We start from the raw sequence: 57,671 nt of genomic DNA, 5'->3' as shown, positions 1-57,671 counted from the left end.
CTGCTGATGGGCGTCAAGGGACCATCCGCCCACGATCTGCCGGCGGCGTCCACCAACTGGAGCTGATTGACATGGATAGTTCAGGCTTCATCGATCTTTTTGACGAATGGACCGATTCCGCGCTCGAATGGGTGAGCGACAATGGCGAGTTCCTTTTCGATTCCATCAGGCAGGTTCTCGAAGGGCTCTATGCCGGGATCCTCTGGCTCCTGGAACTTCCGCCATTCTATCTGATCGCGCTGATCGTGGCGCTCGTCGGCTGGCGGCTGGTCAATGTCTGGTTCGCCCTGCTGAGCGGCGTCGCGCTGGCGCTTTGTTTTTCCATGGGACTCTGGCCGGAGACGATGAGCACGCTGGCGCTGGTCTTGACCGCAACCACGCTCGCCCTGGTGATCGGCATCCCGATCGGCATTATGGCCGGCTTCTTTCCCGCCCTCGATCGTTTCATGGAGCCCGGCCTGGACCTGATCCAGACGCTTCCGCCATACATCTACCTGCTGCCGGCGATCGCTCTGCTCGGCTATGGACCGGCGACGGCATTGATCGCGACCGTGATCGTCGCCGTGCCGCCGGCAATCCGCCTGACGTCTCTCGGTATCCGGATGACGCCCAAGGAGTTCATCGAACTCGGAGAGGCGCTTGGGATGACGCCGGCGAAGATGTTCTTCAAGATCCGCCTTCCCTTCGCGCTGCCGAGCATCATGGCGGGCATCAACCAGAGCCTGATGATGGCCTTCGGCATGGTCGTCATCGCAGGCATCGTCGGTTCCGGCGGGCTTGGCGAGACGATCTACGGCGCGATCAGAACGCTCGACATCGCGACCTCGATCAATGGAGCGATCGCCATCGTGGTTCTGACCATGGTGCTTGATCGCATAACCCAGAGTGCTGCTCGTCTGGGAACGGGGAGGAAGTCATGAATCCGTCCATCCTGCAGTTTTCGCCCGGCGCTTTCCTGGCGCCAACCGTCGATTGGCTCAACACCAACTTTCATCCGCTGTTTGCGGCGATCAGCTATCTGGTCGAAGCGGTGCTTTCCGGATTCGAAGCGGCACTGCTCTTCGTGCCGCCCTATGGGCTCATCGCGATCGTCGTCGTTCTGGCATTCGTCGCCGTCGGTCTGCGCGCCGCGATCCTGGCCGGTCTTTGCCTGGGCTTCTGTCTCCTCATGGGGCTGTGGACGGCATCGATGCAGACCCTGTCTCTGGTCACCGTCGCGGTCCTGATCTCCGTGCTCATCGCCTTCCCGATCGGCGTCCTGTGCTCGCGCTACAAGACATTGGAGGCGATGGTTCGCCCGGTTCTCGATGTGATGCAGACCGTGCCGCCGTGGGTCTATCTCATTCCTGCGGTGATGATCTTCAGCCTTGGACGCGTGCCGGCAATCATCGCCACCATCGTCTATGGCATTCCGCCGATGCTCCGACTGACCACGCTGGCATTCAACCAGGTGCCGAAGGAATTCATCGAACTCGGCAGCGCCATCGGCGCGCCGCCTCGCTCGGTGCTTTGGAAGATCGAGATCCCCTTGGCCAAGCAGACGCTCCTGGTCGGGCTCAACCAGTGCATCCTTCTGTCGCTGGCCATGGTCGTGCTGGCCGGGCTCGTCGGTGCCGGCGGTCTCGGTGCTGAGGTGACGCGCGGCTTGACGCGCATGGAGATGGGGCTTGGTCTCAGGGCAGGCCTGGCGATCGTCGCTGTCGCCCTTCTGCTCGACCGGCTGTCCCGCGGCCTGCTCGACCGCGACAGGCTGCCGAAGGCGAAATGAGCAAGGACATAGAGAGATGAGAAACAGCTTCTTCTGCATCGATGCGCATACTTGCGGCAATCCCGTCCGCTTGGTCGCCGGAGGCGGTCCACTGCTTGCCCATGCACCGATCAGCGAGCGCCGGGAGATTTTCGTCCGCGACCATGACTGGGTGCGCAAGGCGCTGATGTTCGAGCCGAGGGGGCACGACATCATGTCAGGGGCGATCATCTATCCTGCCTATCGGCAGGACTGCGATTTCGCCGTGCTGTTCATCGAAGTGAGCGGCTGCCTGCCGATGTGCGGCGCCGGCACCATCGGCACCGTGACCGCCGCGATCGAGGAGGGGCTGGTCAAGTCGCGCGAACCCGGACGGGTCGCCATCGAGACGCCTGCGGGGAGGGTTGACGTGACCTACGAGGAGAAGGACGGATATGTCGATTCCGTTCGTCTCCACAATGTGGCGAGCTATCTCCATGAGGCTGATGTCGAGGTGGATGTGCCGGGAATGGGCCGTCTGCGCGTCGATATATCCTATGGCGGCAACTATTATGCGGTCGTCGAACCACAGGATAACTGGAGCGGCCTCGACGGCATGACCGCATCCGACATTGTCGGCTGCAGCCAGAGACTGAGGTCGGCCCTTGCCGGTATCTGCGATCCTGTCCATCCCGACGACCCGAGGATTCGCGGTGTGCATCACGCCATCTGGTGCGACCGCCCGGTGAATGACGTCTCGGATGGACGCTGCGCCGTCTTCTATGGCGAGAAGGCCATCGATCGCTCGCCGGGCGGCACCGGCACCTCCGCCCGCATGGCCCAGCTCTATGGGAAGGGACGGCTTACCATCGGGTCGAGATACCGGCATGAAAGCCTGATCGGAACCATCTTCGAGGGCCGGGTCGAAGCCGAGGCGAGCATTGGACCCTATAGCGGCATTCTTCCCAGCATCGGAGGCTGGGCGCGCGTCATCGGACATAACACCATTTTCGTTGACGATCGTGATCCGCTGGCGCATGGCTTTCAGATCCGATGAGCGCGTTTTCGGCAGGGAGATGACGATGCGACCCGATCAGCAACGCCAAGCAGACGACGCCGCAAGATCGGCTGGCCGGCTCAAAGTCGGGTTCGTTCTGGCGCGCTCGTTCACGCTGTCGGCCTTCGCACTCTTCGTGGATACGCTGCGGCTGGCGAGCGACGAGCAGGATCGCTCCGGAAGGCTTCTTGCCGACTGGCAGGTGATCGGCAGCACGAGGCACCTGATCACCGCGAGCTGCGGCGTCCAGGTTGCGCCGACCTCCGATTTCGTCGATCCTGCGAAGTTCGACTACATCGTGGTCGTCGGCGGCCTTCTGACGGTGGAGAACCCCGTCGACCAGCAGACCATCGCCTTTCTCAAGCAGGCGGATGCCAAGAAGGTGCCGTTGATCGGCGTGTGCACGGGTTCATTCATCCTTGCTGAGGCCGGCCTGATGAAGCGGCACGAAACCTGCGTGAGCTGGCTGCATTACAAGGAATTTCGCGAGCGCTTTCCCGAGCTCAGCGTTCGTTCCGACCGGCTCTTCAATCTCGATCGCCAGCGCGGCTCTTGCGCAGGCGGCAGCAGTTCCGCCGACATGGCGGCATTGCTGGTCAGGAAACGCATCAGCCGCGACGCCGAGCGAAACGCGCTTGAAGTGCTTCAGATCGAAAAGGCCCGGACGTCGGCGGATATACAGCCGCGGCGACCGCTCTACGACGAGTATGAAGACGCCCGCGTCAAGGCGGCGATGATTGCGATGGAACAGTTCGTCGACGGCAGCATGTCGATTCAGAAGCTTGCCGCCATGGTTGGCCTGTCAAGGCGGCAACTGGAGAGGATCTTCATCGACAAGACCGGAATGTCTCCCGCCAAGGCCTATAATCGTGTTCGCATGGAGCGGGCGAAATCGATCCTTGCCCAGTCGAAGGCGCCGCTGATCGAGATCGCGCTCGATGTCGGCTTTGAAAACGCCTCGCAGTTCACGAGAACCTTCAAGCGCACATTCGGGCAGACGCCGTCGCAGCATCGCGCAGCCGCTTTGAGAGCGCACTGAGTTTACTCAGATCTCTTCCCACGGAAACGTGTCCAGCCGCTCGGCGCCCCTGGCCGTGATCAGAGCCTGGGTTTCCAGCTTGATGCTCTCGGATCCGGCTTCGGCGATCAGGCTTTCGACGTTGAGCACCATGCCCTCCTCGAAGGCGCCGCTGAAATCCGGGTCGAAATCCGGATGCAGAAGGATCCCCGGCCACTCGTCCGCCATTCCGGTTCCGTGCAGAGCAAGCGTGTATCGATAAGGCTGGTATTTCTCCGGAATCCGCCACGACTGCGTGTTGAATTCTGCGAACGTCATGCCGGGCTTCAGGATTGCGAGATTGTGCTCGATCTGATCCCTGGCCGCCGCGTAAAGTTCCTTCTGCTTGGTGGTCATGGCGACATGCCCTGCGGTCCACGACCGCGAGAGGTCGGCGCAATAGCCGTAGGGTCCGATCATATCGGTGTCGAAGGATATCATTTCCCCGCGCTTGATGACGTAGTCCGAACACTCCTGATACCAGGGGTTCGTTCTCGGGCCAGCAGTCAAGAGCTTGGTCTCCAGCCACTCGCCGCCGCTGCGGGCGTTTTCGAAGTGAAGCTCGGCCCAGATTTCTCTTTCGGTGCGGCCGGGCTCTGACATCTCGTACATCCGCGCCATGCCGGCTTCGCAGACACGGATCGTCCATCGCATTAGCTCGATTTCGTCGGCGCTCTTGATCGATCGCGCCCGCTCCGCCAGTTCCTGGCCGTCGACAAGCGTGAAGCCGCGTTCGCGCAGTTCGAAGGCGCCGGCGGGTTCGAGCCTGTCCACCGCAACGCGCCTGTTGCTGCCATGGCTGCTCACGAGGTCCGCGACCTCGTCCGCCCAGGCTTTCAAGCGGGGTTCCATCAGGTTGCCCGCCGTGAAGAATATCCATGACTTCGCCGGCCGGATCTCGTCGATGCCGGCAAGCCCGTCATTGACGTGCTCGGCGCCTTCGAATTCGAACAGTATCGCCGGACCATCGGCGAGGACCAGAGCGTAGCGCGAGGCGTTGTGCATCGTCCAAATGCTCATATTCGATGAATCGAAGGCATATCGGATGTTGACGGGGTCGTAGAGCAGCAGGGCGCCGCAGTCCCATTCGCGCATCGTCGTGCGCAGGCGCTCCAGACGATAGCGGCGAGCCCGATCGAGCGTCGTGGCCGGCACAGGACTGATAAGAGGCCGATCAGCTCCCTCAGGATTGAGATATGCCTGCTTCCGCTCATCCTTGAAGACCGTCGAGCCGGTCGGCTCAGCGGAATCGCTTTGGTCTCGCAGCATCGAAGTCAGTCCTTGTCGTCGGTGAATGGCGCGACGTTACCGGGCGCTCAGCGCTCAATGACGAGATCGCTGAGCGGCTTCGAGCAGCAGGGCAGGAAGAAGCCGGCGTCGATTTCCCTTTGGCGAATTCCGCCATTGTGGTTCATGTCGACCGTCCCGGAGGCGAGCTTCGACTTGCAGGTGCCGCAGACGCCGTTCGCACAGGATGACGGTATCCTGACGCCCGCCTTCTTCGCGCATGAGAGCACACTCTGCTCGCCTGTCACCGCGATGCTTCGGGCCTGTTTCGAGAAGGTGACCTGGAAAACCTTGGCAGCCGCCTCCTGAACCGCGGGAATTTCGGGTTCGTCGATGACAGCGGCGTCGAAACTTTCCTCCAGGTAGTTCGAGCCGGCGACGCCGAGTTCGGCGGCAATGCCGCGCGCAGCCGCCATGAACGGGGCGGGACCGCAGCACATCACGGTTCGCTCAGTGATATCGGGAACGGCAAGCCCGATATATTCTTTCGAAATGCGACCGGTCAGGCCGGGCCAGGACGGCTCGCCGGCAACGGTCTCCGGGAGAAAGTGGAGGCGAAGACCTTTCAGCCTGCGGGCGATGCAGGCGAGTTCGTCGCGAAAGATCAGATCCTGGGGCGTCCGGCCGGCATGCATGAAGACGACGTCGGCCGGTTCGCAACTGTCGGCGATCTCACGCAGAATGGACATGACGGGCGTAATGCCGGAGCCGCCGGACAAAAGCAGAAGCTTACGTCCCGCCGTCTGGGGCCTGACGAAGTGACCGAGCGGACCGCTCGCCTTGACGGCTGCCCCGGGAGCCAGCGTGTCATGAAGCCAGTTGGAGATCTTGCCGCCGGGAACGCGCTTCACCGTCACGGAGAAGGCATTCGTCCGATGCGGCGAAGACGAGATGCTGTAGCACCTGTTTTCCGCCTCTCCATTGTGCTCGAGATCGAACAGAAAATACTGTCCCGCCTTGAAGGCGAACCGCTTGCCCTCGCGCGATGCGAAGGTGAATGTCTTGACGTCGTGGGTCTCCTGCTGAACGTCGAGGCAAACGAGCGTGTCGTCTTCTTCCGGGTTCCAGGCGTCGTCAAGAGCGGCCCTGGCTGCGGGCGCCTGCGGGCTCCTAGTATCCATGGGCGCGCATCCGGTCGATGTACCAGGTGGCGAACTTGTCGAGGTTCGTCTCGGAGAAGCGGGAGTAGGGGCCTGGCTGATAGGCCGGGTCGAGAGCGCCTGCATGGGAGCGCGCCACCAGATCGGCGTCCTGGTCGGTCGTTGCCACCCAGACATCCGTCAGCTTGTCGAGATCGTAATCCACGCCTTCGACGGCGTCCTTGTGGACCAGCCACTTGGTTCTGACCAGCGTCTTGCCCGCCGACAGCGGGATGACGGTTGCCACCACCGCATGGTCGCCCATGAAGTGGTTCCAGCTGTTGTGGCCCCAAAGATGCATGTCGCCGAGATCCTTGCGGGTCATGTGCCCGAGCAGCTTGGAGGATGCGGCGGTGGCATCGTGGGTCTGGGATTCACCAGCGCCTGCGATGATCAGCCGCTGGGTGCGGAAATTTGTGGCGCAGTCGGCGAGTTGCTCGACGGCAGCCGAGGGAAAGCCGTCAGCCTCCCACGCCTTCGTCCGCTCTTCATACAGCCTGAAATGCTCCTCGGCCTGTTCGCGATCCTCCGGGCTCAGCGTCTCGGGGTCGAAGCCGAAGTCGAGATCGACGAAGGAGACGCAAAGCTCCGGATGGTTCGCGGAGCAATGGTAGCACTCGCGATTGTTCTCCATCGTGAGCTTCCAGTTGCCGTCCTCGATGACGTCCGTCTGGTGAGCGATCTTGGCATTGCGGATGTCGTAGGGAGCGAGGCGCTCGACCATGGCCTGTTCGAGGAGAGCGATGTCCTCGGGCGGATTGTCGGAGAGGCAGACGTAGATCAGCCCGCCGATCGACTTGAAGGTGACGGGCTTGAGGCTCCGACACTCCTTGTCGAAGTCCTTGCCCATGTGCGGGGCGTAGCTGAGCTCGCCCGTCAGTTCATATGTCCAGGTGTGATAGGGACAGACGAGTTTTGAGACGATCGTCTTGCCCGGATCGAGAAGGCGGGAGCCGCGATGGCGGCAGACATTGTGCAGGACGCGAATTTCTCCGTCGTCGTCGCGCAGGAGGATCAGGCTCGTCTTGCCGATGTCGATCACCGTGGCGTCGCCGGGTTCGGGAACGTCACAGTCGAGGCCGACACAGATCCAGTGATTGTGGAAGAAGACGTCGATGTCTGCTTCGAACACATCTTCTCTGACATACAGCCCGGCCGGCAGCGAGTGACCGTTGGCACGAGCGTCGAGAAGGGCTGAAATGGAAGAAGGAAGTCTGTTTAGCATGAGAACCTCTTATGCGAGAGTTTCCCTAGATTGCCCTTGCACTACCGGCATTTCAACGGCATAAAAAATCACGTTCGCATAAGTTTTTATCATGCGATGAGAGGTTTGCGATGCATTTCCGAAGACGGCTCCCGTCGCTGACGGCGCTGGTGACCCTGGAGGCGGTGTTGAGACGGAAAAGCTTCACCACGGCTGCGACCGAACTCGGTGTCACCCAGGCAGCGGTCAGCCGGCAGATTGCCTTGCTGGAGGAGGAACTCGGCCAGCCCCTATTCGTGCGCAAGCATCGAGCGGTCGAGCCGACAACGGCATGCATCAACCTTGGCGCCACGCTGGCCAAGAGCCTTGCCGATATCGCCGAGAGCGTGGAAGCGATCCAGTCGCGCAGCCAGGACGTCGTGACGATAGGCGCGACCGTCGCCTTCTCTTCTTTCTGGCTACTGCCGCGGCTGGCCGAATTCCGCCGGGCAAACCCTGGCATTCTGGTGCGGGTGATTTCCCAGGACAGCCCGATTGCCCTCGACGATGGAGAAGTCGACGTGGCAATTCGATACGGTGTGCCTCCCTTCAGCGATGGAACCGTCATCGCCTCGCGCGGCGACGTCATTTGCCCCGTCTGCTCTCCCGATTACCTCAGGCGCCGGGCAGATGGTCCGCTGGGCTCCGGTGACGAATTCATCGAAACCGATGTTCTCGATCGTTCCTGGTATAGCTGGGCGCAGTGGTTTTCGCTGACCGGTGCCAATCTCGAGATAAAGCCGTCGCTGCGGTTCAATCACTATACCGAGACCATCGCAGCCGCGCGCGCGGGCCAGGGGATGGCATTGGGATGGCGGATGCTGGTCGGCACCTTTCTGGAGGATGGAACCTTGGTGCAAGCCGATGGCGGCGAACTTGCCGCCGAGGATCGTTACAACGTCATCGTGCCGGTCAAAGCCAAGCGCAGCAATGCGCGCGACCTTGCCGCCGCCTGGCTGACAGCATCACTGCACGGTTGATCGAAAACTATCGTCACAAACCCAGTCCCACAGTTGCCGTTCGGTGGACGCCTTTCGGGACGAAGGCGAAGCGATCCGCCAGGCCGAGGAAATCGGCGGCCAGGTGAATGACGGAAAGCCACATTTCCGTCCCCTGCAAGCCCGTTTCGCCGCCATCGGCAAACGGGAATCCCTCACCATCCCGCCATCGACCCAGAGCCTTCGATATGAGATTGCGGGCGATCGCTTCGCCATCGGCCCGCCTGTAGTCGGTCTGCCGGGCAATCAGCAGCAGGGGGTGAATCGTATCGAGCAGGTTGCAGGCATTGTATTTCGCGCCGACGAAGCCCTTATGGTTGCGATAATTGAGGTGAACCGTTTCGAGCAAGGCGTGCGGGTGCGGAAGCGCTGCGCCAAACTGGGCGTAGGTGCCGCGTGTCAGCCGATAAAAACCGTTCACCGGTTGGAGCCATCCTTCCGGCGCAGTCGGCTCGCCCCATAGGCCGGAGACGCTGTTGGCATTGCGGCTCAGCCACTCGAAAAGTTCCTGCCGTGAATGCCGGATGCCGAAATACTTCGCATTGAAGTACATGGCGGTTCCGATCGCATCGACCACGCTGCCGGCATGCCACGCCCGGGTCGACCAGGGCAGGGCGCGCAGCCATTCATCGAGTTCGTCAGCGCCAAGCTCGACCGCGTGGACCGGTTGTCGCGGGCTGGAGCCAAGCAGTTCAAGCGCATAGCCAACCGCAAGGACGTTATAGAGCGCCTTTGGATCATCCCTGAGCGCCTTGCCATGCATGCGCGAATGCTCTTCCGGGAAAAGCCCGGTCTCCCGTTCCTGCAGGCCTTGCAGAAGCTGGACGGTCTCGGATGGATCGAGGTCGGGTGGCAGGTGACCGAAGCCGGCGGCGATCTCGATTGCATCGCATAAATGCCGGATCGCCGGTCTGCGGACGCCGTCCGCTTCCAGCGATTCATAGGTTCCCTGCGTTTTCCAGCGTGCAAGGATATCGGGCCATTGGTCTTTCGCTTTTTGGCCGAGCCTGACCAACTGATCTTCGATGTCTCCCGTGCCGGATTTCCTGGGCGCCGAGCCTCGGCTCCGCAGCACCCGGGCCGGCACGCCGCCGGCAACCGACATGGCGGGAATGTCGCCCGTGACGACCGCTCCGGCGGCGATCACCGCACCATTTCCAATCGTGGCGCCATCGAGGATCACGCAATTGGCGCCGATCCAGACGTCGTCACCGATCACTATGCCGACGCTGACGACACCCTGGCGGTGGATGGGAATGGCCGGATCGTCGAAGCCATGATTGAAGCCGACGATCGAGGCATGCGAGGCAATCCGCACGCCATTGCCGCAGGTCACCGTGCCGGACACACAGGCATAGGGATTGATGGTGCAATCGTCGCCGAGGATCACATGGCCGCGGACGAGTGCGTGCCCGGCGATCCATGAGCGCTCGCCCATCGTCAGGCTCTCGGTGAAGATCGCGGCATGCTCGGCGATATAGGACGTCTCAGCCAGCTCCGCATCGCATGATCGCCGGAGTTCCGCCTTGCGGGCCAGGTGGGCCGGATGACGGAGGTCCGACGCAATGTGTTCCCAGGTCAGGTATTGAAGCCTGCGCGCTTCCCGCTCTTCGCTCGCCGATATGTGATGGCTGTTGGCGTGATCCATCCTGCTCCTCATTCTCAGGTTCAGCCGCTGAATATTCGTCTGCCTTCAGCGATCCATTGCCTCGCTGCATCAGACTGCCTGATCCGTCTAAAAGCAAGACATCCGACACGCGCCGATCATCGGCAACGTGCGGAGCAACCGGAAACCGTGAGATCGAGTTATGCCGCGCTCAGAAGTTCAGCGCTAACCGGCATTCCCATATGAAAGCCCTGGACACGGTCGATGCGAAGATCCTTGAGAAGGGAAAATTGTGCTGCAGTTTCGACGCCTTCCACCAGGATCGTATTCCCACGATTGCGGATGAGAGCAATCATGTCCTGAAGCATCATCAAACCGCGTGGGTTCGAGCTGTCGTGCAGGAAGGTTCTATCGACCTTGACCGTCTGAAACTCGATTGCCCTCAGCCAGGAGAGGCCCGCGAAGCCGCAGCCGAAGTCATCAAGCCAGATTTCGACGCCGAGTGCCCGCAGATCGGCAATGCATTTAAGCACCTCCGACTGCATATCCATGTCCAGGCCCTCAGTGACTTCCAAGGCCAGTCGCGACCCGCAGACCCCGCACCGAGCAAGGATATCAGCGACACTGGCAGCAAAGCCGGGGGAACGCAGTTGTATTGGCGACACGTTGACGCTGACGGTAGCCATCCGATCGGTCATCAGTATATCACGGCATGCCGTCTCGATCGCCCACCGGCCCAATTCGAGGATGGCGCCACTTCGTTCTGCAACGGGAATGAATGTCTTCGGCGAAACCGCGGTGCCGTCCGGCATCCTGAGGCGCATCAAAGCCTCGACAGCTCTTGGTTTCTCGTTCGTCACGTCGAAGATCGGTTGGTACACCAGCGAGACCAGTTTGCGATCAATGGCGGCCGCCAGCAGCGGGACGAGTTTACCAGCATAGTCGTCGGGGCGAGGCAACAACGGATCAAAACTACGAATGCAGTTTCGGCCACTTGCTTTGGCATTGTAGAGAGCGAGGTCGGCTTCACGGACTATTCGTTCAACTTTCTCTCCAAGTTTCTCGCGGGTGAAGGCGATGCCGATGCTGACGGTTACGATCGACATATCATCTGGTCGCTCGTCGTGAGCAATCGCAAGAGACTCGACTTCCATTCTGATCTTCTCGGCGAGAACCATCGCGACCTTGGGGAGGGCAGCCGGCACGACCACGATAAATTCCTCGCCACCATACCTGCCGATCATGCCATCGGAGGACTCGACAAGTGCCTTCAGCGCATTGGCGATAACAGTCAGGCATCGGTCTCCTTCCTGATGTCCGTAGCGATCATTGAAGCGTTTGAAAAAGTCGACGTCGATCAGGAACACGGAGAAGTCGCGGCGTTCGTCTTTCCAAGCGGCCCAGCATTCGTCGAGTCGCCGATCCAGCGCGCGTCTGTTGCTTATGCCTGTCAGGTAGTCAGTATGTGAAAGCTCGAGCAGTGACCTTCCGCGCTCGGACGCTTCCCAGTGCTGGTGGCGCGCCTCCGCCGCGTTCAGCAACACGTTTCGACGCTCCACGTTCAAGCGCCAATTGACGAAAGACGTGAAGACAAAGCACGAAATGTAGAACAACCCGAAGGCAAGCTTGTAGGTTTGGCTTGAAGGAAAAAATTCCTCGATCGTAACGAAAAATGCGCATAGAACGAGGCTCGAGGTGATCACCGAAAGCCGAAACGGGAAACTGAAAAAGAGGTTGGCGCCCATCATGAAGATGGCGCCGAATATCATGTAGTATGACATGGCGGTGACGTCGCGGGTGGCAATCGCCGGGTACAGCCAGCCCACATAGCCCACAAGCAGCGCAGCGGCACATGTGATGTCAAGCCAGACGGTTTTCGCATTTGCCAGTCGCAAGATTTCGAAAGCCAGCAGAGCGACCGTTGCAACGACGAATCGCGCGGCGATCGTCACAGGGGCAACATCGGGGATCAGCCATCGGTCTGGAAGTGCGAAGGCCACATAAACGGCGACCGCCATCCAAAGACCATGCCGTGAGCTCTGCCTTCGGACAGCATCATTTTCAGATTTCAGAGACTTGAGGGCCTCGGCAAATGAAAAGCTGGCGGTTGGTTCGTCGCGCTGGACGTTAGCGCAAGCCGCGATCATGCAACAACACCGGTCTGACAACGATCTAAAGTAAGTTGAAAAGTAAGCCATACTTCGGCGCCCTCCAAAATCACGTTCGGCAACCTGCAACCGGTTTGTCTTATTGCTTAGCTTTGTTAGAGGGGTGGCATCTGACCCGCAATAGTAGAAATACCCTTATCCCGTGTAGATTCTAGTCGCATCCTATTTCGAGGTTGATTATGCTTAATGCTATGTCAAAGAGGTCTCGAAATGGTACAAAGCCTGGTCTTGGACGGTGAAAGTCTTGTCGCGCCAGGTGAAATTCGTCGGGCGGCAAGGAGGCTTGCTGCCCCAGATCCCGGCCACCTTATCGTTGCGAGTGCCGAGCTTGCCCTCAGCCTTGACGTGTCGATCCGTCAGTTCAAATCCGGCGTCGAGCCTCATGCGATCATCGAGCGTCTGACCGCCGCCTTGCATCAGATACGGCGGCGCTTTCATCCGGAGGTATGGGACGTCATCGTTCCGATCGCGCAATCTCATCCAGTTGCTCACTATCTTCATCAAGATCCATTGACCCGCTGGTCGTTCGAAAAGCCGCGCGGCTATTCTGGCGACGCACGCCTTCTCGACTTCATCTACGGCAGACCTGAGATTGAGGACGCTGTCTTATCGGCCAGCAACTTGGGCCGTTCGATCTACGCCTACACTCGAAATGCTTCGTCATCCCTAGCGGTAAGGGAGCGTCGAGACATTCTGGCTCGCCGCGTTGACGAAATCGCTTCGGCGCGGCCTGGTTCCACCGAAGTCCTCGCCATCGCGGCGGGGCATCTTCGTGAGGGGCCTTTGTCGCACGCTCTCGGTGCCGGCGCGATCAAACGCTGGGTGGCTTTGGATCAAGACCCGATGAGCGTTGGAACCGTAGCCCGCGATTTCGCCGGCACATCCGTCGAGGCGATGAGCGGTTCGGTCAAATCCCTGATCGGTGGAAGACATGCGCTGGGAATGTTCGATTTCGTCTATGCCGCGGGTCTCTACGACTATTTGCCGGACCCGGTCGCCGTAAAGCTGACCAAGAAGTGCATCAGCATGCTCAAGCCTGGCGGCACATTCCTGTTCGCCAATTTCTCTCCGGAGACGGAGGTCGATGGCTATATGGAGACATTTATGAACTGGGCGCTGCTGTTGCGGTCAGAACGGGAGATGGGCTTGATCGCCGGTGAAAGCGTGACGGGGACGGATATGAAGGTGTCTGTTTGGTCCGGCTCAAACCGCAGCATTGTCTACTGTGAAATTCAAAGACCGCATTAGGCCCCACGTTGGCTCGACGGCTTGCCGAACTTCAGCGCCTGCTCGGCCGCCAAGGTCGCGCTGCGCTGGACAACGGGCGCAACATGCTGCGCCCCTTGCTCATCGACGGTTGCCGAGGACTGTTACCGAGCGCTGTCGATGATTGCGCCGCCGTCGGGGGTAAGGCTGTAGCCCGTGATGAACTGCGAATCCTTGCTGGCCAAGAACAGCACCACCGGCGCAATGTCGTCTTCCGGCGAGCCGAAACGCGCGAGCGCGCTCATCGGCGGAGGAACCTCCTTTTCCGCAGCCCCCCAGGTGTCGGCGATCGGCAGGACGTTGTTGACGGTGATCTTGTCCGCACCCCATTCGCGCGCCGCCGTGCGGGTCAGGGCGCGCACCGCCTCCTTGGCCATGTTGTACGGACCATAACCAGCCAACCCGCTGGTGCCGGCCATCGAGCCGAAATTGATGATCCGGCCTTCTCCGCTTTCCCTCAGATGAGGATAGCAAGCCTGCATGAAGCGCAGATAGGCGATCGGCCCAGTGTCGAAGTTGCGTTGCAGTTGTTCGACTGAGAGGTCGATGACCGACGACAAGACCGCGGAGCCATCGAAAGCATTGTTCACGAGAATGTCGATGCGGCCGTAGGCAGCGACAACCTTGTCCACCGCGGCCGTGATCTGATCGGCCTCTCCGACGTCGCAGACGGTGCCGAGTGCTGCGCCGCCCGCTTCGACGATTTCAGCGACAACGCGTTCGACGCTTTCGGATGTCCGCGAAAGAATTGCGACCTTCGCGCCTTCGGCCGCAAACAACTTTGCCGTGGCACGGCCAATGCCGCGGCTTGCGCCTGTGACGATGGCAATTTTTCCATTGAGTCGACCCATTTCTATCTCCTTGATTTGGGTTGGGATTATCGGACCTCAGTGCGCAGTGGCCTGGACGTAAGGGGAGGGGACGTCGCGGGCGTCGTTCTGCGTCATGAATGAGGTGACCAGCAGCGCCAGGCCGACCGCCGCTGGCAGAGCGCCGGCGGGTTTTCGAACGCCGACATGGGCGAGGCCCGACAGCAGCAGGTGAAAGAAGATGCCGGCATAGGCGAGATCGCTGAGCGGCACGCTGACGCGGGAAAGGATCGCGGCCGGGCCGAGAACCTTGATGATGATCATGAACGGAATGAGATAGGAAGCTTGGAATCCGAGTTCCGCCAGAACCTGGCGAACCCAGTCTCGCTTGGTGACATAGATGGCGGCTGAGGCGAGGTAGAGCACGGATAGAAGCGCCGTGCTGATCCAGTACACGTAAAATTCAGGCATGAGTTCATCCCTGTCGCTGCCCACGCAGCAACATTCCTCTCGTCGAGTCTGTCGGTTTGTTTTTGGGAGGCGCCTTTCTGCGCTCCCTTGTGCACGCAGAGAAATGTCGTCTAAGATTCATATTTGCAAGTAGGATGAATTACTTGCTGTTAGTATGGAAAAGCAGACCATGGTTGAAGAAGAAGGCAATATGCATGAGGAGATGCGTCGCGCATTCGCGTTGCTTTCGGGAAAATGGAAGCTGGAAATCATGTGGCTGCTCAATCAGCGGGTCTATCGGTTTGGCGAATTGAGGAAGGCTATTCCCGGCATCACCCAGCACATGCTGACGGCGCAACTTCGTGAGCTCGAAGCAGACGGCCTCGTGTCCCGCACCATCTTTGCGGAGGTTCCTCCGCGCGTCGAATATGAGATCACACAAAAGGCGCGGGGCCTCGGCCCCACCATGGAAGCTTTGACGGCATGGTGGAACGAGTACGGCAAGAGCGTGCCGGTGAAGCCGAGCGCACGCGGCCGGAAAGCCAGGGCATGATGCTAAAAAGTGCGCGCGGTCTTGAACTGCGCCGGGCCGGTCGCCGGCAATAGGTTCACGAAAGACTCGAACCGAACTTGTCCCAGCCTTCCTTGATTGTCTCCATCGCGACATTGGTCGATGTGTTGGCAACGTGGGGCAACGTCGAGATGCGCTCGCCGAGGACGCGGCGGTAGCGGCCGATATCGCGTGTGCGGATCTTGAGCAGATAGTCGAACCTGCCGGCGATCATGTGGCACTCTTCGACTTCCCTGATCTTCTTGATGGCGTCGTTGAAGCTTTTCAGCGCATCTTCGCGGGTATCGGAAAGCTTCACCTCGACGAAAGCGATATGGTCGAGCTGCATTTTCGATGGATTGAGGACGGCCTTGAAGCCCTCGATATAGCCGTCGCTGATGAGCCGCTTGAAGCGGATCTGGCACGGCGTCTTCGAGAGGCCGACACGCGCCGCGAGATCGGTGATCGACAGTCTGCCGTCCTCGGCAAGAGCCGCGAGGATTTTTCTGTCGAACTGGTCCAATTCACTAAAGATGTCAGGTTCAGTAGCCATTTTAACCCTCAAGAATGCTTTAATAAGTTCATACAGGCTGAAAGCTGCGAAAATCAAGTGAGATCGCGATCGGCGATCTGTGATACCTTATGCATCGGCAATGGGATGGAAGGCGCAGGCGCTCGACGCATCGTCGGGATCGCATCGGCGCCGCAGGAAAAATGGGGTCACGCATGCGTAGGGAAGAACCGGATGACGATCAGAAGCTGGACCTGCTCGCTCACTACCGGCCGGTGGCGATAAGAGCGGTTGCAGCGGCGCTCACCCTCAAGCGCAACAGGCCGGATGCGCGTCCGCTTCGCGAGACGGAATATTCCGGCCCTGTTGTCTCGGACGACGCTGACTGGGACGATGAACCCGGCGTCTCATTCATCCGTTAAAACCAGATATCGACCGATAGGGACCTTCATGTTGAACGCAGCGATCGACACTCCTCCATCCAAAGACCCCGCCGACGGAGCGCCGTTCTCGGCCTTTGCGCCACCGATCCGGCCGCAATCCGACCTTCGCCAGGCGATCACGGCAGCCTATCGCCGGCCGGAAACCGAATGCCTGCCGCCGCTGGTCGCCGCCGCGCGCGTCTCCGAGGCGAAACGCTATGACATCCGCAGCACGGGCCGCAGCCTGATCGAGGCCTTGCGCGCCAAGCACAAGGGCACCGGTGTCGAAGGGCTGGTGCAGGAATATTCGCTCTCCAGCCAGGAAGGCGTGGCGCTCATGTGTCTTGCCGAAGCGCTGTTGCGCATTCCCGATACCGACACGCGGGACGCGCTGATCCGCGACAAGATTGCCGAAGGCAACTGGACCTCCCATATCGGCGGCGGAAAATCCCTGTTCGTCAACGCCGCCACCTGGGGTCTCGTCGTCACCGGCAAACTGACATCGACGGTCAACGACCGGAGCCTGTCGGCAGCCCTGACGCGGCTGATCGCGCGCGCCGGCGAGCCGGTTATCCGTCGCGGCGTCGATATGGCGATGCGCATGATGGGCGAGCAGTTCGTCACCGGCGAGACGATCGCAGAGGCGCTGAAACGCGCTCGGCCGCTCGAAGCGCGCGGCTTCCGCTATTCCTACGACATGCTGGGCGAAGCCGCGACGACTGCCGCGGACGCCGAGCGTTATTTCAAGGATTATGAAAAGGCGATCCACGCCATCGGCAAGGCGTCGGACGGGCGCGGCATCTATGACGGCCCAGGCATCTCGATCAAGCTTTCGGCCCTGCATCCGCGCTACGTGAGGTCGCAGGCCGACCGGGTGATGGGAGAGCTGCTGCCGAAAGTCAAGGCGCTGGCCGTTCTCGCCAAGACTTATGATATCGGCCTCAATATCGATGCGGAGGAGGCTGATCGGCTGGAGCTTTCGCTAGACCTCCTCGAAGAGCTTTGCTTTGCCCCGGAGCTTGCCGGATGGAACGGGCTGGGCTTCGTCGTGCAGGCCTATGGCAAGCGCTGCCCCTTCGTCCTCGACTACATCATCGATCTGGCACGCCGGTCCGGGCGCCGGATCATGGTCCGTCTCGTCAAGGGCGCCTATTGGGATGCGGAGATCAAGCGCGCCCAGCTGGACGGTCTCGACGACTATCCGGTCTATACCCGCAAGATTTACACCGACGTCGCCTATGTCGCCTGCGCGCGCAAGCTGCTGAACGCGCCCGATGCGGTGTTCCCGCAATTCGCCACGCATAATGCGCAGACGCTTGCCACGATCTATCACCTGGCCGGTCCCGACTTCGCGGTCGGCAAATATGAGTTCCAATGCCTGCATGGCATGGGCGAACCGCTCTATGACGAGGTCGTCGGCAAGGAAAAACTCGACCGGCCCTGCCGCATCTATGCGCCTGTCGGAACGCATGAGACGCTGCTCGCCTATCTGGTGCGGCGCCTTCTCGAAAACGGCGCCAATTCCTCCTTCGTGCACCGCATCTCCGATCCGAATGTCTCGGTCGAGGCCCTGGTCGCCGATCCTGCCGAGATCGTCGCAGCCATGCCCGTCGTTGGCCTTCCGCACATCCAGATCGCCTCGCCAAAGGCTCTTTACGGCAGTGCCCGCGCCAATTCCGACGGCCTGGATCTCTCGAATGAGGCCACCCTCCTGGACCTGTCGCAGGCGCTCGCCTCTACCGCGGCTGCCCCATGGCGTGCGCTTCCCCTCCTTGCCGACGGCTCGACGGATGGGGTGACGCGCGAGGTTCTCAATCCTGCCGATCACCGGGACGTCGTCGGCACGGTCACGGAAGTGAAGGTCGAGGAGGCAGCCCGTATCGTTGCGATGGCCGCGGAACATGCGCCGCAATGGGCGGCCGTGCCGCCGGCCGAGCGTGCGGCCTGCCTGGATCGGGCGGCCGACATCATGCAGGCCCGCATCAAGACGCTGATGGGCATCGTCATGCGCGAAGCCGGCAAATCCGCGGCCAATGCCGTCGGCGAGGTGCGCGAGGCGATCGACTTCCTGCGCTACTATGCCGATCAGGCACGCAAGACCCTCGGGCCGTCGCATGCGCCGCTCGGCCCGATCGTCTGTATCAGCCCGTGGAATTTTCCGCTGGCGATTTTCACCGGACAGGTCGCCGCAGCCTTGGTGGCCGGCAATCCCGTGCTTGCCAAACCTGCCGGCGTCACGCCGATCATCGCCTCGGAGAGTGTGAAGATCCTCCACGAGGCGGGTGTGCCGGTGGGTGTCCTGCAGTTCGTGCCCGGCAGCGGCCGCCTCGGCGCCGGCATGGTCGGGGCTCCGGAAACGGCAGGCGTCATGTTTACCGGGTCGACCGAAGTGGCTCGCATGATCCAGGCGCAGCTGGCAGAACGGCTGTCGGCGACCGGCAAGCCGATTCCGCTGATCGCCGAGACGGGCGGTCAGAACGGTATGATCGTCGACTCCTCGGCATTGGCCGAGCAAGTGGTGGCCGACGTCATTGCCTCGGCTTTCGACAGCGCCGGCCAGCGCTGCTCTGCGCTTCGCGTTCTCTGCCTTCAGGACGATGTGGCCGACAGGACCCTCAATATGCTGAAGGGCGCCTTCCGGGAACTGACGATCGGCCGCACCGATCGGCTGAGCATCGATGTCGGCCCTGTCATCAATGACGGCGCAAAGGCGGAGATCGACCAGCATATCGAGAAGATGCGCGGCGCCGGCCGCAAGGTGGATCAGCTGCCGCTGCCCGAAAGTGCCGCGGCGGGGACGTTCGTTCCGCCGACGATCATCGAAATCAAGTCCTTGTCGGACCTGACGAGAGAGATCTTCGGACCGGTTCTGCATGTCGTCCGCTTCAAGCGAAACGGGCTCGACCGCTTGATCGACGACATCAACGCATCGGGTTACGGCCTCACATTCGGACTTCACACTCGGCTTGATGAAACGATCGCGCATGTGACCAGTCGCATCAAGGCCGGAAACCTCTACGTCAACCGCAACATCATCGGCGCGGTCGTCGGCGTGCAGCCTTTCGGTGGTCGCGGCTTGTCAGGCACAGGGCCGAAGGCCGGTGGTCCGCTCTATATCGGCCGGCTGGTGCAGCGTGCGCCCGTGCCGCCGCAGCAGGACTCCGTTCACACGGATCTCGCCCTTCGCGACTATATTGTCTGGCTCGACAAGAAGGGCTTGCCGGGTGAGGGGGAAGCGGCGCGTGGATATGCGAGCCGTTCGGCACTCGGGCTCGAACGCGAGCTCACCGGTCCGGTCGGCGAGCGCAATCTCTACGCGCTCCATCCCCGCGGCCGTATTCTTATCGTGCCGCAGACGGAAGGCGGGCTTCATCGACAGATCGCCGCAGCCCTTTCAACCGGCAACCGCATCGTCGTGGATGCGGGTTCCCTATCCAAATCGGTCCTGGCGGACCTTCCGGCGGCTGTCGCCGGCCGGATTTCCTGGACATCGGATTGGGAAAAGGACGGGCCGTTCTCGGGTGCGCTCGTGGAAGGCGATCGCGAAAGGGTTCTGGCCGTCAATCAGAAGATCGCTCACCTGCCCGGTCCGCTTCTGCTGGTCCAGGCGGCGACAACCGAGGAACTGGCAAGCGACCCCGAGGCCTATTGCCTGAATTGGCTGCTGGAGGAGGTGTCGACGTCGATCAACACGGCGGCTGCCGGCGGCAATGCAAGTCTGATGGCCATTGGCTGAGCAGCAAGGCGAGCGCGCGGAAAATGCGCCCTCGTCCGCATATCGCAGGTCTCGATTAGACTCGAGACGGAAAAGAGGTCCTCTTCCCGGGATTCAATCTCGATGCCTCGGTCTATAAGGGCAACGGGCGGCGATCCTGTGCCGACACGGATTGGTAATGTGAGGAAAGAGATTGGAAAGGTAGTTTTAGGAAGCCTCGCCGCCTTCATCTGTGACCACGGGATTCGCACTGGTGACCCAATGATGCTGCTAAGAGATTGGTGTTCACTGCCTCGTCTGGAGCGACCGTCGCCGGGCTCGAGGTCGTACTTACAGGCCGTTATCGGTGACCGCTGCTCAAGCGCAGCGAGGAGTTGCTTGCAGGTCCGCGGGGAGCACGATCTCCTTTCCCATACCGGCGGGCCTTACTGCGATTCACGTCATGCCGGTGGAGGGAGATTCAGTCGAAGAAGCCCGCATCCTCTTCCCCGAGATATCTCCTGGCCGCTTCGGCGTCGATATCCAGCCCCAGCCCCGGCGCTTCCAGTAGGTCCACCATGCTGTCCTTCACGATCTGCGGCGGCAAGCCGACGACCAGATCCTCCCACCAGGGGTCGGAGGCGGTCGGATATTCGAACGCGATGTAGTTTGCCGGCAAGGTGGCGCAGACATTGATCAACGCGCCGAGCCCCAACAGGCCGTTGGCGGTGCCGTGCGGTGCCATCAGGATCGAGTGCATGTAGGCGTGTTCGGCGACCCATTTGAGTTCGGCAATACCGCCAATATCGGCTGGATCGGGGCCGATGACGCGCACCGCCTGCGTCTCGATCAGCTCCTTGAAATTGTGTCGCAGGTAGATCTGCTCGCCAGTGTGGATTGGCGTCGAGGTGGAGGTGGTCAGTTCCCGATAGGCCTGCGGATTGACCCACGGTACATAGTCGCCAGTCAGCATGTCCTCGAGCCACATCAAATTGTACTTCTCGACCGCGCGAGCGAATTTGATCGCATCGGGCAGCATCCAGCCCGGACCGCAGTCGAGCGCCAGGCTGACCTTGTCGCCCAGCACTTCCTTCATCGCGATCACGCAGTCGAGCATGTGATTGAAACCGCGCTCGCTGATCACGCCCTGATCCATGGCGCCGTGATAGCCGGCCTTCTGCTGCGTCACGCCGTAGTGGAAGCCGTCAATGGTGTCCTTCATGTTGGAGTGAAACGAGATTCCTTGCTTGATCATGAAGAAGTTCTGCGGCTGCTCCATCATCCATTTGACGTCAGCGGCGTAATCTTCCGGCCGGTCGCCCGTGCGTTTCCGGCGGATCGAGCCGTTGTAGACGCGTACCTTGTCGCGCACCTTCCCGCCGAGCAGTTTATAGGCGGGCACGCCCGCGGCCTTGCCGGCAATGTCCCACAGCGCATGCTCGATAGCGCTCACCGCCGCGCCGTACGGCTTGAACGAGCCGCGTTGGCGGATCTTCAGCATCACTCTCTCGACGTCGGTCGGGTCCTCGCCGATCAGCGCCTCACGGAAGTGCAGCACCCAGGGCTTGAGGTAGGACTTGGTGAACTCGACTTCGCCCAAGCCATAGAGACCCTCGTCCGTGACGATGCGAACGATCGGGTGTTTGCCGATAACGGCGCATCGCAGATCGGTGATCTTCATCTTGGTTCCTTTTCGCCTCAGCTCCAGGTGCGATCCCAGGAATATTCATCGTCCCAGTGATCCGTGGGCTGCCAGATGCCGGTGACACCCGGCTGTAGATGCTGCGAGATCACCTCGTCGACGACGTCGTCAATTCCCAGGCCCGGCTTGTCCGGAACAGTGATAAAGCCGTCCTTCACGAGCGGCTTGGGAAGGCCGGTGACGATATCGTCCCACCAGTCGACATCGACAGAGTGGTATTCGAGCGCCATGAAATTTTCGGTCGCGGTCGCCACATGTGCGGCAGCCATTGCGGCGATCGGACTTTCCGCCATGTGGATAGCCATGGCGACACCATGGTCCTGCGCCATATCGCCGATCTTCTTGGTCTCGAGGATGCCCCCGCTGGTGAGCAGGTCCGGATGGATAACGGAGAGGCCGCTGCTTTTGAGCAGAGGCTCGAAGCCCTCCTTGAGGTATATGTCCTCGCCGGTGCAGATCGGCACCGTGGTTGCGTCCTGCAACTGTCGGTACTGCTCGGTGTACTGCCACGGGATCACATCCTCGAGCCAGGCTGGCACGTATTTTTCGATACGCCTGGCGAGGCGAATGCCGTTCTGCACTGAGATGTGGCCGATGTGGTCGATGGCAAGCGGAATATCCATGCCGATGACCTCACGAACCTCGGCAATGTATTGCTCAAGGAAGTCGAGGCCCTTGTCGGAAAAGTGGAGGCCGGTAAACGGGTGCGGGACGTTATGCACATCGTATGCCGCGTTGCGGATGCGGCGCTCTTCAATGGTCTTCAGCGGGCCGCGGCCGGGGTGGTCACGGTATCCTTCAAGCGAGCCGGCAGGAGACACGACCGCACCGGGCACATCCGCAATCTGCATCAGCCCCAGATCCATCTTGAGGAAGGTGAACCCCAGCTCCATGCGTTGCTTGAGGCGCCTGCCGGTCTCTGTGCCGCTCGGCACGGTGGCGTCGGTGTCGCAATAGACGCGCACTTTCTCCCGAAACCGGCCGCCGAGCATCTGGTAGATGGGGACGCCATAGGCCTTGCCGGCAAGATCCCACAAGGCGATTTCAACCGCCGATACGCCGCCGCCTTGCCGCCCGTGCCCGCCGAACTGCTTGATCCGGCGAAACAGGCGGTCGATGTTGCAAGGATTCTCGCCAAGCAACCGGCTCTTCAGCATCAGCGCGTAGGTGGCGCTGGCACCGTCGCGCACCTCGCCAAGCCCGACGATGCCCTGGTTGGTGTAGATCTTGAGCAGCACTGAGGTGAACGGCGCGCCGACAATTTCGGCTACCCGCATATCGGTAATGCGAAGGTCGGACGGCTTGGAATGCGTATTCACCCGATTGAGCGCTTCGTCGGCTTCATCTGCCTCTGGCATGATTTATCCTCGTTCTGTCGGCGGGTTCGCCGCGCACGGCTGCGCGGCGTAGAGCGTTGTTAATCCAGCTCTATCTCGTGGCTTTGAAGGTAATCGCGGTTCATTTCGACGCCGAGACCAGGTCTCGGCGTAAGCTTGAGGCTGCCGTTCGAAACATCGAGTGGCCTGTCGATGAGGTGATCGTATTTGCCCAGGTTCCACTCCGAGGTTTCGAGTTTGTAGAAGTTGGGAACGGTCATCATCACCTGTGCTCCTGCAACCACGTTGATCGGTCCTGCGGCGTCGTGCGGCGAGACCGGGATGTAGTAGGCTTCGCACAGGGCAGAAATCTTCTTGAGTTCGGTAATGCCGCCGGTCCAGGTGACGTCAGGCATGATGTAGTCGGCGAGCTTGTTTTCGAGCACCGGCACGAAATCCCACTTCGTGTGGCCGCGCTCGCCCCACGAGATCGCGGCACTGACCTTCTCCCGGACCTGCTTGAGGGCGTTGAGGCTCTCGGGCGGGCAGGGCTCCTCGAACCAGTCGATCTGACCGGCTTCCTCGAGGCTCCGACAGAGGCGAATGGCGGTGGGAACGTCGAAGCGGCCATGCGCATCGATGAGAATGTCGACATCAGAGCCCGCCGTTTCGCGGATGAGTGACGTGAGTTCGGCGGCCTCGCGCTCGTCCTTGCGGGTCATGCTGCCATCAAGGTAGCCGTCCCGCTGTTCGCGGGACTGGCCATCGGCGGTGCGGCCCTGGTGGGGAAAAGGATCGAACTTGAGCGCCGTGTGGCCGGACTCGACGATGTCTCTAATTTCGCGGACCACAGCCTCCTTGCTGGTAAATTTGGCCTGGTTGGGATGGGTGTAGAGCGCGATTTCATCGCGTACCGGTCCGCCCAACAGCTCGTAAATCGGCTTACCAAGAACTTTGCCTCGGATGTCCCAAAGGGCGATGTCGATGGCGCTTACGCATTCGACTGCGGCGCCGCGACTGCCCATATAGGTGAAGCTGCGGAATATCTTGTGCCAAAGATATTCGATACGCGCCGGGTCCTCGCCTGTTACCGCGGCACCGATCTGCCGCAGCATCGTGCAGAGGGCGCGGTTGGCGAGCCTTGTCGTGGTGGTGATCTCTCCCCAGCCGCTCACCCCCTCGTCGGTTGTCACTTCGACGAACAGAAACTCTCCCCAATAAGAAGCATCGGATCTGATTAACCACGGCCGAACGCTGGTGATTTTCATCTCAATTGCCTTTGTCTGAATTGGCCGGGAGAACGATATTCCCGGGCCCTGTAGTCTATCCTGCCCGAGCCGCGTTCCGCGCCCGCATGTGTTCGAGGATGTGCCGGCCGGAGCCTTCGACATGGCGTGCAATGAGTTCGCCTGCCTCGTTGGCGTTTCCCGCTTTTACATGCGCAATGAGTTCGCGATGCTCGCTCAGGATCGCGGCACGCCGGGCGAGCGTGAAGTTGAAACGCCGGCTCACGGCTCGAAGCACTTCGCGATGCTTCCACCAAAGCTCGGCGGCGTGGCGGTTGTAGTGCCTTTGGTACATTATGGTGTGAAAGGCGGTGTCCAGCTCGCTGTGCCTCAATGTGTCGGCGAAGTCGTTGTCTTCAATCAGGCCTTGGATGCGTTCGAGTTCGGCAATGTCCTCGACGGTGGCCATATTCACGAACCATCGCGTCAGGGCCGGCTCGATCAAGACGCCGATCTCGTAGATGTCCCGAACAAAATCCTGATCGATGGGCCGGACGCGCGCTCCGCGGTTGGGAACGAAGGTGACGAAGCCCTCTCCGCGCAACAGTTGCAGAGCCTCGCGCACGGGGTTGGTCGAAGTGCCGTGGCGCCGAGCGAGATCGGTGACCACAAGCCGTTCGTTGGCAGCGAGCCGCCCCTCGATGATGTCTTCCCTGATCAGTTGATAAAGCGAGGCACCCTCGCTGGAGGCCCCGATAGCGTCAATCCCTTCGGGCGGCTGCGCTTTAAAATCGCTTGTTTCGGCCAAGGCTGTCCCCAATAAATACACATATTGCTCGGATATCACGCGATCTTTCCATAAACAATGTACGATTTCGCTAGTTGACAGGCAATCTATGATCTGAAAACGTATGATAAGCTCGAAAGGATACATTTGGCCGTAAATGTCCCGCGGCCGCGAGCAAAGACCGCTCGCCTCGACGCAGAGCGGCATGGGAGAGAACCTGGAGGATACCTATGACGAGGATTTCACTCGGCGGTGCCGTCCTGCGCGGCACTGTCTCTACTGCTTTGATGGTATCGTTGATGTCCGCGTCTGCGCTGGGTGCGCCGGTCGACTTGAGCAAGTGGTCGCCGGAATATGTGCGCTCCATTGCCGGCACGCAGGATTTTGACACGGCGGGCGATTGCGCCAAGGTCACCCCGCTCGACTACAAGGGGCGACTGACTTTCTGGTATCAGGGCGTGTTCGAGGGCGACCCCGACCTCCTGCGCCAGTATTACAAGGAGTTCTTCGAGACCTTCCGCAAAACCTATCCAAATATCCAGCTTGAGGAACAAGCCCTCACCTATAACGACCTTCTGGACAAGTTCCGGACCGCGCTCCTTGGTAATGCAGCGCCCATGGCGGTCCGCCTGCAAATCCTGGGCGGCACCGAGTTCGCCTCAAAAGGCTATCTGCAGCCGCTCAAACCCGAGGATGTCGGGTATTCGACCGAGGACTTCTGGCCGGGCGCAATGAAGGCCGTGACCTGGGAGGACGTGACCTACGGCATTCCCACCAACAACGAGACGATGGCGTTCATCTGGAACGCCGATATCTTCAAGCGGGCAGGCCTCGATCCGGACAAGGCTCCGGCAACGTGGGACGATGTCGTCAAGTATTCCAAACAGATCCACGACAAGCTCGGCATTGCCGGTTACGGCCTCGTGGCTCGCAAGAATGCCGGCAATACGCCGTATCGCTTCATGCCGCAGCTGTGGGCCTATGGCGGCGGCGTCTTCGACGAAGCCACCGCGAGCCCGACCTATAAGCAGGTCGAGCTCAATAGCCCGCAGAGCAAGGCGGCGCTGCAAGCCTCCTACGATATGTATGTTCGCGACAAGTCGGTTCCGGTTTCGGCACTCACCAACCAGCAGGCAGATAACCAGCCCCTCTTCCTCGCTGGCCAGCTCGGCATGATGATCTCGCACCCGTCCGACTACAACGTCATGCTCGACCTGCAGAAAAAAGCGACGGCTACCGACAAGGACAAGGCGCAGACCGTCATCGACAACATGCGCTACGGCCTGATCCCGACCGGCCCCGATGGCAAGCGTGCCGTCGTGTTTGGCGGCTCGAACATTCACATCCTGAAGCCCGAATATGTCGAGGGCGGCAAGGTGGACGAGCCGGCTGCAAAGGCGATCATCTGCATGTGGACGAGCCCCGAATGGTCGCTGAAGATGGCCTATGCCGGCTCGAACCCGGGAAACCTCAACGGCTTCAAGACCAAATGGATGAAGGAACGTCTTGATAACATCAAGTTCCTCGATGTCACGACCTCGATGCTGCCATACGGCATCCCGTTCCCGGCGCTGCCACAGTCCCCCGAGATCATGAATATCATTGTCCCGGACATGCTGCAGAATGCCCTGACCGGAGCCATGACCGTCGACCAGGCAGCGGACGACGCGGCCAAGAAGGTAAAAGAGCTGATGGACGGCGGACTCTAGTCCAGGCCTGACCACGACCTGACCGGCTGCGCCGAGAGTGCAGCCGGTTGTTCCCAAGAATAAGGGCACGCCACAGTGACGATCTTGATCGGCAAGGCAGAGGCTCGCCGAAGACTTCAACCCGATAGGTCCGGCATCCTGCGAAAGATTTGGGAGCATCGCGCTGACTACGCGTACGTGCTTCCTGCAATCGCCGTGATGCTCATCGTCATAGCCTATCCGATCTACTACACGATTGAGCTGTCGTTCTTCAATACACCGCCCGGCCTGCAGCTCCGCGACAAGATTTTTATCGGCTTCGACAATTACACCGCCATCCTCACAAGTCCGGTGTTCTGGAAGGTCACCTCCAACACTCTAATCTGGACACTGGGATCCACCTTCATCGCATTTGTCCTGGGGTTTGCCTGCGCCCTGGCGCTCCATCGGGATTTTGTCGGCCGCGGCATCCTGCGCGCCATCCTGATCATTCCCTGGGTCATCAGCGCGGTCGCCGCGTCCTATATCTGGAAGTGGATCTACCATTCGGACTTCGGGATCATCGGCGCGGTGCTGGTCGGCCTCGGATGGGCCGATCGGCCGCCGAATTTCATCGACAGCGTCAGCACGGTGCTGCCCTCGCTGATCGTCGTCAATATCTGGCGGGAGTTTCCGTTTGCCATGATCATGATGATGGCTGGCCTGCAGACGGTTCCCGACCAGTTGCTGCGCGCCGCAAAGGTCGACGGAGCCAATGCATGGCAGCGATTCTGGCACGTCACTTTTCCGCACTTGAGAAACGTCTCGACGGTGACGATCCTTCTGCTGGCCGTGGCCAACTTCAATTCTTTCATCATCCCCTGGATCATGACCGGCGGCGGGCCGTCGAACGCATCGCATATCTGGATCACCCACATCTATGAGCTCGCCTTCGGACGTCAGCGCTGGGGGGTGGCATCAGCCTATTCGGTGCTGCTGTTCCTGATCCTGATGTCGCTCGGCTACTTCTATGTCCGGGCGCTGAGCGGCAATGAGCAGAAGGACGCGAGCCAATGAGCACAATTGCGCAGACTGCTCGTCAAGGCCAGGCGCGTCGCCATAGGCGCTTCGATGGGTGGCGGTGGGGCGGACGCATCTTCCTGGTGTTCATGCTGCTTTACACCGCATTGCCAATGATCTGGATGCTGATCACCTCGATCAAGTCCGGCTTCGCGGCCATGCAATTCCCGCCACAGTGGTGGCCGGACCAGCCCACGCTGGCAAGCTACCAGAAGCTGCTCGACCCGCAAAACAGCGTCGGCCAGGACTTCCTGCGTTTCTTCTGGAACAGCCTTTTCGTCTCCATGGCTACGACCATCCTTTCGGTGATCGTGGCGGTTCCTGCGGCCTATGCGTTTTCGCGCTTCACCTTCCCGGGCCGGAACTTTCTGTTCTTCGCCGTCCTGCTTCGCAACATGTTCCCCGCGGTGATCTTTCTCGTACCGCTCTTCATCCTGATGCGGGCGATCGGGCTGGTGAACACGCATGGGTCGCTCGTTCTCACCTACCTCACATTCGGCCTGCCGCTGGCAATCTGGCTCCTCAAGGGCTTCTACGACAACATCCCGGTGCAGCTCGAGCAGGCGGCGCGCATCGATGGAGCGACGCGGTTCCAGGCCTTTCTCCTGATCGTGATGCCGCTCTCGGCGCCGGGAATCATCGCCACGGCGATCTACTCCTTCATCGGCGCTTGGAACGAGTACATCTACGCCTACACGTTCCTCTCCAAGAACGAGCAGTTGACCTTGCCGGTCGGCATCCAGCGCTTCTTCTCCGAAAATACGACGGACTTTCCGGGCCTGATGGCCGCCAGCTTCATGATGAGCGTGCCCGTCGTGGTGCTGTTCCTCGTCCTGCAACGATACTTCGTACGCGCCCTCACGGAAGGTGCAGTCAAGCACTAGGGAGTTGCCGGTGGCCCACGTGGTCCTCAAAGATCTTGTCAAGACCTATGGCAGCTTCAAAGCTGTCAACGACGTTTCGCTGACGGTCAACGACGGCGAATTCGTTGCGCTCGTCGGCCCTTCAGGCTGCGGCAAAACAACCACGCTCAATCTTGTAGCGGGGCTGATCCCCATCACATCGGGCGACATCGTCATCGGCGACCGGGTGGTCAATGACCTGGACCCCAAGGACCGGGACATCGCAATGGTGTTCCAGAACTACGCGCTCTATCCGCAAAAATCGGTCTATAAAAATCTGGCGTTCCCGCTGCAGATGCGCAAACTGCCAAGGGACGAGATCGACAGGAAGGTCAAGGAAGCAGCGCGAGTGCTCGACATGACGCAGCTGCTCGAGCGCAAGCCGCGCGAACTTTCGGGCGGACAACAGCAGCGCGTGGCCCTGGGCCGCGCTCTCGTTCGCGATCCGGCGGTATTCCTGATGGATGAACCACTCTCCAACCTCGATGCAAAGCTGCGCGTGCAGATGCGGTCGGAGATCAAGCGCTTCCATCAGGACCTCAAGGCAACGATCATTTATGTGACGCACGACCAACTCGAAGCCGTGACCATGGCGGACAGGATGGCGGTGATGAACGGCGGCTACCTGCAGCAATACGATTCACCGGCGCAGGTCTTTGCCCATCCGGTGAACATGTTCGTCGCCAGCTTCGTCGGCAGCCCGGCGATGAGCCTTGTTCCGCTGGAGGCATCCACGGTGGGCGGCAATACTGTGTTGACCAGCGCGGAGGGCTGGAGCCTCGAGCTCTCGCCACACAATGCCCAGAAGGTCGCGAGGGCGACCACCAAGAAGGTCGTGCTCGGCGCACGTCACTCGACGATCAAACTGCACAAGAGTGCAGTGCCTGGAAGCATACCCGCCAAGGCCTACACGGTGGAGCCAACGGGAGACGTCACCTTCGTACAAGCGTTCCTGTCCGGCGCAATCGTCAACGTCAGCGTGCCGCCGACCATTGCCGTCGCGCCGGACGAAATGATTTGGCTCGAGTTCGACCAGGAGCGAATGCATTTGTTCGACGGCGAAACAGAAATGGCCCTCAAGGCCCACTGAGACAGAGTCGATACGTCCGGAATGAGGGTGTGGATGACCACGAAGCTTAAAATCACCGCTATCAAGCCCTATCCAGTATGGGTGGGAACACGCAACCAGATGCTCGTCAAGGTCGAGACCGACGAGGGCGTCTTCGGATGGGGCGAGAGCGGCTTGAGCGGTCGCGAGAAGGCCGTGGTTGGCGCGATCGAGCACTATCGGGAGTTTCTCATCGGCCGCGATCCGATGCAGATTGGTCGGATCTGGCAAGAAGCCTATCGCAGCCAATATTTCGAAGGCGGGCGCGTTCTGCAGGCGGCGATTTCCGCCATCGACATCGCCCTTCACGACATCAAGGGCAAGGCGCTGGGGGTGCCGGCCTACGAACTGCTGGGCGGCAAGCAGCGCGACCGAATTCCTACCTTCGCCTCGACCGGTGACGAGGCTGAGGGCGTCGTTGCGATCGAACGAGCCCGCGAACTACGCGCACAGGGGTGGCAGGCGATCCGCTTCTTTCCCATCGGGCAAAACAGTAAGGACATCTTCGAGCCGCGCGAATCGATCGGCGTTACCGCAACGATGCTGAACAAGGCGCGCGAGGCGCTGGGCGACGACGTCGTCCTCGGCATCGACTATCACCACCGGTTGTCGGTGGCAGAGGCGGCGAGCTTCTGCAACAAACTCGGCCGTGGCGTGCTTGATTTCCTCGAGGAGCCGATACGGGACGAGACACCGGAGGCCTACGAATCCCTGCGCACGATGACCGACATCCCGTTCGCCATCGGCGAGGAATTTGCCAGCAAGTGGCAGTTCCTGCCCTACATCGAGCGCGGCATCCATCAGTTCAACCGGCTCGATGTTTGCAATGTTGGCGGGCTCACCGAAGCGATGAAGGTGGCTGGCTGGAGCGAGGCGCATTATGTGGACCTGATGCCGCACAATCCTCTTGGCCCAGTCTGCACGGCCGCGACCATCCATCTCGCCGCCGCGGTGCCGAATTTCGCTTGGCTTGAGACCAGGGTGCCCGAAACAAAGCTGGGCTTCGACAATTCCGACTTCTTCCCCGTGCAGCCACGGCTCGACGGACCTGACTATCCGGTCAGCGATCTGCCGGGGCTCGGCGTCGAGGTCAACGAAGAGGCGGTCAAGGCGGAGAGCTTTCGTTTCTGGGAAGCGCCTCACCTGAAGCGCCGCGACGGTTCGGTTACGAACTGGTAGTTTCATCCAGCGGAGATTGAAATGACGCATACTCCCGACATTACCCGTCCGCCCAAAGAGCTGATCGACGCACTGAAGGAAATCGGCGCCGCGACGGTTGCCGGCACGCTTGGCCACATGGGTTTCCGCAATCCGCACATGGTGGGTCCCGTGGCGCAGAACCACGGGAAGTCGATCGTCGGGCCGGCGCTGACGCTCCAGTTCATGCCGCAGCGGCCGGACCTCTTCACCGAGGGAGAATATGCCGATCCGGAGACGCAGTTGCACCGGCACGTGCTCTATCACGCGCAGGAGGGCGATGTGGTCGTGGTCGACGCGCGCGGCGACATGAGTTCGGGGGTCTTTGGCGATATGATGTCGACGTATTTCAAAGGCAGGGGCGGCGCTGGCATCGTAATCGACGGGTGCATGCGCGATCGGCCCAATGTCGAGAAGCTAGACCTCCCCCTATGGCTGCGTGGCTGGACTCCCAACTACCATGTGCAGACCAGCATCTATCCCAATGCCGTCAACGTTCCGATTGCCTGCGGCGGTGTCACGGTAATCCCCGGCGACATCATCGTCGCCGACGATGACGGGGTGGTGGTGCTTCCCGTCGCAATGGCCTCGAAGGTCATCGAAGAGTCGCAAAAGCATCACGATTGGGAGGAGTTCTCACGCGTGAAGCTTATGGAGGGAGGGTCGTTGCAGCGCTACTATCCTCTGCATGACGATGCCCGCGGAGAATACGAAGAGTGGCGCAAAACAAATCGCTTGGAGAACCGGAGTTAGTCTAACCTCTTCAAGGGTGGCGTGAGCGACGACGGCTTCCGGCGGCAATGCAAGCCCGAAGGCCATCGGCTGAGCGGCAAGACGGGAGCGCGGAAAATGCGCCCTCGTCCGCATATCGCAGGCTTCGATTAAACTCGACACCATTGACCATTTTTTTAACAGTTGTGACTACTGTGATGGCCTGGCGCGATCAACGACTGCTGCAGGCCAAGGGGAGGGGTCGCGCCGGAGAATGAGCCAATTTACTGGGGCGGGGGCTAGTTTATGGCGCTGATTGATCGACTGTTGCAGCGTATGCGGATCGTGACCAAGGTCCTCTTCTTCGTGGTGCCTCTGGTCATCCTCATCGCCGGCATCGGTCTTTTCGGTTATTTCACCGCCGGTACGCTCAATGGCCAGATGACCCTGACCCGGCAGACGATCGAAACCCTTTCCAGTTTTCAACAGCTGCGATCCTCTCTGACGGCCTTTACCGATCTCCCGATATCGGCCACGCGCGAACGATTGATCGCCAGCATCTCCGAGCAGCAGAAGGGAGCGGCGACGCTTGATGCCATGTTGATCGATCCGGCGCAGAAGCAGCAGATCGCTGTGGTTCGCGAACTCGGGGCTAAGATGCAAGGCGGCGCCGATGCGCTTTGGGCCGTGTCACAGGAGCGTGTGAATACCGAACAGGCGATCGACGACGCGGTGGCCGGGCTGTTCAAGGAAAGCCAGACGGCGCGCAAACAGCTCGACGTTCTCCAGGATCAGGCGAATGGCAAGGAGACCTTCGTCCGGGCGCTTCTTCTCGATGCTTCAGTCTACAAGAATCTCGCGCAACGCATTGCAAAGTTGCGCAAGGCGACCGCGCAGGCCACTGCCCCCGCGGATATCACCGGCGCTCTCGGCAGCCTCCTGCCGCCGCTCGTCAAGGAGGCCGGCGGCAGCGCCGCGCTCGCCTCCGACAAGGCCAAAAGCCAGCTTGTCGCGCTTAAGCCGGTATTGGACAAGCTCGCCGCGATAGCCAAGGACAGCGCCAGCCTTACGCTCGACAGCTACGCTCCTGTCGACCAGGAGCTGCAGGGCTTCGAGGAGAAGTTTGGAAAGCTTGCCTCTGGGAATGCGGATACTGCGATCGAGCGTTTTGCCGGCATGGATGCGAGCATCGCCACCCTTCGCTCGATGGTGGCGATCGTCAATACCGCATTCAAATCGATTGACGATCTGCGCCTGCACTTAAGCGAACTGAACAGGCGAGTCGATGCCGAGGCGCGGGATGCCGTTCTCGCCGATCTCAAGGCGCTGCGTGAAAGCGCTGCTCAGCTCGTACCCTTGAGCGGGAAAAACGCTGCACTGCAGGATCTTGCCAAGAAGATCGAGCCGTCCCTTGCCTCGATCGAAAAGGATAGTTCGCTTCTGATATCGATCGCCGACCGGTGGCGCGCGGACAAGGAGGCGGCGACCGCACTAGTGGCCGATGCGAGTCACACGCTCGAGCAGTTCGTCAGCACGGCACAGGAGAGCGGCAAGGAAATCAGCCAGCGTTCGGCGACAATGTCACTTGCGGCAATGATTGTGGGCACGGTGCTTGCGATCATCGGCGGCCTCATGCTGATCGAAACGCTGCGCGGGCCGCTGAAGCGGATCACCCAGACGATGATGAGACTTGCCGACGGCGATCTGAACATCTCCATCGGTGACGGCAAGCGCGGCGACGAGATCGGCGACATGATCCGGTCCGTGACTGTCTTCCGCGACCAGGCCCTGGAGAAGACCAGGCTGGAAGAGCTTGCCGAAGCAAACAGGGCGCGGGACGAATTGGAGCAGGCCCGCCGCGCCGCCGAACAGGCGCGCATCGAGGCGGAACAGAGCGAGGCTTTGAACGCTCTGTCCGATATGCTCGGCAAGCTCGCCAATGGCAATCTCGCCGCAGAGATGAGCGAGGATCTGGCCGCCGATTATGTCGCCATGGCCCGCACCTACAATCACGCCATCGACGCGTTGCGCCTGACGGTCGCCGAGGTTCGCAACTCGACCTACGAGATCGCCGAGGGCAGCACCAATCTTTCCGGCGCCGCCGACGATCTGGCCCGCCGCACGGAACAGCAGGCGGCCTCCCTCGAGGAGAGTTCGCGGGTGCTCGGCGAACTCACAGCCAGCGTGCGGACGACAGCCGAAAACGCGCGCCAGACGTCGCTTTCGGTCGCCGAGGCGCACCGCCAGGCGGAGCATTCCGCGGCCGTCGTCGCCAAGGCCGTCGATGCCATGGGCGCTATCAACCGGTCCTCCGAAAAAGTCAGCAGCATCATCGGCGTGATCGACGAGATCGCCTTCCAGACCAATCTCCTTGCCCTCAATGCCGGCGTCGAGGCGGCACGCGCAGGAGAGGCCGGCAGAGGCTTTGCCGTGGTTGCTCAGGAAGTGCGCGAGCTTGCTCAGCGTTGCGCCAAGGCTGCCCGCGAGATCAAGGATCTCATCTCCACCAGCGCATCACAGGTCGGCGCGGGCGTCACGCTCGTCGAGGAGACCGGCCAGGCGCTGTCGGCCATCATGGAACACTTCACCTCGATCAACGGGCTTGTGCAGGTCATCTCGGCTTCCACGACCACGCAAAACAAGGGCATCGACGAGGTCAACAATGCCGTTCGCGACGTCGAGCATATCACCCAGCACAATGCTGCGATGGTGGAGGAAAACACCGCGGAGATTCACCGGCTTCGGCAACAGGTCGAAGTCTTGAACGAAAGAATTTCGCACTTTCAGACCGCCGATGGCCGCAGGACATCGCCCGCAGTCCGCCGGCCGATGTCGCTGGTCTCGTGAGGGATGACTTCGGGAATCTCGCCGGAGGTGATTGCCCAAGCGTAACGCGTGCCTGCCATCGCCGCTTTCAGGCCAATGGTTATGGTTCCTGTATATGCTGCGATCCGGACAGGGATGATTTCTGCCACCGCCGAGGTCCGAGCCGGGGTGGCCGAGCCGTTTAGAAATCGGCCACTTTGCCCCAGGCGGATCCCCCGAAGCGGTCGGGATGGTAGGGCCTGGGATCGACGATCGGCTCGTCGCCTGTGACGATATCGGCAATCAGATGGCCGGCGCCCGGCCCGATGCCGAAGCCGTGGCCGCTGAAGCCCGCAGCAAGGATGAAGCCGGGCAAGCTGGCGATCTCGCCGATCCCCGGCACGCCGTCCGGCGTGCTGTCGATATAGCCCGCCCAGGCCGCTGCGATCTTGGTCTCCTTCAAAGCAGGCAGAAGCTCAAGCGCCCGTGCATGCGTCAGCGCAACGGTCGCCTCGTCGACCACTGGATCGAGGATGCGCATGCGCTCCATCGGCGTCGGTCTGTCGAGCCGCCAGCGTGCCAGAGATTCGTGACCCGAGCGAAAGCCCTCCAACCCGCCTGGTTTGAGACTGCGCCAGCGCCGGGCGAACATCGGCACGAACTGCCGCGCGAAGCGGAACTGCTGCGGCGTCGGATCGACGCGGGCGCGGCCGCTGATCGCCAGCGTATGGCCGCCATCGCGGCGTCGCGTCACCGACACCGCTGATGTATGCAGGGCATCCGGCAGCCCGCTAGCGCCCGGGGATACGGAGAGGATCGAGGAGCGTATCGAGGCTTGCGGAAATCGAATGCCGAGTTGGCGGCAGAAGGAGGAGGCCCAAGCGCCGCCGGCCAGGATCGCGATTTTCGTCCGGATCGTGCCATGCTCAGTGACGACGCCGGAAAGCCTGCCGCCTTCGACGTCGAGGCCGCGGGCCGCACAGGACTGATGCACCGTGCCGCCGAGTTTCAGGATCGCACGCGCGACGGCCGGCGCAGCGCTCGCCGGATCGGCCGTGCCGTCGGTCGGCGAAAACACTCCGCCTTTCCATGAGACGCCGGTGGCACGCCCGCGTTCGCTCGCCTCGGCGCTGCTCAGCATGTGCGTTGTGACGCCGACCGAGCGGGCGAAATCGCGCCAGCGTGCCCAGCCGGACAGTTCCTCGTCGTTATTGCTCAGATAGAAGAGGCCGCAGCGACGGAAGCCCGTCTCCTCCCCGGTCTCAGTGGCGAAGCGCTCCCACAGGTCGAGGCTCTTGGTCGACATCGGCAATTCTCGGGCGTCGCGGTTCTGCTGGCGGCACCAGCCCCAGTTGCGGCTCGATTGTTCGGCGCCGATAAGGCCCTTCTCGACGAGGGCGACCTTCAATCCCCGCCGGGCGAGATAATAGGCCGCGAAAACGCCGACGATGCCGCCGCCGATTACCACCGCATCGGCAGCAGCGGGCAGTTCCGGCGTGGTGTCGACGCGATTGAGCGGTGCGGGCATGGGATGGTCTCCACTTCATGCATTAAAGCGCCGCGCTTCTTTTCAGACGCGCAAAGGACGCTCTATCACCTGGATCTGCGCATAATCTTTTCCGAAATTCGGAATCGATTTTCGGGGTTATGCGCTAGTCTAGCGGATCCGACGCCACGCCTTTGCCGGAGATCAGCCGGCGACAGCAGAAGATTCCGTCTTGTGGGGAGACCCGCAGCCGTTTGTGCTTCGGCCTGTCCCGCAACATGGTCGACAGCTCTTCCCTATGTGTTAAGGTCGGTGTTGAAAGTCGCGGCATAATCTGCTGCGTCGTTGGCGATCTCAAGCAGCGAAGGCGTGCGATGAAACTCGACCGGATCGACGTAAAAATTCTCTACGAGCTGCAGAAAAATGGCCGCGTCACCAATGTGGAACTCGCCGAACTGGTCAATTTGTCGCCGAGCCCCTGCCTGATGCGGGTGAAGAAGCTGCAGTCGGAAGGCTATATCGAAGGCTATTCGGCCCAGATCAACGTCAGCAAACTGGGGCAGACGCTGACTGTTTTCACCGAGATCACCCTGAAGAACCACCGGCAGATCGACTTTGCCCGCTTCCTGGCGGCGATCGAGAAGGTCGATCAGGTGATCGAATGCCATCTGGTTTCAGGCGGCTACGACTATCTCTTGAAATTCGTCACCGCCGGGATCGACGAATACCAGACGATCATGGAGCGCCTCACCGACATGGACGTCGGCATCGACAAATATTTCAGCTTCGTCGTGCTGAAGTCACCGATCATCAAAGCCCACATGCCGCTCACCACTTTGTTTCCGCTTTAGCCGGCGAGAAGGACCGCGGCGGAGCTATGCTCCTGAATGACGACTGCATGTTCTGTGGTTCGCAAACTCCCCTTGGCCGAGTGTCCCAACGCAATCTTTCAGGGTTCCGGACCGACCTCACACAACTGCATCATCTATCCGATCCATCGGTCCTGCGCAGCTGCCGAGTCTCTCTGTCGCAGGTTGTTCTCCCCATAATGAAAAGCTTCATACTGGTTGGAAGGACTTGCGACAGAATTTCGGGCTTGGTTTCCAAAGCCATATTCGCTGCCACTTGCAGATCTCGTGCCTTGGATCCCAGGCGTTTCAACACGACCTGACCGGGTGGGCGCTGGATGTGGCCGGCACGTCCTCTCGAAGCAGAATCGGCGCTCAGTGCCGGCAATAGGCACGCACCAGTTCCGGATCCTGCTGAAGCCCGTCGAGCCAGGCCGGATCGAGCGTCGGCACCGATGAGAAGAGCAGTTGCGAATAGGGATGTTGCGGCGCGTTCACTGTTGAGGACGTGATTTGCTCGACCTTCCGGCCTCCATACATCACGACGATCTCGTCGCAGATCGCCTCCACCACCGAGAGATCGTGGCTGATGAAGATGTAGGAAAGGCCGAGTTCGCGCTGCAACTCCTTGAGCAGGTCGATGACCGCGGCGGCGACCACCGTGTCGAGCGCCGAGGTGATCTCGTCGCAGAGGATCAGCTTCGGATCGGCGGCAAGCGCCCGGGCGAAGTTGACGCGCTGCTTCTGCCCGCCCGAAAGTTCTCCCGGCCGGCGATGGCGCAGATTGCGGGGCAGGCGCACCATGTCGAGCAATTGATCGATGCGGGCGTGTCGCGCTTGTCGATCCATGCGGTGGTAAAAGACCAGCGGCCGGGCAAGGATGTCCTCCACCGATTTTGCCGGGTTGAGGGCGGTATCGGCATATTGGAAGACGATCTGCATCTCGCGCAACTGATCGCGTGAGCGCTCGCGGGCGTTGCGGCGCAGCTCCGTGCCGTCGAAGACGATCTTGCCGACCGCGGCCGGCAGGATGCCGGCGATGGTGCGGGCGAGCGTCGACTTGCCGCAACCGGATTCTCCGATGATGCCGAGATTGCGGCCTTTCTCCACCTTCAAGCTCACATGCTCGACCGCACGAACGAGCGGGAGGCCATCGGCCTGGCGCTGCCCGTAGCCCGCGACGAGATCTTCGATCTTCAGAAGCGGCGCCGTCTCGCGCTCGACGGGGGCTGCTGCGGCGCGCAGTTTCGGTTCGAAGGCTGCGAGCAGCTCTCTGGTATAGGGGTGCTTCGCATGGTTGAGGATCTCTTCGGTGGTGCCGGTTTCCTGGGTCTCCCCGCCTTTCAAGACCACGATGCGGTCGGCGATCTGGGCGACGACGGCAAGGTCGTGCGAGACATAGACGCCCGATATGCCGCCCTTTTTCATCACCGATTTGAACGCGCGCAGCACTTCGATCTGGGTGGTCACGTCGAGCGCCGTCGTCGGCTCGTCGAAGATGACGAGGGTCGGGTCGCCGATCAGCGCCATGGCGGCGGCCAGACGCTGCAGCTGGCCGCCGGAAACCTGGTGCGGGTAACGGCTGCCGATCGTTTCGGGTTCCGGCAGCGACAGCGCCCGGAAGAGCTCGACGGCCCGGGCACGCGCCTCGTCCGGCGACATCAGCTGATGAATACGCGTGACTTCGATCACCTGATCCATGATCGTCGTGGCTGGGTTGAAGGCGGCCGCGGCCGATTGCGGGACATAGGCGACTTCGGTGCCGCGCACCTTGGCGCGCTGCTTTTCGCTGAGCCTGACCATATCCTTGCCGCCGACCGAAACGCTGCCGCCGGAGATGCGACAGCCCGCGCGGGTATGGCCCATCAGGGTGAGCGCGATGGTTGTCTTGCCCGAGCCGCTCTCGCCGATCAGCGCGACGATCTCACCCTCGGCAACGTCGAGGCTGACACCCTTGATGATCTCGACGCGCCGGCCGGAATCGGTGGTGGCCTCGACTTTCAGGTCACGGATTTCGATGAAATTGCTCATGACGCACTCCGGTCGCGGATCTTCTGCGGCAGGTTGTCGATCAGCAGGTTGATGCTGATCGTCAGGCTGGCGATGGCAAGCGAGGGAAACATCACCGCCGGCGCACCGAAGGGCAGGCCGCCGATGTTTTCGCGCACGAGAGCGCCCCAATCGGCATAGGGCGGCTGGACGCCGAGGCCGAGGAAGGAAAGCCCGGAGAGCAGCAGAACGATGAAGACGAAGCGGATGCCGAGATCGGCAAGCACCGGCCCGACAATGTTGGGCAGGATTTCGGAGCGAATGAGATAGAGGGTGCTTTCGCCGCGGATGCGCGCGACGGTGATGAAATCCATCGCATTGATGTTGACGGCGAGCGCCCGGGCGAAGCGGTAGGCGCCGGGGATGTAGATCACCGACAGCGTCAGGATCAGAACCGGGACCGAAGAGCCGACGGCAGCAACGACCACCAGGCCGAACAGCTTGCTCGGAATGGAATTGAGGGCGTCGAGGAAGCGGCTGAGGATCGTGTCGAGCCAGCCGCCGGCGACCGCTGCGATCATGCCGAGCACCACGCCGCTGAAACAGGCGATCGTGACCGCCGCCAGCGAGATGCCGACCGTATAACGCGCGCCCATCAGGATCCGCGAGAGCATGTCGCGGCCGAGATAATCGGAGCCGAGCCAGAGTTCCCGGCTCATCGGGCCGAAATAGTCGAGATCGACGATCTCGCCGACCGGGTAGGGGATGATCCAAGGCGCGAAGATCGCGACGAGCGCCCAGGAAAGGATCACGGTCAGGCCGATCGCGCCGACGATGTTGAAGCGATAGCCAAGCCGGGTTCCGGACAGCCGGTCGGACGTGGTCTCGGAGCTGGTCATTGTCATCGGAGCCTCGGGTTGGAAAGGATGGCGATGATATCGGCGATGGTGATCAAGAGCAGATAGCCAAGGCAGAAGATCATCGCGCAGCTTTGGATCAGCGGCAGGTCGCGGGTGGCTACGCCATCCAGCATCAGCTTGGCGATGCCGGGATAATTGAAAATGGTCTCGACGATGATGACGCCTCCAAGCAGATAGGACAGCGAAAGTGCGACGGCATTGACGATCGGGCCGAGCGCATTCGGCAGTGCATGGCGAAAGACGATGCGCGGCCGCGAAGCGCCCTTGAGCAGTGCCATCTCGACATAGGGCGTGGCGAGCGTCTCGATCACAGCGGCGCGGGTCATGCGGATCATCTGGGCTGAGACGACGAAGGTCAGTGTGATCACCGGCATGGCATAGACGCGCAAGATGTCGCTCAGGCTATGGACCTCATTGGCCAGGGAGAGCGCCGGCAGCCATTTCAGATAGACGGCGAAGATCAGCGCGGCAGAGGTCGCGACCATGAACTCCGGCACGGAGATGACGCCGATGGTGATCACCGTGACGATCCGGTCGTAAACCGTACCGCGCAGCATGGCTGAGGTAATCCCGAGCGTGAGCGCGATCGGCACGGAGAAGAGCGCGGTGACGCCGGCAAGTTTCAGCGTGTTGACGAAGCGGCCGGCAATGAGCGCAGTAACCGGCATTTCGTTGGCGTAGGACGTGCCGAGATCGCCTTGCAGCAACCCGACGACCCAGCGCAGGAAGCGGAAGAGGGCCGGCTCGTCGAGATGCATGGCCTTGCGCAGGCCTTCGACGGCTTCCGGCGTGGCGGCCTGACCGAGCAGGATGGTCGCCGTATCTCCGGGCAACAGCGTTGTCGCGAAGAAGACGGCGAAGGAGACGATCACCAGGGTGATCAGGGCGATGAGCAATCGGCTCAGCACCAGGGACAAGACCTGGTTGTTCACGGACGCCTCCTTGTTGCGTTTCGAGTTCAGTTCCGGAAGAACCGGGGCTTGGGCTGCAGCCCCGGTTCCTTCATTTTATCAGGCTTCGAGCCAGACGTATTCCGCGAAGGCGTATCCCATCTGGCCGCCGAGCGGGTTGGGCTCCAGACCCTTGAGCTTGGCGGCGGTGGCATCGACGTTCGAGAGATAGGCCGGGATGATCGTGCCGGCTTCGTTGGCAATCATCACCTGCATCTCGTCGTAGATCGCCCGGCGCTTCTCCTGGTCGAGCGAGCCTCGCGCTTCGATCAGCATCTTGTCGAACTTCTCCGACTTGTACTGGCTCTCGTTCCAGGGGGCCTGAGAGGAGTAGAGCAGCGAGAACAGGATGTCCGGCGTCGGACGAGGATTGATATTGCCGAAGTGGATCGGCGCCTTGAGCCAGTAATTGTCCCAGTAGCCGTCGGAGGGAACGCGCTGGACATCGAGCTTCAGTCCGATCTCGGCGCCTGAAGCCTGAATGATCATCGCCATGTCGATCGAGGAGTTGGCCGCCTCGGAAGCGATCACCGGAATGGACTGACCAAGGACGCCGGCCTTGTCGAAATGGAACTTCGCCTTGTCGGGATCGAAGGCCCGCGGCTTCAGGTCGGCATTGCGGTAGAAGTTGGCGGGGGAGACCGGCTGGTCGTTGCCGACTTCACCGAGGCCGCGCAGCACCGACTTGACGATCTGCTCGCGGTTGACGAGGTACTTCATGCCCTCGACGAAGTCGCGCTTGCTGCCGGGATCCATGTCCAGCCGCATGTTGAGGTTGGTATAGTTGCCCGAGGTGGTTTTCGACAGGAAGAAGCCCTCTCCCTGGGCCTCGACGAGCCGCATAGAGCGCGGATTGATCGACGCTGCAAGGTGGATGTCGCCCGACAGCAGCGCGTTGACGCGGGCATTGTCGTCGCTGATCGCGAAATATTCGAAGGAATCGACGTTCGGGCCGGATTTCCAGTAGTTCTTGTTCTTGATCCCGACCGAGCGAACGCCCGGCTCGAACACTTCCTTGACAAAAGCGCCGGTGCCGTTGGCCTTGGTGAAATCGGTCGTGCCGTCGGAAACGATCATGAAGTGATGCATCGACAGGATGGTCGGCAGGTCGGCATTCGGATCTGCAAGGGTGATCTCGACGGTCTGTTTGTCCACGACCTTGAAGCCGGTCATCTGGGCGGCGATCTTGGCGACCTTCGAGCCGACGGATGGGTCGAGATGACGCTTCAGCGAGAAGACCACGTCGTCGGCAGTCAGCGGCTTGCCGTCGTGGAAGGTGACGCCCTTCTTCAGCTTGACCGTCCAGGTCTTCGCATCCTTGGATTCGATCGCTTCGGCAAGCTCCATCTGCGGCGTGCCTGATCTGTCGAGGAAAGTCAGGCGGTTATAGAAGGAGCAGCACCGGACATAATCGGTGGAGAGCGACGCCTTGGCGGGGTCGAGCGTATCGGCCGTGGAGGACGACCAGCCGGCCGCCTTGAGTGAGCCGCCGGAAACGGGCGTGGCGGCGAGCGCCTTGCCGGCGCGGCCAAGCACGAGCCCGCCGGCTGACATGGCCACGCCGCCCGCGAGCATCATATGCAGCAGCTCGCGGCGGGTCGCGCCACGACGGATGGCGGTCTCGATCATGGCGTCGTCGGATCTGGTCCAATTGGTGATCTTGTCGTTCATCTCATTCCCCTTTTCTTGTGTGGCGGGCTGCCCGTTGCGGGCAGGCCCGATCTGCTTTCAAAGTTAGGCGCGCGCGGCGGCCACGGCATCGGCAAGGCCTGCCATGGACGTGAAATGGTAATCGGGTTTGGTGAACTCGGCCGGCTCGATCGTGCCGCCATAACCCTTCTCGGCATGGCGCCGCTCGATCCAGCAATTGGTCAGCCCGAGTTTCCGGGAAATCCCGATATCGTGGTATTGGCTCTGGGCGACATGCAGGATGTCGTCCTTCGAATGTCCTTCCGAGGCGACGTAGGCGAATACCTTCTCGAAGAATTCGGGATCGGGTTTCTCGGTCCCCGTATCATCCGCGGTGAAGGCGGCATAAAAAGGATTGCCGAGTTCCTTCTCGAAGAAATCGAATGCCCAGCGCCGGGCGTTGGTCATCGCCACGAGGCGATAATCATTCGAAAGTTTTGCCAGCGCAGCGGCGCTGTCTGCGAAACCTTTCCAGCCCTTGGCCGAGTCCCGCAGCCGTTCGCCGTATTTCTTGTCGGCGGGCAGGCCGAGCTTCGGCGCGATCGCGAGGTAGACGCGCACGAGGTCGTCGGGAAAGAGGTCGGCATTCTCGGAGTAGCGGGCCGCGCGGTAGAGGCTGAGCGCCTGCTCGCCGTCGACTGCGCCTCCCACCTCAGCCGCAATCTCGGCGAAGCAGGTCTTGAGACCGCCTTCGAAGTCGATGAGCGTGCCGACGACGTCGAAGGTCATATATTTGAATTCCGGAAGGCTCTTGCTCACGTGAATTCCCCAGTGTTCGGCTCCGGTGGGAGCGCGGCTTGTCGAAGAAGAATATTCTGTTCCCGTCGGCGGGATCGTTGTCCCGCTCTTGTGTCGAAGGCCCGTATTGCCGGGATCCGGGCCTTTCGTTGATTTCAGTGTGTCACCTGCACCGCGCCGGATTCTCCGAAAAGGCGTCATGAGGCGGCAGAAAATACCGAATCTGACCGTTTCGCGATATTCTCAGGCCTGCAGCACCCGGCGCACATCCGGGTCCTCCAGCGTCTCGTCCAGCGTGACGCGAGTGCGCTCGACGATCGCGTCTATCTCCGTTTCGGTGCAGCAGAGCGGCGGCGCATAGCCCAGCACGCCATTGCCGAAGGCGCGGATGACGAGGCCGTTCTCCCAGGCGCGGTCGAAGATGCGGCGGGCCGGTTCGGCGGATGCCGGCAACGGCGTCTTGTTCACCTTGTCGACCACCAGTTCGACGGCGGCCAGCATGCCGCGGCCGCGGACGTCGCCGACGAGCGGATGATCCCTCAGCGACTCCAGGCCCTGCATCAGCCGTGCGCCGGCCCTGACGCCGTTTTCGAGAAGGCCGTTTTCGTAAAGCTTCAGGACTTCGAGCCCGACCGCGGCGCTGACGGGATGGGCCGAATAAGTGTAGCCGTGGCCGACGGCGGCAGCGCCCGCGCCCTCGGCAATCGTTTCATAGACGTGATCGGACATGAAGACGGCGCCCATGGGGACGTAGCCGGAGGTGAGGCCCTTGGCGGTCGTCATGAAATCGGGAACAATCCCATCCTCGCTACAGGCAAAAAGCGGGCCGGTGCGGCCAAAGCCGGTGATCACCTCGTCCGCCACGAACAGGATGTCGTGCTGGCGGCAGAATTCGCGCATGGCCTTCATCCAGCCTTTCGGCGGCACCAGCACGCCGCCCGAGCCCTGGATCGGCTCGACATAGAAGGCGGCGACGCGGTCCGGCCCGATCGCCTCGACCTTGCTTCTCAGCGCGGCAAGCGAGGCGTCGATGATTGCCTGCGGACTGTCGCCCGCCGGGTTGCGATAGGCGTAGTGAGACGGAATTTTATGCTGCCAGTCGAAGGGAAGACCGAAGCCGGCATGGAAGGCGGGCAGCGCGGTCAAACCCGCGCCGACCGTCGAGGAGCCGTGATAGCCCTGTTCGACCGAGATGAACTGATCGCGCTGAGGCTGTCCTCGGGCATTCCAATAGTAGCGGATGAAGCGGACCGTGCTGTCCACCGCATCGGAGCCGCCGAGCGTGAAATAGACATGGTTGAGATCGCCCGGCGCGCGGTCGGCGAGTTCACCGGCAAGCCGGATCGCGGGCTCGGAGCCGAGGCCGAAATAGGCCGTCGCATAGGGAAGCTCGCGCATCTGCCGGGCCGCCGCCTCGACGATGCTTTCGTGGCCGTAACCGGCATTGACGCACCAGAGGCCGGCGAAGCCGTCGATCAGCTGCTTGCCCGATGCGTCGGTGACCGTGGCGCCCTTGGCCGAAGCCAGCACGCGCACGCCAAGCTTTTCATGGCCGCGATAGGAAGCGACCGGATGAATGAGGTGGGCGCGATCGAGTTCGATGAGGGAATTGCTGTACATGAAGATCTCCGGATCAGCCGAGTGCCTGGCTGGCGAGGGCAAAGGTGGTGGCGGTTGGATCGGCGGCGTCTTTGGCCAACGGCTGCCTCATTGTGATGCCGCCGCCGACATGGACCAGCCCCTGTTCGGCGAGCCATGGGGAGAGCCCGGTCTCGTCAGTGGTGTCGACCCTGAGGAACCGTCCGGGCCGCCTGGCGATGAAATGTTCGATGAGTGTCTTGGCTTTGCTAAGGTCGGCGGCCACCACGGGTCCGATCACTTCGCCGCGGCCGAAAGGACGCAGGCAGGCGAAGCCGGAAATGCGGCCGCCGCTGCGAATGACGGCGAATTCGCCGATCCCGGCAAGATAAGAGAGCAGTCCTTCTCGATCGGCGCCAAAGGCCAGGCGATCGAGTGTCGCGATGGCAGGGAGATCGGCGGCGGTGGCTGCTTCCGTTTCCGCCGGGGCAGCGATTTCTCCGGCAAGGCCTTGGTGCTGCAGCACGGTTCCCGTCTCGCGGAAGCCAAGCTTCTGGTAAAGCGGCAGGCCTGCCGTCGTCGCCACCAGCCTCAGCGGTCGGCCACCGGCGGTCAGCAGTGCGGCGTCCATCAGTCTGCGGCCAAGGCCGCGGCCGCGCATCGTCTCATCGACGATGACCATGTTGATGGTTGCACAATCGCCCTTGTATGGCGTGACGAGCACGGTGCCGACGACCTTGCCGTCCTCGATCGCCACCATCCCCTTGCTCAGGGCGAGCGCCAGCTGCCAGTCTTCCGTCCGGTGCGGCCAGCCCGCCTGTCGGGAAAGCGCGACGGCGGCTTCCAGATGGTCGGGGCCGAATGGGACGATTTCGATCTGACTTGCTTGCATGGGGGCGTCCTTCATGTCGTGCCCGCCAGTCTGCCGGAGCGCCGGCGGGCAGATCGTCTGAAGGCCATGGTTCAAGCAGTATCTTATGGCTTTGCTGCCATGGACCACCGCATCTTATGCTAGAGCCGATCGATATTTGTCGACCCCAGATCCCGTCAGTGCATCATCGCCAGCGCTGCCGTAAAGAAATCTTCGCCTCCGAAGTTTCCTGATTTCAACGCCAGAAGCATATCGCCCTGGGCATTGCCGACCGTGCGCAACACCGGCACGCCGGGCGCAATCTCGGGGCCGATCAGAAATGCCGGAATGGCGAGCCTGTCGACGGCGGCGCCTGAGGTTTCGCCGCCTGCGACGACAAGGCGCTTTACACCTCTCTCCACCAGTTCGGCTGCGATAATCGACGTCGCGGTCTCGATCGCGTGGCCGGAGGCCTCCCGTCCATAGAGCGATTGCAGCCGGGACACGGTTTCAGGCGCGGCACTCGCGGCGACCACGACCGGGCCGGCGGAGATCCGGTCTCCGGCCCAGGAGATTGCCGCGGCGATCTCGTCCGGACCGGCAAGCAGCCGCTCCGGGTCGAGCCGCAGCACCGGCATCGAGCGCTCGGCGACGTCGAGCTGATGCAGCGTCGCCTTGGAACAACTGCCGGCAACGATCGCGGAAAGCCCGCCGACGGGGCGAATGGCGTCCGCCGTCGTTGCGCCGCCCGACGATATCCGGCCGGAGCGGACGAGGGCGCGGGCAAGGCCGAGGCCGAGGCCGGACGCCCCGGTCGACACCGGTGTTTCCAGCGCGACCTCGCCGAGCGTTTCAAGATCCCGTTCGAAAATCGCATCGGCGATAACGGCGGTGACGCCTGCTGTACGCAGGGCGTCGAGCTTCGCTTTGACGGCGCCAGGCCCGGCCGCGATGGCTGTGAGATCGACCAGTCCTACGGCATTACGCGATTGCCGGGTGAGGACCCGCACGAGATTGGCGTCATGCATCGGATTGAGGGGGTGGTCCTTGAGCGGGCTTTCGTTCAACGGCTGGCCGCCGACGAAGAGATGGCCGAGATAGACGGTGCGTCCGGTTTCCGGAAAGGCGGGCGTCACCAGCACGGAGCCGCCGCCGGCCGCCTCGCTCAATGCCTCGGTGACCGGGCCGATATTGCCGGCATCGGTGGAATCGAAGGTCGAGCAGATCTTGTAAAGCACATGGCCGGCGCCCCGCTGGCGCAGCCATCGCTCAGCGCTGGTCGCGGCCGTCACGGCGTCCGGGGCGGGGACGGAGCGGATCTTCAGGGAAACGACCACGGCGTCGACATCCGGCAGCGCGAGTGCCGGATCGGGGATGCCGACCGTCTGCACCGTGCGCAGGCCGTTCTTCGTCAGCGTGTTGGCGAGGTCGGAGGCGCCCGTATAGTCGTCGGCGATTGATCCGAGCAGAATAGCCATCATCTAGCTCCGTGCAAAAGGTTTGAACCAGCCAAGACCGTCCAGCGTGTGGCCGCGCGGGATATATTCGCAGCCGATGAACCCGGCATAACCCAGGCGGTCGATTTCGCCGAACAGATAGGGATAGTTCAGTTCCTCCCCGTCCGGCTCGTTGCGGGACGGCACGCTGGCGATCTGGATATGGCCGGTGATCGGCAGCAGCCGCCGCAACGCCATGACGACGTCGCCATGAATGATCTGCCGGTGATAGATGTCGAACTGGAGCTTCAGGTTCGGCAGGCCGGATTCGGCAATCAGCCGCTCGGCCGCGCCGAAGTCGTTGAGGAAATATCCCGGCATGTTGCGGCCGTTGATCGGCTCGAGCAGGAGATCGATGCCCTTTTCGGCAAGCCGTTCGGCGGTGTAGGTGACGGAGCGCCGATAAGAGGAAGAGGCGTCTTGGTCATCAGGGCCGGCAATGCCGGCCATCAAGTGCAACCGTCTGACGCCGGTCGCCGCCGCATAATCCAATGCCCGCTCGACATCGGCTTTCAGCGCATCGGACCGTCCGGAAAGGGCGGCGATGCCACGCTCGCCGGCTGCCCAGTCGCCCGGCGGCAGGTTGAACAAGGCCTGCTGCAGATTGTTGCGGGCAAGCCGCTCGGCGATTGCCTCCGGCGCGGCTTCATAGGGGAAGAGGTATTCGACGGCGGTAAAGCCGGCATCGGCTGCGGCGTCGAAGCGGTCGAGGAATGCCCATTCGTTGAACATCATCGTCAGGTTGGCGGCGAAAACCGGCATGTCTAGTGTTCCCTCTACAGGCTCTGCGGTTCTTTGGCGGAGCCGGGCAATTCAGCACCGGAAAGTTGGGCATAGAGCCGCGCCAGCGAGGAATCGTCGTCACGGCCCATGCCGGCGCCTGCGGCGGCCAGATACATCTGCAAGGCCGCTGCCGCGAGCGGTACCGGGTAGCGCTCGGAGCGGGCCATGTCCTGGACGATACCGAGATCCTTGACGAAAATCTCGATGCTGCTCAGCGGAGTATAGTCTCCGGCCAGCACATGCGGCACGCGGTTTTCGAACATCCATGAATTGCCGGCCGAAGCCGTGATCACCTCATAGACTTTGTCGAGGTCGAGGCCCTGCTTGGCGGCGAAGGTAATGGCCTCGCAGGCGGCGGCGATGTGCACGCCGGCGAGAAGCTGGTTGATCATCTTGAAGGCAGCACCTTTCCCGGCCGCATCGCCTAGCTCGTAGACCTTGCCGGCCATGGCCTCGAGTCCGGGGCGCGCCGTGTCGAAGGCCTGTCTGGAGCCGGAAGCCATGATCGTCAGTGCGCCTTGCGCCGCCTTGGCGGCGCCGCCCGAAATCGGCGCGTCGAGATAATGCAGGCCGAGAGCCTCCACCCTTTGCGCCAGGTTGCGTGCAATGGCGGGATCCATGGTGGCCGACGAGATGAAGACCGCACCGGCCTTCATCGCATGCGCGACACCTTCTGGTCCGAACAGTACGGCCTCGGTCTGCGCGCCGTTGACGACCACGGAGACGACAATGTCGGCGCCCTTTGCCGCATCGGCGGGGGTCGCCGCGCCGCGCCCGCCCTCGGCGATGAAGCGGTCCACCGCCGCCGGCGTGATGTCATATCCAATGACGTCGAGACCTGCGCGCTTCATCGACCGGGCCATTCCGAGCCCCATGGAACCAAGACCGATGACGGCTGCGACAACGGCGGAGCCCGGATTTTCAGCAAGCGGTGACATGAGGAGGTTCTCCATCTCCTGAGGAAGGTCTGTGCCCTCCGGGTAGCGTCCCGGAGGGGCTCTAGAGCGCCGTGCGTCTACAAGACGCGCTAATGACGCTCTAACATTTTGAATTTGCGCATAATCCTTTCCGAAAATCGATTCCGATTTTCGGGGTTGTGCGCGAGTTCAGCGATTGACGGTTTTCGCCGGAACCGTCAACACGGCCAGCGAACCAATGACCAGCGCGGCCGCCAGCAGATACATGCCGGCGCTGTTGGTGCCGGTGAAGTCTTTGAGATAGCCGACCAGAAACGGCCCGAGAAACCCGGCGAGGTTGCCGACCGAATTGATCCAGGCGATGCCGGCCGCAGCGCGGGTGCCGGCAAGAAAAGCTGTCGGAAGCGACCAGAAGAGCGGCGCGCAGCTGATCGCGCCCGCTGCCGCCAGCGAGAGGCAGACAATCGACACCGTCGTGCTCGTCGCCATGGTCGCCGCGACAAAGCCACCGGCGGCAATCAGAGCGGGGACGACGAGGTGCCAGCGGCGTTCACGCAGCCTGTCGGCGGAACGTCCGAGTGCCAGCATCGCGACGAATGTGCAGATATAGGGGATCGCCGAAATCAGGCCAATATTCAGGTTTCCGCTGACGCCCGAGGCCTTGACGATGGTCGGCATCCAGAAATTCAGCCCATATTGCCCGAGCACGAAGCAGAAATAGATCAGGCACATCAGCCAGACGCGACGGTCGGTCAGCGTTGCACCGATACTGTGCGGGCTTGCCGTCTTGCCCCGGTTCTCCGCCTCGATATTGGCCGTCAGCACGCGCTTTTCCTCATCGTTCAGCCATTTCGCGCCCTGGATCGTATCATCAAGATAGAAGAACGTCGCGACACCGAAAAGAATGGCCGGAATGGCTTCGATCAGGAACATCCACTGCCAGCCGGAAAGACCATGCGTGCCGTGAAAGCTGTCCATCAGGAGACCCGAAAGCGGATTGCCGAAAATGGCGGATATCGGGATCGCCGACATGAAGGTGGTGATAATCCTGGCGCGGCGGTGGGCCGGATACCACGCGGTCAGATAAAGAATGATGCCGGGGAAAAATCCGGCTTCGGCCACGCCCAGCAGGAAACGCAGGACATAGAAGACGGTTTCCGACGAGGTGAACATGAAGGCGGCGGAAATGATACCCCAGGTGACCATGATGCGGGCGATCCACACCCGCGCGCCGACCTTGTTCATGATGATATTGCTCGGCACTTCAAACAGAAAATAGCCGATGAAGAAAATGCCTGCACCGATGCCGTAGGCGGCTTCCGAAAGGCCGAGTTCACTCGACATTTGCAGCTTGGCGAAGCCGACATTGACGCGGTCGAGATAGGCGACCACGTAGCACAGCATCAAAAAGGGTACGATGCGCCAGAAGACCTTGCCATAGGCACGGTCTTCCGCGGCTTCAGCGGTATATGCGCCAGCGATTGGCGCCTGCGTCTGCAGCGTCATGATTTTCTCCTCCGATTGTTGCCGCGGTCCCTGTCGATCCTCCCGCGGCACGCCGAGCCATTTTTGGCAGCGCTGCCATTTTCATTAATCCATTTTGGCAGCGCTGCCAACAGCAAATTGGTAGCGCTGCCAAAAAAACCTTGCTTCTTGGCGGGAGCAGTGAAAAATGGGGATAACGCGGGTCATCGGCCGACAGGCTGAACGACCACCTCGAAAGCCGGGTTCAAACGTAACGATGGAATTCAAACATCAGGCGACGGTCACGCTTGCCGAGGTCGCGGAGGCGGCCGGTGTCGGCGAGAGCACGGTGTCGCGCGTGCTGCGCAACCATGGTTCGTTTTCCGGCAAGACGCGGGAGCGGGTGATGGCCGCCGTCGAGCGGCTGGGTTATGTGCCGAACCGGATCGCCGGAACGCTCGCCTCCACCGGGTCGCGTCTTGTCGCGTTCGTCATTCCGTCGCTCTCCAACATCGTCTTTCCCGATGTGCTGCGCGGCGCCAGCGCCGTTCTGGAGGAGAACCGGTACCAGGCGGTTTTCTCCGTGACCGATTATGATCCGGGCAAGGAGGAGGCGCTCGCCGCCGCGATGCTTGCCTGGCGGCCGGCGGCGGTCATGCTGGCGGGATACGAGCATACCGAGGGCACGGTGAAGATGCTGCGCGCCAGCGGCTGCCGGATCGTGGAACTGCTCGATCTGGATGGCGATGCTCTCGATATCGCCGTCGGTTTCTCGAACCGCGCGGCCGGGCGGGAGAGTGCGGCCTTCCTGCTGAGGCGGGGTTACCGCCGGATCGGCTATGTCGGTCACGACCTCAACCGCGATACCCGTGCCGGCAAGCGGTTTTCCAGCTTTTGCGAGACGCTCGATGCGCATGACGCACCGCTCGTCGCCCGTGAAATTCTCGCCGGCGCCTCGTCCGTGGAAAACGGCAGGCTGGGATTGGAGCGGCTGCTTGCCCGGACGACCGATCTCGATGCGGTTTATTTCTCCAACGACGACATGGCGCTGGGTGGTTATTTTCACTGTCTGGCTCAAGGGATCGCGATCCCCTCGAAGCTCGCCATTTTCGGCTATAACGGCCTCGATATCGGCCGGGTAACACCGCAACCACTGTCGACCATCCGAACGCCGCGCGTGGCGACGGGACAGATAGCCGCCCAGATGGTCGTCGCCAACGCGCCGCCGCAGGCCGTCGATCTCGGCTTTGAACTGATCGAAGGGGCAACTGCGTAATATTGGAGGAACTGTCATGTCCGACGCGCGCCTGCGTGAGGAAATCTGCCGATACGGCCGCTCGCTGTTCGAGCGCGGGCTGACGCCCGGCTCGTCGGGCAACATATCGTTGCGGCTTGAGGACGGCGGCTGGCTGGTCACGCCGACCAATGCCTCGCTCGGCTTTCTCGACCCGGCACGGATCTCCAGGCTCGATGCCGAAGGCCGGCTCCTGTCCGGCGACAAGCCGACCAAGGAAATCCCGCTGCACACGGCCCTCTACGACACGCGCGGCAGCGCCCGCGCCATCGTCCATCTTCACTCCACCCATGCGGTGGCGCTGACCATGCTGCCGGAGATCAATCCGCGCGCCGCCCTGCCGCCGATGACGCCATATTATCTGATGCGCGCCGGCGAAACCGCGCTGGTGCCCTATTATCGTCCGGGCGATCCTGATGTGGCCGATGCCATCCGCGGGCTGGCGGGCAAGTATTCGTCGGTGCTTCTGGCCAATCACGGACCTGTTGTCGCCGGCGACAGCCTGGAAGCGGCGGTCTTCGCCACTGAGGAACTGGAGGAAACCGCAAAGCTCTATCTGCTGTTGCGCAACCTCAATCCCCGTTTCCTCAGCCCGGCTCAGGTGGCCGATCTCGTCAAAACCTTCGGCCTCGACCTTCCGTCGCATCACGATCATGATCACGACGGTGATTGAAGGCGTCACTCCGCCGGCCGTTGACTGCGGGCGAATGCGCGCAACCTTCTGCCAAACCCCGCTTTCGATACGATAGATTCTGCTTCCGATGCTGCCAATTCAGGCGAGCTGCGGGGGAAGCGGTGCTTATGATTGTGACACGTCCCCAGTTCCGGTCATTCAAGGATACGCAGATGACGACGTTCCGTCCGAAATACATCACCTTCGACTGCTACGGCACGCTGACCAACTTTCAGATGGCGGAAGCGGCCCGTGATCTCTACGGCGAAGAGCTCGACGAGCGGCGCATGGCGGAGTTCATCAAGAATTTCGCCGCCTATCGGCTCGACGAGATCCTGGGCGACTGGAAACCCTATGCCGAGGTGGTGCACAATTCACTCGAGCGGACATGCAAGCGCAATGGCGTGAGCTTTCGCGATGAAGCGGCAAAGATGATCTATGAGCGGGTTCCGACCTGGGGGCCGCATCCGGACGTGCCGGCCGGGCTCGCCAAGGTCGCCAAGGAAATCCCTTTGGTGATCCTCTCCAACGCGATGAATTCGCAGATCATGTCGAACGTTGAAAAACTCGGCGCGCCCTTCCATGCGGTCTATACCGCCGAGCAGGCGCAGTCCTATAAGCCGCGCTTCAAGGGCTTTGAATATATGCTTGATATGCTCGGCTGCGGGCCGGAAGACGTGCTGCACTGCTCGTCCTCCTTCCGCTACGACCTGATGTCGGCCCACGATCTCGGCATCAAGAACAAGGTCTGGGTCAATCGCGGCCACGAGCCGGCCAATCCCTATTACGGCTATGTCGAAATTCCTGACATCTCGGGCCTGCCTGGCGTCGTCGGGCTCTGACGGAGGCACGCGGATGCAGTTCGAATCCTACTGGCACGACACGGCACCAGCCTTTGCCGGCGGCGCACAAGGCCCCGTCGAAGGACATTACGATGTCGCCGTCATCGGCGCCGGCTTTACCGGGCTTGCCGCGGCGCGCCAGCTTGCAAGGGCCGGCGTCAAGGTCGTGGTGCTGGAGGCCGAACGGGTCGGCTGGGGGGCATCGGGACGCAATGGTGGACACCTCAACAATGGGCTCGCCCACAGTTTCCTCTCCGCCAAGTCAGCACTCGGCGCGGAGCGAGCTGTCGCGCTTTACAGGGCACTCGACGATTCCATTGACACGATCGAGGCTGTTATCGCCGAGGAGGGGATCGACTGCAATTTCCGCCGCGCCGGCAAGCTGAAGCTTGCTTCCAAGCCGCAGCATTTCGATGCCATTGCCCGCAATTTCGAGGCTGTCCACAAAGAGGTCGATCAGGATACCGCACTTCTGACCGCCAATGAGCTGAAAAGCGAGGTCGGCTCGCCCTTCCATGGCGCCATGCTCTCGAAGAAGAGCGCGATGATGCATATGGGCCGCTATGTCGCCGGGCTCGCCACCGCCGCTGCCCGCCACGGCGCCACCATTTTCGAAAAGGCGGCGGTGACGGCACATCGGCAGGGCAACGGCCGCCACAGCCTTACGACTGCACGCGGCACCGTCACCGCCGACCACGTGCTGGTCGCGACAGGCGCCTATACGCCGTCGCTCTTCAGTTATTTCCGCCGCCGGATCGTTTCCGTCGGCAGCTTCCTGATCGCCACCCGTCCGCTGACCGACGCCGAAATTGCCGCGACGATGCCGGGCAACCGCACCTGCGTGACGTCGATGAACATCGGCAATTATTTCCGGTTGTCGCCGGACAATCGGCTGATCTTCGGCGGTCGCGCCCGCTTTTCCGCCACGTCGGATCAGCGATCGGACGCAAGGAGCGGCGATATTCTGCGCGCCAGCCTGGCTGAGATCTTTCCGCAGCTTGCCGGCGTCGAGATCGACTATTGCTGGGGCGGGCTCGTCGACATGACCAAGGACCGCTATCCGCGCGCCGGCTATGTCGACGGTGTCTGGTATGCCATGGGCTATTCCGGCCACGGCGCCCAACTCTCCACCCATCTCGGCATGATCATGGCCGACGCCATCCTCGGCAAGGCCGACCGTAACCCAATCAAGGGTCTCGACTGGCCTGCCGTTCCCGGTCACTTCGGCAAACCGTGGTTCCTGCCGCTGGTCGGGCTTTACTACAAGACGCTCGACCGCTTCCAGTAACGGGCCGGATCAGTCCGATTGCAGCCGCTGTTCCAACCGAAGCGGCGCGATGGGGCAGGATTGAGATAAGCACCTGCGCGGCGGTCAATTATCTGGCTTCGCTGACTGGATAGATCCTGAGAATCCCAAGGCGGTTATCAGTGGTGATCGCTGCAATACCGGCTTCATATGCGGCGCGGACGATTGCCTCATGCAATTTCTCGGGTTCGCTCTCTCCGGTAAGGACCTCCAAACAGATTCTCACCGCCGTGAGGAATTCCTCACCATCGTCGGTGGGCCATTCCTTCAGCAACAGTTGGGCAGCCTCGCGAGCGGTACGGATCACCCGGCGATCTTTCCCTTCGGCAAAAACAAGAATTATTGTTGGGAAGCTTCTCAACATATCGAATCTCATTGCGCCTGAACTCCGCGGGGCGGCCAGTGCCAATGCCGGGCCATGGTTTCGGACCGAGATCGACCACACATTCTCGTCAACCATCAGCTAGCCAGATTGGCTTTCAGCTCACGGGCTGCCGCCTCAAGGAGTCGCTTGAATTCTTCGGAGGTCACTCCATCGGCGCGCATCACCATGGCGATCAGTGGATCGCAAAGAGCTTCGGATATCGTCAGATCATCGTTCTTTCCTGCGGTTGCGCCAACGGAGCAGCAATATCCCGACAAAGATAGTGTGTTCATGGACATACCTTGCATTCGGGGTGTTCGCAGCGAGAACGTAGCTCGGCCTGATTGCTTTTGAGGTCCAATATCCATCGGCGTCCCCGTGCGGCCGAGTGTCTCGAAAGGCATTTTTGGGCAACCCGCGACACGGCAAGGCCGGCGATAAATGCGTTCTCGGCAGCGGCCGGTGGAGCGAGAAAGCCGTCGTCGGTTGCGACCTGGGCGGCGCAATGGCAGACGGGACAGGCGTCCTCATGCACTGCGACCGAGGGACCTGCGATGCCATAGGCTTCGGAGCGGCCGACATGCAGATGGGGCGGCAGGCCGGCTTTCGATGCGTGGCAGGCCGTCAGGAACTCTTGGGCCGGATGAGAATCGTCGCCGGCAAGAACAACGAACGGATTGTGGGCGTAATCTGCGATCAATCGGAGCGCTGCGGCCCCTGCCGCAAATTCCGGCAAAGCGAAGACCTTGGCCGAGAAACACGCGGCCAGACAGGTCGCCAGCTTGTCCGTCTTCAACCGGCCGAGATCAGCTTCGCTCGCCCATGGGACATGGTTCAAGTTGTTCTCGTCGATACGATCCGCATCCACGAGAAAGAAATGGCGCGCGCCGTGGGCCGCAAGCTGGATGGCAATCTGCGAGCCCAAGCCGCCGCATCCGATAATCACGAAGTCGATTTCGCGAAAACCTGAGAAGTCGCGTTGACGATGGCGAAGAGGCGTGAGGAAGGCGTCGTCGTGATCCATTGCGGTGGAGACATATTCGTCCTCATCCGGCATATTGGAACCGTCCAAAGAGACGCCGAACGCAGGTCTTGTAACATTGGGGCTCCGTTCCTCGACAGGATCAGCACTATTGCCGATGAACAGAGCCCCTCTGCCGCCCCACCCCAGCCTATGGGTGAAGAAGTTCGGGAAATCGACGGGCGCGCTAGCGGCCGCCGGTAGTCGTTGAGACCGATAGTTGACCATCAGATCGCCTCCATCTCTCTGGGCGCGATCCCGCGGATCGTCGCGGCGTAGTGTCCGTAATCCTCGCCCATCGCGTGGTCGGGGGTCTTCGCAATCACGTGGAATTTGCCGTCATACCAGAGGCTGACATTGTCGCCGCTGTCATCGATCTCGCGCCGGCCCATCCGAGGATCGATCGGCTCCTTGCCGCGCAGCAGCATCTGTCCAATATCCCAGGCTTGCCGATCGAGAATGCGCTGGCGCTCGGCAAGATGCGCCTGGCGGTGCGCAATGGGCTCTTCGGCAAGCAACTGGCTCACGAGGAACAAGATCCGACTGCTCCAGGAAGGAATGGCGGCGATGTCTGGGAGGTCGAGGAGGACATCGCCGCCGAGACGTTCGATACCTTTCCGAGCGATATCGATGAGCGGGACTTGCCGTGCGGCATAGGCAATTATGAATGCCGTCTTCCCGGCGCAGCGCTCAGGATCCGTCTCGGTGGATAGGCATGCCATGCGCAAGGCGCATTCCCAGGGAATGGTGTAGGCCGTATGCAGGATGCTTTCGAACGTCTGTAGGTCCTTCTTGTATGGGGAAACATATTGGAACTCGCCAGGCAGGGATGCCGCCGCCGAGGTCGTATAAAACCCGAGCAGGATATTCCCCGCCTCATGAAGCAGTTGGGCCGCTGTCGCGGCATGATCGCCGGCGCGCAATCTCTCCCTGGAAAGGACGATGAGCGCGCTGCCCGGCAATTCGTTCGAACTCGAAAAGGAGCAGTGCGGTTCGCGCCGCACGCCAACGTAAAGCGTGTGCAGCCCGGCGATCAGACGTTGATGGCCGTACTCGTCCAAGTCCGCGATTAATGCGAAGGCCTTCTCCAGATGGTCGGCGATGCGATCCAATTCCGCATCGTCCGTGATCGCATAGCCGGGCCGGGGATAGTCCGGCATGCATTGGCGGAGGAGGGCTTGCATGATACGGCTTCGCGCTGGACTTTCGATGTGCACGAGGCCGATGCCGCAGGCGAGCCGGCACGCTGGCTGACGTTCGAGTTCAACATCCGATGCGATCAGATCCGGCTGCAGATAGCGGCCGACGACCTGCACATCGGGGCGGGCCGCCTGCCATTCGAGACTGCGCGCGAGCGCACCCATCCAGGCTGCAAGTACGGATGAACGGTAAGGGTCGGCGCCGACCGGTCCGGCAACTGCTGGCGGAAGCTCCGGCAGGCGAGTGTATCCGCCATCTGCAAGGTCGGGGAAATAACCTGACAATGCCTCTACTCCAGCCGAACAACCTGCGAGCTTCGAAGCCGCCGCAAGCGTGCGGCCATATTGGAGGCGTCGCTTCAAAAGGTTGCGTGTTGCCACACGCTGCAGGGAGACGGTACTTGCCATCAGGGGATTGCGCTTGAGCAGGCGGCGCGCCTCATCTGCCAACTCTTGTATGCGGGACGCGGACATCGGCAGCCTCCGTGAGTTTGTCTTCGGGCGGATCAAGGTTGCATCTCGGGCAAAAATGCCGGAGTTCGGGACGACTTCGTGCGACATCGGAACGTTGTGCGTCGTCGGTTGAGAGGCACTATTCCCCAAGGGCGTCATTCGCCCGCCAGTTCGGCGTTAAAAATCCGTAAAAACGACGTCAACAAAGAAAAAGCCTCCTCGATCGAGGAGGCTCAGACTGCTGACAAACCCGTCGATTTTTTCGGCGGGTTTTGCTTTTTTGGCGATTGGATTCTTTGCCGGTCGTGTTGGCGGAGGGCGAAGAAG

General features: G+C 61.4%; 50 protein-coding genes (1 of these 50 running past the window's edge). 22 read left to right on the top strand and 28 right to left on the bottom strand.

Going from position 1 to position 57,671, the window contains the following annotated elements; genetic code table 11:
- The 5 genes in view from FHT69_RS33350 to FHT69_RS33330 are tightly spaced (at most 25 nt apart) and all read left to right on the top strand, a layout consistent with a single transcriptional unit that may run on beyond the window.
- Window positions 1-66: the final stretch of a glycine betaine/L-proline ABC transporter ATP-binding protein gene (locus FHT69_RS33350; RefSeq protein ID WP_063473467.1), read on the top strand. It extends 1,041 nt beyond the left edge of the window; the window shows 66 of its 1,107 coding nt (coding positions 1,042-1,107); the start codon falls outside the window, past its left edge; it ends in the stop codon at window positions 64-66.
- A gap of 5 nt (window positions 67-71) precedes the next feature.
- Window positions 72-920 (top strand): ABC transporter permease, encoded by an 849-nt coding sequence (locus tag FHT69_RS33345; RefSeq protein WP_048338730.1) that lies wholly within the window; start codon window positions 72-74, stop codon window positions 918-920.
- Window positions 917-1,768, top strand: coding sequence for a proline/glycine betaine ABC transporter permease (locus FHT69_RS33340; protein ID WP_183906581.1), 852 nt, complete (start codon window positions 917-919; stop codon window positions 1,766-1,768). The genes FHT69_RS33345 and FHT69_RS33340 overlap by 4 nt, the downstream gene beginning before the upstream one ends.
- Before the next feature lie 16 nt (window positions 1,769-1,784).
- On the top strand, window positions 1,785-2,783 hold the full coding sequence (locus FHT69_RS33335) for a 4-hydroxyproline epimerase (protein ID WP_183906580.1): 999 nt from the start codon (window positions 1,785-1,787) through the stop codon (window positions 2,781-2,783).
- Between the two features lie 25 nt (window positions 2,784-2,808).
- Window positions 2,809-3,822, top strand: a complete 1,014-nt coding sequence (locus FHT69_RS33330) for a GlxA family transcriptional regulator (protein ID WP_047619668.1) — start codon at window positions 2,809-2,811, stop codon at window positions 3,820-3,822.
- Window positions 3,823-3,828: 6 nt separating this feature from the next.
- Here FHT69_RS33330 and FHT69_RS33325 read toward each other — a convergent pair whose 3' ends face one another.
- Genes FHT69_RS33325 through FHT69_RS33315 form a run of 3 tightly spaced genes read right to left on the bottom strand, consistent with a single transcriptional unit; the run spans window position 3,829 to window position 7,491 of the window.
- Window positions 3,829-5,109, bottom strand: coding sequence for a Xaa-Pro peptidase family protein (locus tag FHT69_RS33325; protein ID WP_183906579.1), 1,281 nt, complete (start codon window positions 5,107-5,109; stop codon window positions 3,829-3,831).
- A 47-nt stretch (window positions 5,110-5,156) separates the two neighbouring features.
- The gene (locus FHT69_RS33320) at window positions 5,157-6,248 is read right to left on the bottom strand and encodes an FAD-binding oxidoreductase (RefSeq protein ID WP_183906578.1); all 1,092 of its coding nucleotides are present in this window, start codon (window positions 6,246-6,248) and stop codon (window positions 5,157-5,159) included.
- A complete protein-coding gene (locus FHT69_RS33315) occupies window positions 6,238-7,491 on the bottom strand; it encodes an aromatic ring-hydroxylating oxygenase subunit alpha (protein WP_048338733.1) in 1,254 nt (417 codons plus the stop codon). Before FHT69_RS33315 ends, FHT69_RS33320 begins: the two co-directional genes overlap by 11 nt.
- A gap of 110 nt (window positions 7,492-7,601) precedes the next feature.
- On the opposite strand from FHT69_RS33315, the gene FHT69_RS33310 reads away from it, so the two are divergent.
- Window positions 7,602-8,489 carry a LysR substrate-binding domain-containing protein gene (locus FHT69_RS33310; RefSeq protein ID WP_183906577.1) on the top strand — a complete coding sequence of 296 codons (888 nt, stop codon included), beginning with the start codon at window positions 7,602-7,604 and terminating at the stop codon, window positions 8,487-8,489.
- A 13-nt stretch (window positions 8,490-8,502) separates the two neighbouring features.
- On the opposite strand, the gene FHT69_RS33305 is transcribed toward FHT69_RS33310, so the two are convergent.
- Entirely contained in the window at window positions 8,503-10,155 is a 1,653-nt protein-coding gene (locus FHT69_RS33305; RefSeq protein ID WP_183906576.1) for an acyltransferase, read from the bottom strand.
- Window positions 10,156-10,313: 158 nt separating this feature from the next.
- Complete coding sequence (locus tag FHT69_RS33300) at window positions 10,314-12,311, bottom strand: bifunctional diguanylate cyclase/phosphodiesterase (RefSeq protein WP_183906575.1); 1,998 nt, start codon at window positions 12,309-12,311, stop codon at window positions 10,314-10,316.
- 180 nt (window positions 12,312-12,491) lie between these two features.
- Between FHT69_RS33300 and FHT69_RS33295 the strand changes: the two genes are divergently transcribed.
- Complete coding sequence (locus tag FHT69_RS33295; protein WP_028756995.1) at window positions 12,492-13,529, top strand: class I SAM-dependent methyltransferase; 1,038 nt, start codon at window positions 12,492-12,494, stop codon at window positions 13,527-13,529.
- A gap of 122 nt (window positions 13,530-13,651) precedes the next feature.
- On the opposite strand, the gene FHT69_RS33290 is transcribed toward FHT69_RS33295, so the two are convergent.
- Together FHT69_RS33290 and FHT69_RS33285 are read right to left on the bottom strand one after the other, a co-directional pair.
- Complete coding sequence (locus FHT69_RS33290) at window positions 13,652-14,398, bottom strand: SDR family NAD(P)-dependent oxidoreductase (RefSeq protein ID WP_063473474.1); 747 nt, start codon at window positions 14,396-14,398, stop codon at window positions 13,652-13,654.
- A 36-nt stretch (window positions 14,399-14,434) separates the two neighbouring features.
- Window positions 14,435-14,827 carry a DoxX family protein gene (locus FHT69_RS33285; RefSeq protein ID WP_097544994.1) on the bottom strand — a complete coding sequence of 131 codons (393 nt, stop codon included), beginning with the start codon at window positions 14,825-14,827 and terminating at the stop codon, window positions 14,435-14,437.
- 154 nt (window positions 14,828-14,981) lie between these two features.
- Between FHT69_RS33285 and FHT69_RS33280 the strand changes: the two genes are divergently transcribed.
- Window positions 14,982-15,359 (top strand): winged helix-turn-helix transcriptional regulator, encoded by a 378-nt coding sequence (locus tag FHT69_RS33280; protein ID WP_028756998.1) that lies wholly within the window; start codon window positions 14,982-14,984, stop codon window positions 15,357-15,359.
- Between the two features lie 55 nt (window positions 15,360-15,414).
- Here FHT69_RS33280 and FHT69_RS33275 read toward each other — a convergent pair whose 3' ends face one another.
- Complete coding sequence (locus tag FHT69_RS33275; protein ID WP_063473475.1) at window positions 15,415-15,909, bottom strand: Lrp/AsnC family transcriptional regulator; 495 nt, start codon at window positions 15,907-15,909, stop codon at window positions 15,415-15,417.
- A gap of 173 nt (window positions 15,910-16,082) precedes the next feature.
- Between FHT69_RS33275 and FHT69_RS33270 the strand changes: the two genes are divergently transcribed.
- Window positions 16,083-16,289 (top strand): hypothetical protein, encoded by a 207-nt coding sequence (locus tag FHT69_RS33270; protein ID WP_047619595.1) that lies wholly within the window; start codon window positions 16,083-16,085, stop codon window positions 16,287-16,289.
- 28 nt (window positions 16,290-16,317) lie between these two features.
- Window positions 16,318-20,025, top strand: coding sequence for a trifunctional transcriptional regulator/proline dehydrogenase/L-glutamate gamma-semialdehyde dehydrogenase (gene putA, locus FHT69_RS33265; RefSeq protein WP_063473476.1), 3,708 nt, complete (start codon window positions 16,318-16,320; stop codon window positions 20,023-20,025).
- A gap of 439 nt (window positions 20,026-20,464) precedes the next feature.
- On the opposite strand, the gene FHT69_RS33260 is transcribed toward putA, so the two are convergent.
- The 4 genes from FHT69_RS33260 to FHT69_RS33245 are packed head-to-tail and all read right to left on the bottom strand — an operon-like array spanning window position 20,465 to window position 25,035.
- Window positions 20,465-21,664, bottom strand: coding sequence for a mandelate racemase/muconate lactonizing enzyme family protein (locus FHT69_RS33260; RefSeq protein WP_183906574.1), 1,200 nt, complete (start codon window positions 21,662-21,664; stop codon window positions 20,465-20,467).
- A gap of 17 nt (window positions 21,665-21,681) precedes the next feature.
- Window positions 21,682-23,043, bottom strand: a complete 1,362-nt coding sequence (locus FHT69_RS33255) for a mandelate racemase/muconate lactonizing enzyme family protein (protein ID WP_048338738.1) — start codon at window positions 23,041-23,043, stop codon at window positions 21,682-21,684.
- A 59-nt stretch (window positions 23,044-23,102) separates the two neighbouring features.
- Window positions 23,103-24,269, bottom strand: coding sequence for a mandelate racemase/muconate lactonizing enzyme family protein (locus FHT69_RS33250; protein WP_063473478.1), 1,167 nt, complete (start codon window positions 24,267-24,269; stop codon window positions 23,103-23,105).
- A 55-nt stretch (window positions 24,270-24,324) separates the two neighbouring features.
- Entirely contained in the window at window positions 24,325-25,035 is a 711-nt protein-coding gene (locus tag FHT69_RS33245; protein WP_097545039.1) for a GntR family transcriptional regulator, read from the bottom strand.
- Between the two features lie 209 nt (window positions 25,036-25,244).
- Between FHT69_RS33245 and FHT69_RS33240 the strand changes: the two genes are divergently transcribed.
- The 7 genes from FHT69_RS33240 (at window position 25,245) to FHT69_RS33210 (ending at window position 34,526) form a co-directional block, all read left to right on the top strand.
- Window positions 25,245-26,723 (top strand): ABC transporter substrate-binding protein, encoded by a 1,479-nt coding sequence (locus tag FHT69_RS33240; protein ID WP_028757006.1) that lies wholly within the window; start codon window positions 25,245-25,247, stop codon window positions 26,721-26,723.
- A gap of 75 nt (window positions 26,724-26,798) precedes the next feature.
- Window positions 26,799-27,758 carry a carbohydrate ABC transporter permease gene (locus FHT69_RS33235; protein WP_080759980.1) on the top strand — a complete coding sequence of 320 codons (960 nt, stop codon included), beginning with the start codon at window positions 26,799-26,801 and terminating at the stop codon, window positions 27,756-27,758.
- Window positions 27,755-28,645 carry a carbohydrate ABC transporter permease gene (locus FHT69_RS33230; protein ID WP_047619606.1) on the top strand — a complete coding sequence of 297 codons (891 nt, stop codon included), beginning with the start codon at window positions 27,755-27,757 and terminating at the stop codon, window positions 28,643-28,645. The genes FHT69_RS33235 and FHT69_RS33230 overlap by 4 nt, the downstream gene beginning before the upstream one ends.
- 10 nt (window positions 28,646-28,655) lie before the next feature.
- Window positions 28,656-29,753, top strand: a complete 1,098-nt coding sequence (locus FHT69_RS33225; protein ID WP_047619671.1) for an ABC transporter ATP-binding protein — start codon at window positions 28,656-28,658, stop codon at window positions 29,751-29,753.
- Window positions 29,754-29,786: 33 nt separating this feature from the next.
- Window positions 29,787-30,950 (top strand): mandelate racemase/muconate lactonizing enzyme family protein, encoded by a 1,164-nt coding sequence (locus FHT69_RS33220; RefSeq protein WP_132575070.1) that lies wholly within the window; start codon window positions 29,787-29,789, stop codon window positions 30,948-30,950.
- Between the two features lie 21 nt (window positions 30,951-30,971).
- Window positions 30,972-31,721, top strand: a complete 750-nt coding sequence (locus FHT69_RS33215; protein ID WP_047619610.1) for a ribonuclease activity regulator RraA — start codon at window positions 30,972-30,974, stop codon at window positions 31,719-31,721.
- A 264-nt stretch (window positions 31,722-31,985) separates the two neighbouring features.
- Window positions 31,986-34,526: a methyl-accepting chemotaxis protein gene (locus FHT69_RS33210; RefSeq protein ID WP_183906573.1), complete on the top strand. Its 2,541-nt coding sequence runs from the start codon at window positions 31,986-31,988 to the stop codon at window positions 34,524-34,526.
- A gap of 160 nt (window positions 34,527-34,686) precedes the next feature.
- Here FHT69_RS33210 and FHT69_RS33205 read toward each other — a convergent pair whose 3' ends face one another.
- Entirely contained in the window at window positions 34,687-36,012 is a 1,326-nt protein-coding gene (locus tag FHT69_RS33205; protein ID WP_183845603.1) for an FAD-binding oxidoreductase, read from the bottom strand.
- A 332-nt stretch (window positions 36,013-36,344) separates the two neighbouring features.
- Between FHT69_RS33205 and FHT69_RS33200 the strand changes: the two genes are divergently transcribed.
- Window positions 36,345-36,821, top strand: a complete 477-nt coding sequence (locus tag FHT69_RS33200) for an Lrp/AsnC family transcriptional regulator (protein ID WP_047619615.1) — start codon at window positions 36,345-36,347, stop codon at window positions 36,819-36,821.
- Window positions 36,822-37,193: 372 nt separating this feature from the next.
- Here the strand turns inward: FHT69_RS33200 and FHT69_RS33195 are convergent, their stop codons facing one another.
- From FHT69_RS33195 to FHT69_RS33145, 11 genes are all read right to left on the bottom strand, one after another.
- Window positions 37,194-38,849: an ABC transporter ATP-binding protein gene (locus FHT69_RS33195; protein WP_183906572.1), complete on the bottom strand. Its 1,656-nt coding sequence runs from the start codon at window positions 38,847-38,849 to the stop codon at window positions 37,194-37,196.
- Entirely contained in the window at window positions 38,846-39,712 is an 867-nt protein-coding gene (locus FHT69_RS33190) for an ABC transporter permease (RefSeq protein ID WP_048338745.1), read from the bottom strand. Before FHT69_RS33190 ends, FHT69_RS33195 begins: the two co-directional genes overlap by 4 nt.
- A complete protein-coding gene (locus FHT69_RS33185) occupies window positions 39,709-40,659 on the bottom strand; it encodes an ABC transporter permease (protein ID WP_097545002.1) in 951 nt (316 codons plus the stop codon). Before FHT69_RS33185 ends, FHT69_RS33190 begins: the two co-directional genes overlap by 4 nt.
- A gap of 78 nt (window positions 40,660-40,737) precedes the next feature.
- A complete protein-coding gene (locus FHT69_RS33180; protein ID WP_183906571.1) occupies window positions 40,738-42,348 on the bottom strand; it encodes an ABC transporter substrate-binding protein in 1,611 nt (536 codons plus the stop codon).
- 63 nt (window positions 42,349-42,411) lie between these two features.
- Window positions 42,412-43,125: an HAD-IA family hydrolase gene (locus tag FHT69_RS33175; protein ID WP_047619624.1), complete on the bottom strand. Its 714-nt coding sequence runs from the start codon at window positions 43,123-43,125 to the stop codon at window positions 42,412-42,414.
- A gap of 222 nt (window positions 43,126-43,347) precedes the next feature.
- On the bottom strand, window positions 43,348-44,724 hold the full coding sequence (locus tag FHT69_RS33170) for an aspartate aminotransferase family protein (protein WP_097545005.1): 1,377 nt from the start codon (window positions 44,722-44,724) through the stop codon (window positions 43,348-43,350).
- 13 nt (window positions 44,725-44,737) lie between these two features.
- Window positions 44,738-45,574 carry a GNAT family N-acetyltransferase gene (locus tag FHT69_RS33165; protein ID WP_183906570.1) on the bottom strand — a complete coding sequence of 279 codons (837 nt, stop codon included), beginning with the start codon at window positions 45,572-45,574 and terminating at the stop codon, window positions 44,738-44,740.
- A gap of 155 nt (window positions 45,575-45,729) precedes the next feature.
- Window positions 45,730-47,010 carry a 3-oxo-tetronate kinase gene (gene otnK, locus FHT69_RS33160; RefSeq protein WP_183906569.1) on the bottom strand — a complete coding sequence of 427 codons (1,281 nt, stop codon included), beginning with the start codon at window positions 47,008-47,010 and terminating at the stop codon, window positions 45,730-45,732.
- A gap of 3 nt (window positions 47,011-47,013) precedes the next feature.
- The gene (otnI, locus tag FHT69_RS33155) at window positions 47,014-47,790 is read right to left on the bottom strand and encodes a 2-oxo-tetronate isomerase (protein ID WP_183906568.1); all 777 of its coding nucleotides are present in this window, start codon (window positions 47,788-47,790) and stop codon (window positions 47,014-47,016) included.
- Between the two features lie 14 nt (window positions 47,791-47,804).
- Entirely contained in the window at window positions 47,805-48,749 is a 945-nt protein-coding gene (gene ltnD / locus FHT69_RS33150) for an L-threonate dehydrogenase (RefSeq protein ID WP_183906567.1), read from the bottom strand.
- A 168-nt stretch (window positions 48,750-48,917) separates the two neighbouring features.
- Window positions 48,918-50,234 (bottom strand): MFS transporter, encoded by a 1,317-nt coding sequence (locus tag FHT69_RS33145; protein ID WP_183906566.1) that lies wholly within the window; start codon window positions 50,232-50,234, stop codon window positions 48,918-48,920.
- A 235-nt stretch (window positions 50,235-50,469) separates the two neighbouring features.
- On the opposite strand from FHT69_RS33145, the gene FHT69_RS33140 reads away from it, so the two are divergent.
- The 4 genes from FHT69_RS33140 to FHT69_RS33125 all read left to right on the top strand — a co-directional run bounded on the left by FHT69_RS33140 (window position 50,470) and on the right by FHT69_RS33125 (window position 54,289).
- Window positions 50,470-51,468, top strand: a complete 999-nt coding sequence (locus FHT69_RS33140) for a LacI family DNA-binding transcriptional regulator (RefSeq protein ID WP_097545012.1) — start codon at window positions 50,470-50,472, stop codon at window positions 51,466-51,468.
- A 16-nt stretch (window positions 51,469-51,484) separates the two neighbouring features.
- Window positions 51,485-52,159, top strand: a complete 675-nt coding sequence (locus FHT69_RS33135) for an aldolase (RefSeq protein WP_183906565.1) — start codon at window positions 51,485-51,487, stop codon at window positions 52,157-52,159.
- A 173-nt stretch (window positions 52,160-52,332) separates the two neighbouring features.
- Complete coding sequence (locus tag FHT69_RS33130; protein WP_183906564.1) at window positions 52,333-53,001, top strand: haloacid dehalogenase type II; 669 nt, start codon at window positions 52,333-52,335, stop codon at window positions 52,999-53,001.
- A 13-nt stretch (window positions 53,002-53,014) separates the two neighbouring features.
- Window positions 53,015-54,289, top strand: a complete 1,275-nt coding sequence (locus tag FHT69_RS33125) for an NAD(P)/FAD-dependent oxidoreductase (RefSeq protein WP_063473492.1) — start codon at window positions 53,015-53,017, stop codon at window positions 54,287-54,289.
- 88 nt (window positions 54,290-54,377) lie between these two features.
- Here FHT69_RS33125 and FHT69_RS33120 read toward each other — a convergent pair whose 3' ends face one another.
- From FHT69_RS33120 to FHT69_RS33105, 4 genes are all read right to left on the bottom strand, one after another.
- The gene (locus FHT69_RS33120; protein ID WP_063473502.1) at window positions 54,378-54,683 is read right to left on the bottom strand and encodes a DUF982 domain-containing protein; all 306 of its coding nucleotides are present in this window, start codon (window positions 54,681-54,683) and stop codon (window positions 54,378-54,380) included.
- Between the two features lie 83 nt (window positions 54,684-54,766).
- Window positions 54,767-54,964 (bottom strand): hypothetical protein, encoded by a 198-nt coding sequence (locus FHT69_RS33115; RefSeq protein WP_183906585.1) that lies wholly within the window; start codon window positions 54,962-54,964, stop codon window positions 54,767-54,769.
- Window positions 54,961-55,695 carry a ThiF family adenylyltransferase gene (locus FHT69_RS33110; protein WP_245450250.1) on the bottom strand — a complete coding sequence of 245 codons (735 nt, stop codon included), beginning with the start codon at window positions 55,693-55,695 and terminating at the stop codon, window positions 54,961-54,963. Before FHT69_RS33110 ends, FHT69_RS33115 begins: the two co-directional genes overlap by 4 nt.
- Before the next feature lie 224 nt (window positions 55,696-55,919).
- The gene (locus FHT69_RS33105; RefSeq protein WP_183906563.1) at window positions 55,920-57,503 is read right to left on the bottom strand and encodes an aKG-HExxH-type peptide beta-hydroxylase; all 1,584 of its coding nucleotides are present in this window, start codon (window positions 57,501-57,503) and stop codon (window positions 55,920-55,922) included.
- Window positions 57,504-57,671 lie beyond the last annotated feature (168 nt).

The organism is Rhizobium sp. BK008 (assembly GCF_014197345.1).
Classification (GTDB): domain Bacteria; phylum Pseudomonadota; class Alphaproteobacteria; order Rhizobiales; family Rhizobiaceae; genus Rhizobium; species Rhizobium anhuiense.
The sequence above is the reverse complement of the archived record's forward strand: the minus strand, read 5'-3'. Positions and strand labels throughout refer to the sequence as shown.

Coding starts and splice junctions, on each gene's coding strand:
- FHT69_RS33345 (WP_048338730.1), top strand. CDS start 72: ATGGATAGTTCAGGCTTCATCGATCTTTTTGACGAATGGACCGATTCC.
- FHT69_RS33340 (WP_183906581.1), top strand. CDS start 917: ATGAATCCGTCCATCCTGCAGTTTTCGCCCGGCGCTTTCCTGGCGCCA.
- FHT69_RS33335 (WP_183906580.1), top strand. CDS start 1,785: ATGAGAAACAGCTTCTTCTGCATCGATGCGCATACTTGCGGCAATCCC.
- FHT69_RS33330 (WP_047619668.1), top strand. CDS start 2,809: ATGCGACCCGATCAGCAACGCCAAGCAGACGACGCCGCAAGATCGGCT.
- FHT69_RS33325 (WP_183906579.1), bottom strand. CDS start 5,109: ATGCTGCGAGACCAAAGCGATTCCGCTGAGCCGACCGGCTCGACGGTC.
- FHT69_RS33320 (WP_183906578.1), bottom strand. CDS start 6,248: ATGGATACTAGGAGCCCGCAGGCGCCCGCAGCCAGGGCCGCTCTTGAC.
- FHT69_RS33315 (WP_048338733.1), bottom strand. CDS start 7,491: ATGCTAAACAGACTTCCTTCTTCCATTTCAGCCCTTCTCGACGCTCGT.
- FHT69_RS33310 (WP_183906577.1), top strand. CDS start 7,602: ATGCATTTCCGAAGACGGCTCCCGTCGCTGACGGCGCTGGTGACCCTG.
- FHT69_RS33305 (WP_183906576.1), bottom strand. CDS start 10,155: ATGGATCACGCCAACAGCCATCACATATCGGCGAGCGAAGAGCGGGAA.
- FHT69_RS33300 (WP_183906575.1), bottom strand. CDS start 12,311: ATGGCTTACTTTTCAACTTACTTTAGATCGTTGTCAGACCGGTGTTGT.
- FHT69_RS33295 (WP_028756995.1), top strand. CDS start 12,492: ATGGTACAAAGCCTGGTCTTGGACGGTGAAAGTCTTGTCGCGCCAGGT.
- FHT69_RS33290 (WP_063473474.1), bottom strand. CDS start 14,398: ATGGGTCGACTCAATGGAAAAATTGCCATCGTCACAGGCGCAAGCCGC.
- FHT69_RS33285 (WP_097544994.1), bottom strand. CDS start 14,827: ATGCCTGAATTTTACGTGTACTGGATCAGCACGGCGCTTCTATCCGTG.
- FHT69_RS33280 (WP_028756998.1), top strand. CDS start 14,982: ATGGAAAAGCAGACCATGGTTGAAGAAGAAGGCAATATGCATGAGGAG.
- FHT69_RS33275 (WP_063473475.1), bottom strand. CDS start 15,909: ATGGCTACTGAACCTGACATCTTTAGTGAATTGGACCAGTTCGACAGA.
- FHT69_RS33270 (WP_047619595.1), top strand. CDS start 16,083: ATGCGTAGGGAAGAACCGGATGACGATCAGAAGCTGGACCTGCTCGCT.
- putA (WP_063473476.1), top strand. CDS start 16,318: ATGTTGAACGCAGCGATCGACACTCCTCCATCCAAAGACCCCGCCGAC.
- FHT69_RS33260 (WP_183906574.1), bottom strand. CDS start 21,664: ATGAAGATCACCGATCTGCGATGCGCCGTTATCGGCAAACACCCGATC.
- FHT69_RS33255 (WP_048338738.1), bottom strand. CDS start 23,043: ATGCCAGAGGCAGATGAAGCCGACGAAGCGCTCAATCGGGTGAATACG.
- FHT69_RS33250 (WP_063473478.1), bottom strand. CDS start 24,269: ATGAAAATCACCAGCGTTCGGCCGTGGTTAATCAGATCCGATGCTTCT.
- FHT69_RS33240 (WP_028757006.1), top strand. CDS start 25,245: ATGACGAGGATTTCACTCGGCGGTGCCGTCCTGCGCGGCACTGTCTCT.
- FHT69_RS33230 (WP_047619606.1), top strand. CDS start 27,755: ATGAGCACAATTGCGCAGACTGCTCGTCAAGGCCAGGCGCGTCGCCAT.
- FHT69_RS33220 (WP_132575070.1), top strand. CDS start 29,787: ATGACCACGAAGCTTAAAATCACCGCTATCAAGCCCTATCCAGTATGG.
- FHT69_RS33215 (WP_047619610.1), top strand. CDS start 30,972: ATGACGCATACTCCCGACATTACCCGTCCGCCCAAAGAGCTGATCGAC.
- FHT69_RS33210 (WP_183906573.1), top strand. CDS start 31,986: ATGGCGCTGATTGATCGACTGTTGCAGCGTATGCGGATCGTGACCAAG.
- FHT69_RS33205 (WP_183845603.1), bottom strand. CDS start 36,012: ATGCCCGCACCGCTCAATCGCGTCGACACCACGCCGGAACTGCCCGCT.
- FHT69_RS33200 (WP_047619615.1), top strand. CDS start 36,345: ATGAAACTCGACCGGATCGACGTAAAAATTCTCTACGAGCTGCAGAAA.
- FHT69_RS33195 (WP_183906572.1), bottom strand. CDS start 38,849: ATGAGCAATTTCATCGAAATCCGTGACCTGAAAGTCGAGGCCACCACC.
- FHT69_RS33190 (WP_048338745.1), bottom strand. CDS start 39,712: ATGACAATGACCAGCTCCGAGACCACGTCCGACCGGCTGTCCGGAACC.
- FHT69_RS33180 (WP_183906571.1), bottom strand. CDS start 42,348: ATGAACGACAAGATCACCAATTGGACCAGATCCGACGACGCCATGATC.
- FHT69_RS33170 (WP_097545005.1), bottom strand. CDS start 44,724: ATGTACAGCAATTCCCTCATCGAACTCGATCGCGCCCACCTCATTCAT.
- FHT69_RS33165 (WP_183906570.1), bottom strand. CDS start 45,574: ATGCAAGCAAGTCAGATCGAAATCGTCCCATTCGGCCCCGACCATCTG.
- otnK (WP_183906569.1), bottom strand. CDS start 47,010: ATGGCTATTCTGCTCGGATCAATCGCCGACGACTATACGGGCGCCTCC.
- otnI (WP_183906568.1), bottom strand. CDS start 47,790: ATGCCGGTTTTCGCCGCCAACCTGACGATGATGTTCAACGAATGGGCA.
- ltnD (WP_183906567.1), bottom strand. CDS start 48,749: ATGTCACCGCTTGCTGAAAATCCGGGCTCCGCCGTTGTCGCAGCCGTC.
- FHT69_RS33145 (WP_183906566.1), bottom strand. CDS start 50,234: ATGACGCTGCAGACGCAGGCGCCAATCGCTGGCGCATATACCGCTGAA.
- FHT69_RS33140 (WP_097545012.1), top strand. CDS start 50,470: ATGGAATTCAAACATCAGGCGACGGTCACGCTTGCCGAGGTCGCGGAG.
- FHT69_RS33135 (WP_183906565.1), top strand. CDS start 51,485: ATGTCCGACGCGCGCCTGCGTGAGGAAATCTGCCGATACGGCCGCTCG.
- FHT69_RS33130 (WP_183906564.1), top strand. CDS start 52,333: ATGACGACGTTCCGTCCGAAATACATCACCTTCGACTGCTACGGCACG.
- FHT69_RS33125 (WP_063473492.1), top strand. CDS start 53,015: ATGCAGTTCGAATCCTACTGGCACGACACGGCACCAGCCTTTGCCGGC.
- FHT69_RS33120 (WP_063473502.1), bottom strand. CDS start 54,683: ATGAGATTCGATATGTTGAGAAGCTTCCCAACAATAATTCTTGTTTTT.
- FHT69_RS33115 (WP_183906585.1), bottom strand. CDS start 54,964: ATGAACACACTATCTTTGTCGGGATATTGCTGCTCCGTTGGCGCAACC.
- FHT69_RS33110 (WP_245450250.1), bottom strand. CDS start 55,695: ATGGATCACGACGACGCCTTCCTCACGCCTCTTCGCCATCGTCAACGC.
- FHT69_RS33105 (WP_183906563.1), bottom strand. CDS start 57,503: ATGACGCCCTTGGGGAATAGTGCCTCTCAACCGACGACGCACAACGTT.